We start from the raw sequence: 57,671 nt of genomic DNA, 5'->3' as shown, positions 1-57,671 counted from the left end.
CCCCGGCTGCGGGCCGTCGTCGACTCCATCGAGAACGAGCCCGGCTTCGCGCTGGTCCGGGGCGTGCCGGTCGACGACAAGAGCGAGGACGAGGTGCGCCGGCTCTACTGGGGCCTCGGCATGTACATCGGCGTCCCGATGATCCAGAACAACAACGACGCGAGCATGGTCGACATCCGCGACGAGCGGCGGGCCGGCAAGCTGCGCGTGCACACGTCCAACCAGCACATCGGCTTCCACATCGACTCGACCGACGTCGTCACGCTGCTCTGCCGGCGCGCCGCGTCGCAGGGCGGCACCAGCCTGGTGGTCAGCGCGGAGGCCGTACGCCAGCAGATGTCCTGGGAATGCCCCGACCTGCTGAGCGCGCTCTACGAGCCGCTGCCCTTCGCCGACGTCGCGTCCCCGGACGACGAGCACCCGGACGTCTTCCTCAGCCCGGTCTTCGGGCGGCACGAGGGGCGCACCACGACCCGCTTCTACATCCGCCGGGTCCTGCGCAGCCAGGACAACCCGGACGCGCCGCGGCTCACCGAGCGGCAGATCCAGGCCATCGAGAAGGTCGAGGAGATCGCCGCCCGGCCCGAGTTGGTCACCACCATGCAGTTCGAGCCCGGCGACCTGCAGATGATCAACAACCACCTGGTGCTGCACGGCCGCACGGCCTTCGCCAGCGAGGAGCCCGAGGTGGGCCGGCACCTGCTGCGGATGTGGTTCTCCGTGCCGTCGAGCCGCGCGCTGCCGCCGGGCTACGAGGCGGCGTGGGGCACCCGCGAGGGCGGGACCCTGCGCGGCGCCGGGACGCGCTGGCAACTGCGGGGCGAGTTCGGCGAGTTCCAGCGGCGGCAGGCCGGCGAGCTCGGCGTGGCGATCCCCGCCTGAGCCGCGGCGTCCATCGTGGACGTACGCAAATGGTAGGTTGGGCGGCATTGCCACCATCTGGTCGGCATTGCCGCCCCTTTGTCTCACGCCCCGGCAGGGAGAAGTCATGGCACTGCTCGGAAAGTTGCTCAAGAACCGGCGCGCGGGTGAGGCGGGTCTCGCCTGGCACGCCCCGCACCTGGCGGGCCCGGAGACCCTGACCGTGACCAGCCCCGACTTCGGGCACGAGGAGACCCTGCCGGTCGTGCACGCCGGGCGCAAGCTCGGCGGCGAGGACGCGTCGCCCGCGCTGGCCTGGACCGCGGCCCCCGAGGGCACGGCCCAGCTGCTGCTGGTGGTCGAGGACCCCGACGCGCCCACCCCCAAGCCGTTCAACCACGGCGTGTTCCTCCTCGAGCCCGGGCTGACCAGCCTCGATCGCGGCGCACTCGACGGCGAGCGCCCGGCGACCGGCGTGCGGCCGCTGCAGTCCGGCAAGGGCCGTGGCTATCTCGGGCCGGCCCCGATCAAGAGCCACGGCCCCCACCGGTACGCGTTCCAGCTGTTCGCCCTCGGCGAGCCGCTCGCCGCGGACGTCGAAGCGGCCAAGCCCGCCGCCGTCGTCGCGGCGGCCGGCCCGGTGCTCGCCCGGGGACGCATCGACGGCTTCTACGACAACCCGTGACAAACCACGATCGGAACTACCAGGTCTGGGGATGCCCGGGACGGTGGTGCGGGCCCTAGCGTCTGGGTCGCAGTGGGGCCGGCGGCGTCCGTCCATCATGTACGATCGGCCGCCGCCCACGGACCGCGTGGCGAGAAGGAGCCCCACCGATGACCGAACAAGTCAGTGCCGACGCGCCCAGCCACGAGGCGCCACCACCCGCCGTCGGCGCCGGCGCCGCCACGCCCCCGATCGCCTGGCGGCCGGTGCTCATCACCGCCGCCGCGGTCGCCGTGCTCATGACCGCGGTCAGCGGGCGCATCGGGGCTTACAGCAACGAGCTCTACTTCATCGGCGCCGGCGGCCACCCCGCCTGGGGCTACGTGGACCAGCCGCCGCTCGCCCCGGTGCTGGCCCACGGCCTCTGGTCGATCGCGCACTCGCTGGTGCTGCTGCGGCTGCCGGCCACGCTGTGCATGGTGGCCATGATCGTGCTGAGCGCCCTCACCGCCCGGGAGCTGGGCGGGGAGCGGCGGGCCCAGACGACCGCCGCCCTGACCACGGCCACCTCGATCCTGCTGCTGTCGCTGAGCGCCACGCTGGCGACCACGGCCATCGACTCGGCCCTGTGGGCGACGGTGCTGTGGCTGGTCGCCCGCTGGAACCGCCTGCGCCAGGACCGGCTGCTGCTGATCGCCGCCCTGGTCACCGCGGTGGCCCTGGAGAACAAGTACCTCGTCGTGTCGCTCTGGGCCGTCATGATCATCGCGGTGCTGATCGCCGGCCCGCGGGAGATGCTGCGCCGCCCGCTGCTGTGGATCGGCGGCGCCGTGGCCGTCCTGAGCGCCGTCCCCGGTCTGCTCTGGCAGGCTAGTCACGACTGGCCGCAGATCGAGATGTCCCGGGTGATCGCCGAGGAGGCCGCCCAGGACGCCGGCGGGCGGCTCGGCTTCCTGCCGCTCGTGCTCTTCTACGCCGGCATCCCGGTCGGCGTGGCCCTGGCGATCCGCGGCGTCATCCGGCTGTGGCGCAACCCGTCGCACCGGTTCCTGGGCATCACCGCCGCCGGCGTCGTGCTGGCGTTCCTGATCGCGGGCGGGCGGCACACGTACACCGGGGGTCTGCTGCCCCTGCTCTTCGCCGCGGGCTCGATCGGCCTCACCGGGCGCGTGTGGCGGGTCGTCGCCGGTGCTCCGGGGCTGATCCTCGCGGCCCTGATCGCCGTGCCGCTGTCGCTGTCGGTGCTCCCGGTCTCGACCGGCGCCCAGGTCAACATCCTGACCCGGGGCAGCACCGGCTGGCCGCAGCTCGTCGACACGGTCGCCCAGGCCTACAAGTCGGCCGGCCCCGGCCCGGTGGCGCTGGTCACGGACACCTATCGGCAGGCGGGCGCCCTGGACGCGTACGGGGAGGACAAGGGGCTGCCGAAGGCCTACAGCCCGGACCGCGGCTACTCCGCCTTCGGCCCGCCCGCCGCCGGCGTGACCACGGTGGTGTGGGTCGGCGACGAGCCGCCCGCCGAGTTCCGCGCCGCGTTCACCGAGGCCAAGGAGGTGGCCCGCTACACCGGCAACCCGGACGGCTACCTCGGCATCAACGCCGACGTCCCGGTGTGGCTGTGCACCGGCTTCCAGGGCGACTGGGCGCAGCTGTGGTCGCGGATCGAGCACTACGACTCGCGTGACCGGGTCGCCGCCTGATCTCTTGTGTACGGGGCGCGGCCTGATGTGGCCGCGCCCCGTCGTGATTTCCCGGCGCCACGGCCCCCGCCCGCGGGCCGTCACCGGCGCCGTGCTCGAAGCCGCAGCTGCCGTCGTCGCGGCCGGCAGCGGCGTCAGGGGACGCGGGCGACCCCGGCGTACATGGAGACCTCGGCGGCCGGTGGGTGGCCGGGCTCGCCGTGCCAGTCGGCGAGCGGGACGACGCCCGGGTCGAGCAGGTCGAGGCCGTCGAAGAAGCGCTCGACCTCGGCCCGGGAGCGCAGGCGGCCCGCGCCGTGGCGGCCCGAGGTGATCTCGTCGACCGCGGCCGGGGGCAGCCAGTCGGCCGTGGCGTGGGAGATGACGACGTGGCTGCCCGGCGGGAGGGCCGCCGTCAGCCGGCGGACGATCGCGTACGGGTCGTCCTCGTCGGGCAGGAAGTGCAGGATGGCCAGCAGCAGAAGGGCGACGGGCTGCCCCGGGGTCAGCAGGTCCGCCGCCTCGGCCAGGATGCGGTCCGGATCGCGCAGGTCCGCGTCGACATAGGCGGTGGGGCCGCCGGTGAGCAGGGCCCGGGCGTGGACCAGGACCAGCGGGTCGTTGTCCACGTAGACCACCCTGGTGTCCGGGGCGATCGCCCGGGCGACCTCGTGCGTGTTGCCCGCGGTGGGCAGCCCGGTGCCGATGTCGAGGAACTGCCGCACGCCGACATCGCGGGCCAGGTGGACGACGGCGCGGCGCAGAAAAGCGCGGTTCTCCACCACGGCCGTACGGATGCCGGGGAACCGGGCGGCGATCGCGTCGCCGGACTCGCGGTCGGCGGCGAAGTTGTCCTTGCCCCCGAGCCAGTAGTCGTAGCGGCGGGCCGGGTGCGCGACCGAGGTGTCGATGGCCGGATCCATGCCGCGACCCTAGCCCGAAGTCGCCGCCGGGGCGATCCCGGCGAGGGCGAGATCGAGCAGGCGGCGCGAGCGCTCGGAGTCGCCGCCGACCGCCAGGGAGATGCCGCTCACGAGCACGATCAGGTCCTCGGCGGACACCGAGGGGCGTACGCGTCCGACCGCTTTGGCCTGGGAGACCAGCAACTCGCCGGCGGCGGCCGTCTTCGCGCCGCACGTGTCGTCCTCGGCCAGGTGCTCGCCGTGGGCCAGCAGCGCGGCGGCGAGACCGCGCGAGGTGGTCACATAGGTGTTGACCTCGTGCAGCCACACCACCAGCGAGTCGCCGGGCGGGCCGGTCTCGGCGAGCTCGCGGGCGCGGTCGAGCAGCCCGGCGATCCGGTCGCGGAAGACGGCCTCGAGCAGCGCGAGCCGCCCCGGGAAGTGCCGGTGCAGCGTGGCGGAGCCGACCCCGGCGCGGCGGGCGACCTCCTCCAGCGACACCTCGGCGCCGTCACGGGACACGAGGTCGTCGGCGACGGACACGATCCGGTCGTAGTTGCGCTGGGCGTCGGCTCGCATGGGATCCCTTGCTTAAGTGGGGCTCTCCCCCATATCGTAGCGCCGACGAAGCGGGGTGCCACCCCGCTTAAGGAGGAGTCATGACCACCCTCGTGATCGGCGCCACCGGCAACCAGGGCGGCGCCACCGCCCGGGCCCTGCTCGCGGCGGACCGGCCGGTGCGCGCCCTGGTCCGCGACCCCGGCGCCCCGAAGGCCAGGGAGCTGGCCGCCCACGGCGCCGAGCTGGTGACCGGCGATCTGGACGACCGCGCCTCGGTGGAGTCCGCCGTCGCGGGCGTGACCAGCGTGTTCTCGGTCGCGGTGCTCAGCCTGGCCGACGCCGGGACCAGCGCCGAACGCGACCGCGGCCTGCGCCTGGTCGACGTGGCGCGGGCCGCCGGGCTCGAGCAGTTCGTGCACACCTCGGTGTCGGGCGCCGGCGCCTTCCACCGGTCGGTGCCGGGCTACGGGACCGGACGCTGGAACGACCACTACTGGGACAGCAAGGCGGCGATCGACGAGGCCGTCCGGGACGCCGGCTTCGCGCACTGGACGGTGCTGCGACCGGCGACCTTCATGGAGAACCTGCTCGGCTGGTCCCCCATGTTCGGCGACTGGGCCGCCGACGGCGTCTTCGTCACCAGCTACGCCGCGGACACGGCGCTGTCGTGGATCGCCGTCGACGACATCGGCGCGGTGGCGGCGGCCGCGATCATCGAGCCCGGACGGCTCGACGGGCAGGAACTCGAACTGGCCGCGGAGCTGCTGACGATGACGCAGCTGGCCGCCACGCTCACCGATGTGCTCGGCCGGCCGGTCACCGCCCCGGTCCTGAGCACCGAGGAGGCGCTGGCGCGCGGGATGGCTCCGTACATGGTGCAGGCGATGGACCACCTCGACGCCGCCGGCCAGCCGGCCCGGCCGGAGCACGCCGCCGCCCTGGGGTTCGCCCTGACCGGCCTGCGGACCTGGGCCACGCGCACGCTCCGCCCGGGTCCTCACCAGCCCAGGTCGGCGCGCACCAGCGAGTAGACGCATAGGTCGACCCGGCCGGCGTGGGTGTGCCCGGCGCTGCGCGCGACCCCCTCGAAGGTGAAGCCGGCCTTCTCGGCCACCCGCTGGGCGGCGATGTTGCCGGTCGCCGCCGTCAGCTCGACCCGGTGGATCAGCTCGTGGCCGAGCGCCCACGCGGCCAGCACCTCCGTGGCCTCGGTGGCATAGCCGAGGCCACGGCAGTCCGGCGCCATCCAGCAGCCGATCTCGGTCGTGCCCCGCGGCCACGACGTCTTCTTCAGGTGCACGCAGCCGGCCAGCAGGTCGGTCGGCGGATCGGCCAGGGCCAGCTGGAGGCCGTCCCCGGCCGCGCGCCGCGCCTCGGCCTCCTCGTTGCACCACCACCCGGCCAGCGCCTCGGTGAACGGCCGCGGCATCGGCAGCCACCGCTGCGTCTCGGCGTCCGAGCACGCGAACCGCACCCGGGCGGCGTCGGCCGGCGCGAACGGCCGCAACCGCAGCCGCGGCGTCGTCAGGACCGTGCGGGGGAAGACGACCACGGTCGCGCCGATCTCAGTTCTGCAGGTCCTTGAGGTCGAGCACCTCGTTCGCGGGCGGGGTCTCCATCCCGGCGAACTTCTCCCCGAAGTCGCTGAAGTCGATGGCGCCCTCGCTCGCCTTGTCGCTCTCGATGCGCAGCGGGTACGGCTCCCCGGTGGTCGCCACGTACATGGTGCCGCCGTCGGAGCCGCTGGTCACCAGCCCGATCGCCGGCGTGCCCGCCACGTCCTTGGCATCGCCCTTGCTGACCTTGCCGTCCGGCTCGAGCAGCTCCTCGACGTTGGCCGGGGCGAACAGGCTCCCCAGGTCCTTCTCGTCCTTGGGCACGATCACCCACCGGTCGCCGATGAGCTTGGCCAGCGCCTTGCCCTGCTTGGCGTCGCCCGCCGTCATCGTCCAGAACGCCTCGTCCGGCCGGATGTACTGCTTGCCGCCGACCGCCAGCAGCTCCACCGTCGCCTTGTCGAACGACATCTCGCCGGCCAGATTCTTGCCGTCGACCTTGAAGTCCATCTTCATCGGCTGCTTGTCCTGCACGACCGTGCCCTTGAGCCGGTACGAGCCGGCCTCCCGCAGCGCCGCCTTGGCCTTCGTCAGAATCGCGTCCGGCTCGAGCTCGGCCACCCCGTTGCTCGCGGGTGCCGCCGAGGTCGTGGCCGAGGGCGCCGGCGCGGCCGCGCTGCCGCCCGAGTCGCCCCCGTCCCCGGTGCTGTTGCCGCAGCCCGCGAGCACCGCGCCGGCCAGCGCCAGCCCGGCCACGCCGCCCTTGATCGATCGCATCCCCATGAGAGTGTCCCTTTCCGCCCGCCCGTGGATCCCCGGCCGGCCACAGCGGCCCGGGGAGCGCTCACCATAGCGGGCGGCCGCATCCCCGTACCTCCCCCTATCGAGCCACTGTCGTGTAGTCGACGAGGTCAGGGAGTCTTGATGGCGGCGAGCTGAACGAGAAGCAGAATGAGGCGGTAGGCCTCGGGCATGTCGGCGGCGGTGAAGGCGACCGTGCGGCCGCCGGACGATCAGGACTCGCCCGCGCGCAGCTTGACGAGGAACAGCGGCGTGGCGAGCAGGATCATGCCGGCGGCGGCGATGGCGGTGCGCAGGCCGGCCACGTCCGCGAGCCGGCCCCACAGCAGGGTCAGGGCGGCGATGGCGGCGCTGCTGGAGACCGACCACGCGGTCAGCGTGCGGGCGATCCGGTCCGGGGCGATGCGCTCGAGGCGCTCGGTGGCGAAGACCGGGTTGAAGACGCCCATGCAGGTGACCAGGGCGAACTGGACGGCGAGGACCAGGACCAGCCCGCCGGCGCCCGGACCGGGGAAGGCCAGCCCGAGCGACCAGCACGCGCGGAGGACCCCGGCCGTCCGCAGCACCCGCCCGCGGCCGAACCGGGCGACCAGCCGCGGCGCCAGCCGGGAGCCGAGCAGGCCGCCGAGGCAGGGCGCGCCGAAGGCCAGGCCGTACTGCCACGGCGCGAAGCCGAGCCGGCCGAGCAGCAGGACGGCGAGCAGCGGGGAGGTCGCCATGATCAGGCCGTTGACCGCGACCGTGTTGGCGAAGAGCAGCCGCAGGTCACGGTGCCGCAGGATGTATCGCCAACCCTCCCCCAGGGATCCGGCGGGGTGCCGCTGAACCACCTCCTCCGCAGATCGGACAGCCCGCAGGCCCAGCGCCGACAGCAGATAGCTCACCGCGTCGGCCGCCACGGTCACCACCGGCCCGAGCAGCCCGATCGCGGCCGTGCCCAGCGGCGGTCCGGCCAGCGTCGCCGCCCAGGTGGTGGCCTCGAGCCGTCCGCTCGCGGCGAGCAGGGCGTCCCGGGGCACCAGGCTCCGCAGGAAGGCCCCGCTCGCCGCCTTGAACGCGATGTCGGCGGCGGCGGTGACGATCGACACGGCCACGAGGTGGGGCAGGGTCAACCACCCCAAGGTGTACGCGGCGGGCACGCTGGCCAGGGCGGCGCACCGGACCAGGTCCGCCGTCACCATGACCGGCCGCTTTTGGCGGGCCTCGATCGACGGGCCGAGCAGCACCGCGACGAGCACCCCGGCGGCCGGCCCGGTGGCGGCCAGCAACGCCACCTCGCTCGGCCCGGCCCGCAGGACCAGCACGGCGATCAGGGCGAACGCGCCGAAGCCGAGCCACGTGCCGAAGGTACTCACCGCGTACGCGGCCCACAGCCACCGGAACCGTCTGTCCACGCCGAGCATGCAAGCAGCCGGAGGCCCGGGAGATCAAACAACCGGCGCACAACCCGCGGTTGTACAACTGTCCCATGGATCTCGACGCCGTACGCACCTTCGTCGCCGCCGTGGACGCCGGCCGCTTCCAGGACGCCGCGGACGAGCTGGCGATCACCCAGCAGGCCGTGTCCAAGCGGGTCGCCGCGCTCGAGCGGGCGCTGGGCGTGCGGCTGTTCACCCGTACGCCGCGGGGCGCCGAGCTGACCATCGACGGCCAGGCGTTCCTGCCGCACGCCCGCGAGCTGCTGGCCGTCGGCGAGCGCGCCTCCGCCTCCGTGCATCCGGGCCGCCGCCCGTTGCGGGTCGACGTGATCGCCTCACGGCTGGCGACCTCGGGGATGCTGCGCGCCTTCCACCGTACGCACCCCGAGGTCGGCCTGACGGTGGTGACGCTCCTCGATGTCGGGGCGGCCGTGGCGGCCCTGCGCGGCGGCACGATCGACGCGTCGTTCCGGGCCGTGGACATGCCGGGCCATCCGCTGCCCGCCGAGATCGACTCCGTCCGCGTGCTCGACGAGCCGTTGCAGCTGCTCACCGGCCCGGCGCACGCGCTCGCGGCCGCACGATCGGTCACCCTGAGCGCGCTCGCCGGGCACCGCATCTGGATGCCGGGCCTCACTCCCGGCACCGAGTGGGCCGCCTTCTATGCCGCCCTGCAGGCCGAGCATGGACTCACGATCGAGGCGACGGGACCCAACTTCGGCTCGGACGCGCTGCTCGACACCGTGGCCGACACCCCGGCCCTGGCGACCTTCCTGGGCGAGCACACCCGCCTGGTGTGGCCCGCGGGGCACGACCTGCGCCGCATCCCGATCGTGGATCCCACGCCGGTCTATCCGCATTCACTGATCTGGCACCGGGACAACAAACACCCGGCCCTGGATACGCTGCGCCGCCACCTCACCGCGGGCCCGTGATCATGGCAGCGGAATGCCCACCTGCATGTCGGCGAAGGCGGCGGCCGCCGGCCCGGAGGTGAAGAGCCGTTCGAGCCGGGCCAGGGCCAGCTTGCGGCGGAAGGGGCCCGCCGCCGTGTCGTCGCCCGCGTCGTGGACCATCTCGCTGAACCACTTGGAGAAGTCCTGGTAGTTCCACGTGCGGCGCAGGCAGGTCGACGAGTACGCCGCGAGCGGGCTCTCGTCCCCGTCGCACAGCGCCGCCCGCAGCGCCTTGGCCAGCACGTACGCGTCGGCCAGGGCGAGGTTCATGCCCTTGGCGCCCATCGGCGTGATGATGTGCGCGGCGTCGCCGGCCAGGTGCAGGCGCCCGTAGGTCATGGGCTCGGCGACGTAGCTGCGCATCTCGACCAGCTCGCGCTCGGTGATGGCGCCGGCCGGCAGCGACCGGTCGCCCAGGCGCAGGCGCAGCTGCTGCCAGATGTGCTCGTCGGACCACTGCCGCGGGTGGTCGGTGCCGAGGTGATATTGCAGGTAGAAGCGGCTGTTGTGCGGGCCGCGGGCGTACTGGGCGGCGTAGCCGTGGCGGCTGATGGCGAAGAGCGGGTACTTGGGGGCGGGCGACGCGGCCATCAGGGTCAGCCAGCCGATGCCGTGGTCGTGGGTGTACTCGGTGAGGAACCCGTCGGGCACGCTGCGCCGGGACACGCCGTGGAAGCCGTCGCAGCCGGCCACATAGGCGCAGGTGATCTCGTGGGTGACACCGTCCGCGTCGCGATAGGTGACGCGCGGCCGGTCGCTCGCGAGGTCGTGCGGGGTGACGTCGGCGGCGGCGAAGCGCAGGTCACCGCCCTCCTGCTCGGACACGGCGAGCAGGCGCCGCACGAGCAGCTGCTGGGGCACCATCCGGCCCGGGCGCCCGCCCGCCACGGCCGGGGTGTCGAAGAGGCGGCTCACGCCGTCGAGGCGGTACTCGGCCTTGCTCTCGACGGGCGCGTCGGCGAGGACCTGGTCGGCGAGGCCGTACTCGGTGAAGATCTGCGCGCCGGGATGGTCGAGGATCCCGGCCCGCCGGCGCTGCTCCAGATGGGCGCGCTCGCGGATCTCCAGGACCACGGATCGGACCCCCTCGCGGCGCAGGAGCGCGGCCAGGGTCAGCCCGGCGGGTCCCGCGCCGATGATCACCACCTGTGTTGCTTCGCGTACGGGCTCGGCCACGCGCCCACCGTACTGTATGGACGGTGGGCGCGCAGTGCCGTCAGCTCGCGCGTTTCGTGAGGCCGTGCGGGTCGAGGACGTACTTGCGGGCGGCGCCCTGGTCGAAGTCGCGGTATCCCTGCGGGGCCTGGTCGAGCGGGATCGCGGTGGCGTTGACGTTCTTCGCGATGCTCACCCGGTCGTGCAGGATCGCCATCATGAGGTTGCGGTTGTACTTCATGACCGGGCACTGACCGGTGACGAAGGAGTGCGACTTGGCCCAGCCGAGTCCCAGCCGCAGCGACAGGGATCCCACCTTGGCCGCCTCGTCCACGCCGCCCGGGTCGCCGGTCACATAGAGGCCGGGGACGCCGATGGCCCCGCCCGCGCGCGTGAGGTCCATCAGCGAGTTGAGCACGGTCGCCGGCATCTCGGTCCTCGCGTCGGCGCCGTGCCCGCGCGCCTCGAAGCCGACCGCGTCGACGGCCGAGTCGACCAGCGGCTGGCCGATCGCGGGGGCGGACCGGCCGAGGATCTGCTGCACCTGCTCGCTCGGGCTGCCCTTGGACACGTCCACGGTCTCGCATCCGAAGCTGCGCGCCTGGGCCAGCCGCTCCTCGTTGAGGTCGCCGACGATGACCACCGCCGCGCCGAGCAGCCACGCCGAGGTGGCCGCCGCGAGCCCGACCGGCCCGGCGCCGGCGATGTACACGGTGGATCCCGTCGTCACGCCCGCGGACACACAACCGTGGTACCCGGTCGGGAAGATGTCGGTCAGCATCGCCAGGTCGAGGATCTTCTCGAGCGCCTGGTCGCGGTCGGGGAAGCGGAGCAGGTTCCAGTCGGCGTACGGCACCATGACGTAGTCGGCCTGTCCGCCGACCCAGCCGCCCATGTCCACGTACCCGTAGGCGGAGCCCGGTCGGTCGGGGTTGACGTTGAGGCAGACGCCGGTCTTGCCCTCCTTGCAGTTGCGGCACCGGCCGCACGCGATGTTGAACGGCACCGAGCAGATGTCGCCCACCTTGACGTACTCGACGTCGGAGCCGACGTCGATGACCTCGCCGGTGATCTCGTGCCCGAGGACCAGGCCCTCCGGCGCGGTGGTGCGCCCGCGGACCATGTGCTGGTCGCTGCCGCAGATGTTGGTGGCGACCGTGCGCAGGATCGCGCCGTGCGGGGTGCGCCGCCCGATGTTGGCCTTGTTGACGCCGGGGCCGTCCTTCATCTCGTACGCCGGATAGTCGATCTCGCGCACCTCGACGCGGCCCGGGCCCTCGTACACGACTGCTCTGTTGGCTGGCATCGTTGCCTCCCTCAATCGTTACGCCCATGTTTCTCGGCGTGAACGACGAAGAGAACCGTCGATGTTGGCAAGAGCCGCGAACAGTCGCAAATGCGCTCCGGTCAGGGCACTCAAGCCGCCGGGCCGCGGCGGCGGCTCAGCCAGAAGTAGCCGGCTCCGGCAACGAGCAGCAGAGCGACAATCCCGATCCCCACAAGTACGCCTACCGGGGCCCCGTCGTCGTCCGACTCCTCGGCCAGCGGCACCGTGGCCGGCGCGGTCGGCCCGGCCGATGCCACCGCCGACACCGCCGGAGCCGCGGACGAGGGCGTCAGCGGGAGCGACGAGGGAACCGGCGCGGCCGTGGCGGCGGGATCGGCCACGGTGAACGAGTAGGACCCCTGCACGGTGTGCCCGTCCACCGACACCACCCGGTACGCGACCGTGTACGTCCCGTTGGCCAGCGGCTCGGCCGGGGTCAGCGTGCCCTCGCGCCCGTCGACCTCGGGGCCGTCCGTGCCGACCTTCCGCTTCGCCTCGTCGCTCAGCACGATCGTGGTGAAGTCGGGGTTGAGGCGCTCGCTGAACTTGAGCGTGATCTCGGCCGGCGCCTTCTTGACCGTGGCGTCCTCCCCGGGAGTCGAGGAGGTGAGCTGGGCGTGGGCCCAGGCGGGGGCGCCGGGCAGCACGAGGGCGGCGCAGGCGGCCAGGATCAGCGGCAGGAGACTGAGGCGGCGTCGATTTCTCACGTGGGCTGGTCGCTCGCCGCCCCGGAAAAGTTCCCGCGCCCCGCGAGAATTTCCCGGGGGCGCGGGGCACCGGGTCAGCCCAGCTCGGACAGCTCGACGACCTGCGTGGTCGCCGGCGGCGTCGCGCCCTGCACCGTCGCCCCGAAGCCGCTGAAGGTCAGCGACCCCTCCTTCGGGTCCTTGGCCTGCAGGCTCAGCGGGTACGGCTCGCCGCTGGTCGCCACATAGAGCACGCCCCCGTCGGCGCTGTCGACCACGCCGACCGCCGGGGAGCCGTGGATCTCGCCCTCCTCGCCCTTGGTCAGGGTGCCGGTGGCGGTGAGCAGCTGGTCGGCGTCGGCCAGGGCGAACAGGCTCGCGTAGGTCGGGTTGCTCGCGGGCACCGCGGCCCACTTGTCGCCGAGCTCGGCCACCATGGCGGCGGGCCGCTTGGCGCCGGTCGCCGTCAGGAACGCGGCGTCGGGCCGCACGTACTCCTGGCCGTGGGCGCGCAGCAGCTGCACCCGGCCGGAGCCGACGAGGATGTTGCCGACCAGGTCGTCGCCGCCCACGGACAGGTCGAGGGTGAACTCCTGGCCGCCGCCGCGCAGGGTGCCGCTCAGCGTGTAGGACCCGGCCTTGTCGACCGCCGCCTTGCTGCGGCTCAGGATCTCGGCGGGCTCGAGCGCGGCGACGCCGTTGCCCTCCTCCGACGGCGCGGCGGCCGCGCCGGGCGCCGTGCTGGTGCCGCTGTCGGTGCTGCCGCAGCCCGAGAGCAACCCGCCGGCCACCACGAGGGCAGCCACGCCCGCCTTGATCGACCTGTTCCGCATCTCCGCCCCTTCCCCGTCGCCCCGGCCCGCTCGTGACGGTCGGTAGCGGTCAGAAGAATAGCGGGGGCGTTACGGGATCATTTCGGACACCAAGGCACGACCCCTCCCACCAGCTCAAAACTGTTACCAAGACCACTCCGTGGACCCGCGCTCCGAGAGAGGACCATGACACACAGTGTTCACGGGGCGGTCGACCGGCGTTCCCACAGGGCCGCGGCGACCCGGTCGAGGCCCCGGGTGAGGTGCCGGCGATAGGTGCTGAAGGGCAGACCGAGCCGTTCGGCGGCGGCCTCCTGGGTGGGCACCTTGTGGAAGTACGTCGTGGCGAGCGCCCGGTGCAGTTTGTTCTCCCGTGGATCCTCGCGCAGCGCGTCGACGGTCTCCTCGAGCAGGTCCCGCAGCCGCTGCTCGGTCGCCTCGGGCTCGCCGCGCGCCCCGGCGGTCACCAGGCGCGTGGCGAGCAGCGGGTTGCCGAGAAACGCGGGCCGGTTGTGCCACGCGCGCAGGGCGTCGCGGACGGCGGCGTCGAACTCGGCCCGGCCCAGGACGGGCTCGCCCTGCTCGGTGCCCGGGCGCCCCGCCGGTCCGTAGAGGGCGATGTCGCTGAGCTGGGAGATCCACGCGTCGTACGGCATCTCGCGCCAGTCGTGCCCGTACAGCTGGAAGGTCGTGCCGCCCAGCCGGACCGGCTCCCCGGCCCGCGCGAAACCGCCCACCTCGAGCAGCGGGCCCAGCGGGCTGTCCGCCGCGACGACCACGAAGGACCAGGCCACCCGCTCGGTCAGCAGCCAGTCCTCGGCGATCGTGAAGCGCAGCAGCCCGTCGACGCCGGGCGGGCGGCCGTGCACCGGGAAGAGGAAGCACGAGACGCAGATCCGCTCGCCCGGGCGCGGGCCGCGACCGGCGACGGTACGCCAGGCGGTGGCGACGGCCGGGTCGGCGGCGAGATCCGCCGGGTCGGGCCGTTCGAGCAGCAGGGCCGCGCCGCTGGCCGCCACGGCGCCGCCGCCGGAGTGCCGGAACACCCGGAACGCCTCCGGCTGCCGGTCGAGCCAGTGCCGGACCACGTCCACCGCGCCGGGGCCGCCGGACTCGCGGGCGAGCCGCACGACCACCTCCGCGTCGGCCGGGGCCAGCGGCGCGGCGTAGAAGTCGCCGGTGTGCTCGTCCTCGAGCTCGGGCGCCACCGTGTGGTCGGGGCTGATCAGCTGGTAGAGCGCCCGCACCGCGGTGACCGCCTCACTGCCGGTGGACCGGCGCGCGTGCTCGGCCAGGTGAGTCACGATCGCCCGGTGCATCGCCGCGTAACCGAACGGGTCCCGCCACCGGAAGTGCTGGTCCACCACTCCGCGCACGACCCGGTGGGCGGTCAGCCCGCGGGCGTGCGACTCGGTGAACGGCTGGGCGCCGAGCCAGTCGAACAGCTCGGCGGCGCGCTCCCCGGCGACCGCGCGCAGCAGGTCCTCGGTGGTGCTGGGCGCGTGGGCGAGGACGCCGAGGGCGAGCCGGTGGGCGTCGGACTCCACGGCGCCGGCCAGCTCCTGCACCAGCGCGGTCAGCACGTCGGGCCCGGGCTCCCAGTGCCCGGCGGCGCCCGCGCGGCTCGCGACCACGGCGGCCAGGCTCAGCGCCAGCGGGTGCCCGCCCGCGAAGCGGATGACCGGCCCGTGCAGCGGCTCCGGCACGCCCCGGCGGGTCAGCAGGTCCACGGCCTCGGCCCGGGTGAAGTCGTGCAGCTCGATCACGCGCAGCAGCTCCGACCAGGCCAGGTCGGCGGTCCACCGCGGGTCCGGCGGCCGGCGCCCGGCGATGACCACCAGCACCCCCGCCGGCAGCCGGGGCAGGAACGTGTCGCGCAGCCACAGCTCGAGCCCCTGGCACCGCTCGAAGGCGTCGATCAGCAGCACCCCGGCCGGCTCGGCCAGCGCCTGGTGGGCGGCGGCCTCGAACGCGGCCGGCGCCGGCTCGATCGCGGCACCGTCGACCCCGATGACCGTACGCCCGAGCGCCTCGGCCTCGTCCGCGAAGCGCCGCAGCAGCGTGGTCTTGCCCACTCCCCCCGGCCCGACCAGCACGAACACCGTCGCCGAGCCGGGCTCCCCCGCCAGCGCCGACCGCAGCACGGCCAGCTCGGCGCCCCGGCCCACGAAGGCCCTGCTCCTCGATTCACGCAGCTTCCCGGCCAGCAGCCCGCCCCCGGGCGCCGCTTGTCCACTCTCGTCCGGAGCCGCCCGATCAGGCACGGCGTGGTCCGGTCCCCCCAAATGTCGCACGGCGGGAATGCTAGGACGCTCTGTCACACCGAGTTCGATCTTGTCGGTTTATTGATCGATTCGCTGTCCAGAGTGTTACTTCCCGGGGTGTATCAGCGCGACCAGGGCCACTTCTTGCCACCGATCAGATACACCGCGTACGCCACGGCCGCGATCGCCGCGAGCACACCCGGCCAGCCGTAACGCATGATCAGCGGGGGCGCCGTGGAGACCAGCGCGAGGGCCAGGGCCATGCGGTGCGGGCTGAGCTTGCGGGGCCCTTTGCGCCTCTTCGGCTGCGCGGGATCCAACCCTGCTACCTCCCGCGCCGCTTCGAGGGTACGGGACCGTCCCCTCGTCCGGATCGAGCTTAATCCCCGGCCCGTCCGATTCGTTCAAGACCCCGCCCGGGCGCGGGCCCTACGGTCGGAGGCATGACAGCTGACTTCGACGCCGCCGCGCGCTTCCTGGTCGCCGAGGCCCGCCTGCTCGAGCGCCGCCTGTTCGCGACCCTCTTCCAGGGGGAGTCACCGGACGGCGTGCTCTCCGCGCTGCGCGCCCACCAGAACGAGGACGGCGGCTTCGGCCACGGCCTGGAGCCGGACACCCGCTGTCCGGCGAGCCTGCCCATCTACACCGAGATCGCCTTCCAGACCCTCGCCGCCGCCGGTGTATCCGATTCCGGCCTGCTCGGACCCGCCTGTGACCACCTGGCCCGCATCGCCTCCCCCGGCGGCGCGGTGCCACTCGCCTTCCCGGTCATCGAGGACTACCCGCGCGCCGGGCACTGGTCCGAGTGGACCTACCAGCCGGGCGTCAACCCCACCGCGGGCCTGGCCGGCCTGCTGCACCAGCTCGGCTTCGACCACCCCTGGCGTACGGCCGCCACCGACTGGTGCTGGCAGGCCGAGGTCCCCGACGAGGTGCACGCCCTGTCGGAGATGTTCGTCTTCCTCGCGTACGGGCCGGACCGGGCACGGGCCGAGAAGACCGTGCCCGCCCTCCTGGAGCGGCTGCTCGCCAACCCGATGTTCCAGAGCAAGCCGAACCCCGGCGAGTACGGCCTCACACCCCTGCACATCGCCCCGACAGCCGACTCACCGTGGCGCGACCTCTTCCCGGCCGGGGACATCGAGGCCCACCTGGACCAGCTCGCCGCCGCCCAGGAGAAGGACGGCGGCTGGCCGATCACGTGGGAGCCCCCGGGCCCGGCCGCCCGCCTGGAGTGGCGCGGCATGGTCACCCTCCAGGCGCTGCGGACGCTCCGCTCGTACGGGCGGATCTAGGGGCTGTCCCGACGTGGGAGCCGGGCTGCGGCGGGACAGCCCCTAGACCGATGCCCCACCCTGCGGGATCCCGAAGTGGGGGGTGCCGTCGTCGGCCCAGGTGAGGCGCTGGACGCGGGTGTGGCGGTTCGGGTCGTAGAGCGGGTCGCCGGTGATGTCGCGGTAGTCGCGGGCGTGGTAGACGAGGACGTCCGTGACGCCGTCCTCGGCCACGGTGAACTGGTTGTGGCCCGGGCCGTACTGGCCGGTGGTGGTGTTGGTGACGAAGACCGGGTTGGGGTTCTTGGTCCACGAGGCGTTGCGCAGCAGGTCGGCGTCCGCGGGGGCCGACAGCAGGCCGACGCAGTAGCGGGCGTCGGTGGCGCTGGCCGAGAAGGACACGAAGACCTTGCCGTTGCGGATGATCACCGCGGGGCCCTCGTTGACCCGGTAGCCCTGGATCTCCCAGCTGCGCGTGGGCGTGGCGATGCGGACGGGCTTGGAGGACAGCGTCCACGGGTTGGACAACGACGCGATGTAGAGGCTGGAGTTGACCGCGATCTCCGGCTCGCTCTGCGCCCAGATCAGATAGCGGCGGTTGCGGTGCGCGAAGGTGGTGGCGTCCAGCGCGAAGCTGTCCCACTCCGTCACGATCTTGCGCGGGGCGCCCCAGCCGGCGGGATCCCGGGGGTCGGCGCGGGACGACTCGATGACGTACATGCGGATCCGGAAGACGTCGTCCTTGTCGCCGGCGGCGAAGTAGACGTACCACTTGTTGTCGATGCGGTGCAGCTCGGGCGCCCAGATGTGGCCGCCCATCGTGCCGGTCGCGGGCCGGCGCCACACCACGGTCTCGGCCGCGGATCCCAGGCCGCTGATCGTGGATGCGCCGCGGATGGCGATCCGGTCGTACTCCGGCACCGACCCGGTGAAGTAGTAGGTCCCGCCGACGCGCGGGGTGATGAACGGGTCGGCCCGCTGGCTGATCAGCGGCGGCGTCGTGGCGGCGGCCGCCCGGCCGGGGGCGGCGAGGGTCCCCACCGCGACAGCGCCCAGGCTGCCGCGCATCAGGCTACGGCGGCTGATCCTCATCCGGACCTCACTTTCAAGCGGAGGAAGGTGACGGAGTTCGCGGGGAACGTCTTCGTGAAGGTGGGTCCCAGCCCGGTGACCCTGGATGTGACCGGCTGGATCGGCTCGGCGGTGCGGGTGTTCTGCTCGCCCGGGTCGCCGGTGATGACGGTCTGCGTGCCGGTGGACGCGACCTTCGCGCGGCCGAGGTCGACCCTCGTCACGGCCGGCGTGTCCTGCGCGTTGACCACCTTGACGATGAGCTCGCGCCTGGCGTCGTCCCGGGTGACGACCTGGGCGAACGGCTCGGTGACCTTGTCGTCGTCGAAGCTGCCCCACAGCTGCCCGTCCAGATAGAGGTCCACGTGCGTCCCGCGGACCGACACCCGCAGGTCGTACGTACGCCCGGTCTCGACGCTGTTGGGTTTGGTGAGCAACTGCTCCTTGGCGCTGGTGATGCCCTTCTCGACCGCGCCCTGGGTGTTGTTCCAGCCGCCGAGGTTCCACCAGTAGAACTGGCCGGTCTCCTGGATCCCGAAGGCGACCAGGAAGCCCTCGTCGCCGGCGGTCTTGGTCGCCTTGACGCTGTAGTCGTACTCGGTGTCCGTGACCGTGGCCGCCTTGACCATCGTGTCCTCGGCCGCGGTGTCGGTCTGCGTGTACGCGCCGTTCGTCACCGACCAGGCCCCGCGCTGCGTGACCGGGGTCCACCCGTCGGCGTTGCCGTCGTTGAAGTCGTCGGCGTGGACGACCGTCCCGTCGGGCCGGGTCACCCGCACGTCGTCATAGGTGGCCGCGGTGCGCCACGTCGAGAGTCCGACCGCCCCCGTGATCGGCTTCGGCTGCACGACGTTGCCGGTGGCGGTGCTCGGCACGACCCGGTCGCCGACGTTGGTCATGAACAGCTTCTGCATCTGATAGCTCGTCGAGCCCCACGACTCGTCGTTGTCGAACCAGATGAGGTCCGGGCGCCACTGGACGTTGTCGATGTTGGCGAGCAGCGGCGCGTAGGACGCCATCCGCACCACGTCGGCGTTGCGTTCGAGACCGGTCATGTAGGCCGCCTCGGACAACGAGTTGAACAGCTTGGCGTCCTGCGAGGCGTATTCGCCGAGGAAGACCTTCGGACCACTGCGGTCGTACGCGTCATAGCGCTTGTTGTTCTGCAGGAACCAGGCCGGGCTGTTGTAGTAGTGCTCGTCGACCATCTTCACGCCGGCGGCCCGGTTCTTGGCCCACAGGTTCTCGAACGTGGATCCCTGGTCGTCCGGCCCGGAGTTGCTGACGACCGTGAAGCCGGGGTATCTCGCCTCGATCGCGGCGCGGAACTTCACGAAGTTCGCCCAGTACTCCTCGGGCAGGTTCTCCTCGTTGCCGACCGCCACGTGCGTCAGGCCGAACGGCTTGGGGTGACCCGACTGCGCCCGCAGCCTGCCCCACGTGGAGGTGACCGGCCCGTTGGCGTACTCGATGAGGTCGAGGGTGTCCTGGATGTGGCGTTGCAGCAGCGCCTCGTCCACGGTGGCCCGGTTCTGCCCGCAGCCGGTGACGAGCGCGGGGACCACGGGCAGCGGCATCGCGCCGATGTCCTCGGCGAACTGGAAGTATTCGTGGTAGCCGAGGCCGTACGACTGGTTGTAGCCCCAGAAGTTGGCGTTGGTCGCGCGGGTCTCGACCGGGCCGACGGTGTCCTTCCACTGGTAGGAGCGGGCGCGCGGGAAGCCGCTCGCCTCGTCGTAGCCGTACATGCTGCCGGTGTTGACCAGGCAGCCGCCCGGGAAGCGCACGAAGCCGGGGTGGAGCGCGGCGATCTTCTCGGCCAGGTCGCGGCGCAGGCCGTTGGCGCGGTGCTTGTAGGTGTCGCGGGGGAAGAGCGAGACCTCGTCCAGCCGTACGGTGCCCGCGCCGTCCGCCACGACTGTCAGCCGCCCGGCGTCGGTGGTCTGCCCGGCCGTGATCGTGGCTGTGTATTTGCGCCACTTGTCGCCGCGGATCCTCAGCGTGCTCGATCGTGTCCCGGTGAGCCCGACGGTCAGCGTGGTGCCTTTCCTCGCGGACGTGCGCGCCCACACCGAGAAGTCGTATCGTGCCCCCCGTTGTAGTGGCACACCCGTGTTGTATCCGGAGTTGGTGACGCCGTAGCCGCCGCCGGCCAGATCGAGCTTCAGGTACGTGCGGTTGCGCTCGTTGAGCCGCGCGGCGTCGTTGACGGTGGTGGCCGTGCCGCCGGTGCCGGTGGGCGTCCACGCGGTCAGGCCGGTGAACGAACCGTTGTCGGCGGGCAGGAACTCGAACGAGCGGTTGCGGACCAGCTCGGCGTAGAGCCCGCCGTCGGCCGCGTAGTTGATGTCCTCGAAGAAGACCCCGTACATGCGATCGTTGATCTCGGGTCCGGGGGCGGTGGTGTCGACGGTGATCGTGTAGCCGGGGTCGGCGGCCTGGGCGGGCGCCGCGCCCGTCAGCGTGACGGCCAGCAGGGCGGCCGTGGACAGCCCCAGCAGCGGCCGGGCGTAGGACATGGTCACTCCGATGTGAGCGCTAACACTTCCACGAACGCAGTGATTATGTTCGATGCGTTACCGATAGTCAACGAATGTGTTACGCCATGCAGTTATATGATCCGTATCCATGAAGGTGCATGACGCGATCACGGGGCGGCTGCGGGAGTTCGTCGAGAGGCAGCCGATGTTCTTCGTCGCCACTGCCCCGAGTGGCCCGGAAGGGCACGTCAACGTCTCCCCCAAGGGCATGGCCGGCACGTTCGCCGTGCTCGGCGAGCACGAGGTGGCGTACCTGGACTTCCGCGGCAGCGGCGCCGAGACCGCCGCCCACCTGGCCGACAACGGCCGGATCACCATCATGTTCTGTGCGTTCGAGGGCCCGCCGAACATCGTCCGCCTGCACGGCACCGGCCGGGTCGTACCACTGACCGACCCCGCCTTCCCGGCCCTGCTGGCCCACTTCCCGGACGCCCCCGACACCCACGGCGCCCGCGCGGTGGTCCTGATCGACGTGCACCGGGTCAGCGACTCGTGCGGCTACTCGGTGCCCCAGATGGCCTTCCAGGGCGACCGGGACACGCTGCTGCGCTGGAGTGAGCGGCGCAGCCCGTCGAACCTCGCCGACTACCGCCGCAAGAAGAACACCACCAGCATCGACGGACTCCCCGCCTTCCACGACTGACCCGCGACGTCACGCGCTGACCCTCCCCTGTCCTGACCCGATGCGCCCCGGAACGTGTCATCCGTATCGGCGATGTAAGAGCCGCTCTCTCCGTGCCAGGATATTGAGTCCTTGACGAAACGATCACCTAGGTGGACTCGTGCCGATTCCCGGTGCGGCGAAATGTTCGGACGCCGTCATTGTTCTTCCCGGAATCATGGGCAGCGAATTGGTGGAGTCGGCGACCGGACGCCCGATCTGGGGGCTGGCCGACGCCCGCTGGTACGGCCGGGCCTGGACATCCGGGTCCTCCCTGAAAGCCCTGCAAGTCACCGAGGATGAGCGCGAAGGACGCCTCGGGCGGGTCACAGCGTCGCGGTTGCTCAGATTTCCGGCTGCCGCACCAGTGTTACGCGGTGTCGAGCCTTACACCGCGCTTGTCGACAGTATTCGCCGAACGGCACTCGATCCGATGGCGGTGCTGCCCTTCCCGTACGACTGGCGGCTTTCGGTGACGCACAATGCCGCATTGCTGGCGCAATCCGCCGATGATCATCTTCGGCGCTGGCGCGCATCGCCGCGAGGCAGCCGATCGGCGAAACTGGTCCTGGTCGCTCATTCGATGGGCGGGCTGCTGGCCCGCTGTTTCTCCGCGCACCTGGGCGGCGCGAGTGAGGTACGTACCACTGTCACGCTCGGCACGCCGTTCCGCGGCAGCGCAAAAGCCGTCCGGATTCTCAACAGCGGACGGGGAGCACCGGTACCGCTCCCCCATCGCCGGCTGCGCGACCTGGCCGGCACCATGCCCGGACTGCACGACCTGTTGCCGTCGTACCGCAGTGTGAGTGACGGCACCGGCGCCCGTGTCCTGACTCCTGGCGACGTGGCCGCACTCGGTGGCGACAAGGATCTGGCACGGAACGCCATGGAGCTGCACCGATCTCTGTCGTCCGCGTCCGGAGGGCCGGTGCGTTCCGTGGTCGGGGTGTGGCAGCCGACGGTGCAGACCTTCGCACTGCGGAGTGGCGTAGTGAAGGAACAACACTGGTCGTACCCGGCCGTTCCGCCACCGGATGCACCCGGGATGGTGGATCGAGGCGGCGACGAGACAGTCCCACGAGACGCGGCCTCGATCGCCGGAGAACCGTTCTACGTGGCACAGACCCATGGAGCGCTGGCCCGGACTCAAGAGGTCATCGACCATGTCCGGGGCGTCCTGACCGAGCAGCCGCCGGGCGCCTGGCTCGGTCATCCGGTCCCGTTGTCGCTCGTCGTTCCCGATCTGCTGACGGCCGGCGAGCCGCTGCCCGTCCACGTCGCCGGCGTGTCTGACCCGGCCGCTCTCACTTGCCGGATCACCGATGCCGGCAGCGGACACACCGTCGCGCATCCGTTCCTCACGCCGCACGGCGAAGGACTGCGATCGAGCATCATCCCACCCGGCCCCGGGATGTACCGGGTCGCAGTCAAAGGGCAAGCGTTCTCGCCGGTGACCCAGCTCGTCATGGTGCTGCCCAGATCCGGGTCGTCCTCGTCGTGACGGCCGGCCCCGTCGGCTCGCCGGAGTTCGCCGTCGTCCCCGTGGTGGTGGACACCTACGCCCATCATCCCGCGCTGCACGAGGCCTGGGACGTAGCGCGGCTGGTCAGCGGTCTGCTGACGGAGCACCTCGAGGGGGCCACGGTCGAGTGGCCGGCGGCGGAGGAGCGTACCGAGACCAGCATCCGGCAGCAGCTCGGCGCCTGGGCACAGCGTCGCGACGGGCGCAGCGCCCTGGTGTTCTGGCTGGGCCACGGCACCTCGGACGGCCTCGATGCCTGGCTCGCCGCCTACGAGACGCCCCCGATCATCGCCGGGAGCGGACTGAATCCGCAGTCCGTCGCCGATCTCCTGACCGTGCAGTGGCGCCATCGCTTCACGACGGACGGAGCATGGACGCTGCTGGTCGTCGAGGCGTGTGGCGCCGCGACATTCGTACGCAGGGCGAGTGCGGCGCTGCTGGCAGCTCCCAACGGTCCGAAACGACTCGCTGTGGTGGGCGTCGGAGGCGACGACAGCGCCGGGAACCTTGGACAGTTCGGCGAGATCCTGCGTGCGACGCTGGATTCCTACACTGACAACGACGGACCCGAGATCCGCGTGGACGAGTTCGTGTCCAACATGCGCGCGCGGCTCGACCCGGGCGAGGTCATCGATCTCGGGCTGCAGCGTGCCACACCCCTGCGTCGGCGCCGTCTCCTCTCGACCACCGTCACGGCACCTCTCGACATCTACGCCGACCTGCAGAAGTTCCTTGTTGGTCTGCCCGCCGACGAACGCCGCCACTTCGTGCCGAAGGCCCAGGGAGCGGAGGAGGGCGAGCTGGCCTGGTACTTCGTCGGCCGGCACGCCGAGCGTCATCAGACGTCGTCGTGGCTGCACGAAAGGACGACGGGGATGCTGGTGGTCACCGGCCCGGCGGGATCCGGCAAGTCCGCGCTTCTCGGTAATGTGCTGGTCTACACCAACAAGACGCTCCGCGACCTTCTCATCGCCGCCGGCCAGCTCGAATCGGTGCCGGACTGGGAACTGCCGCCCGAAGACCCGTTCGACCTGGTCGTACATCTCACCGGCATGACGGCGGCCACACTGGCCGTCAGGATCGCGGAGGCGGCCGGCCTCACCCCGAGTCCCGGCACCGACAGTGCATCGGCAAGCGCGTGGCTGGTGTCCGCGCTGCGCGAGCGTGATCGGTCCTTCACCATTCTGGCCGACGCCCTGGACGAAGCGCAGGAGCCCTACGAGATCGCGCGCCGGTTACTGAGCCCGATCGCCGCGCTGCCCGCTTGCCGCGTGGTCATCGGGACAAGAAGATCTCTGCGGGACGACCCTGATCGGCCCGGCGGAGAGGCCGAACTGCTCGAGATGATCGGCCGTGACCTGGCTCCGGACGTGATCGTCGTGGACCGGGACGCCGCTGCCTTAGGCACCTATGTCCACCGGAGGCTGAGGGCCGCTCGCAAGGCTGCCCTCATCGACGTGGACGACCACGCCGTCGCCGAGATCGCCCGGCTCGTCCGCGATCAAGGCCGGCAATTTCTGTTCGCACGCCTGGCGGTTCACGAACTGCTGGCTCGCCCCGAGCTGGCTGACCGTGAGCGGCGGCCGGAACTTGCCGGCCTGCTCCGGCTGGACCACCGGCGTCTCTTCGCCGCGGCGGTCGAGCGACTCACGCTGGCTCAGCCGAGTGCCGCTCCCCTGCTCGCGGCACTCGCCCTCACGCGAGGCCGGGGACTGCCCCGCGCCGACCGCGTCTGGGCCGCCCTCGCACGGGCGCTCGCACCGCCCGGCGTCGCCGTCGGTGAAACGGACATCGATTCCCTCGTCACCCGGGCCGCGCCGTACATCATGCTCGACGCCGAAGGGGGCCAGAGCGTCTACCGTCTCGCACACCGCACTTTCCGCGATCACTTCCTGGCTTCCACGGACCTGACGGCCGCCCACCGCGCGCTCGCGTCGGCTCTGATCGCGCCGGCCGGACCGGTGGACCGCGCCGTCCCCAATCCCTACGTGGTCCGGTACCTGGCGGCACACGTCGCCGCGGGTGAGATGTGGCCCGCGCTCGCCGCTGCCGTCTCTCTGCTCGACCACCTGGACCCGGACTCCGTGGCCGCAGAGGTACTCCGCGCCGCCGATCCCGCGGCCCTGCCCCCGGCCGTACTGGCCACTTCCCGGTCACGGCATGTCCTGGCCGCGGCGACACCCGGGGACAGACGCTTCATCCGCTCGGTCACCGCGGGTCGGTACGGAGGCCTGCCGCCGCGACTCGAGGACGGCTACTGGAACCTTCTGTGGACACGCCTCGAACCGGATGCGCTCCATGTTCCACTGAGCTGCGCGCAAGGCCCCCTACCGGCACTCACCTTCGTGCAGGCCGGCGACCGCAAGCTGGTGGCCACCGGAGGCGTCGACGGCTCGGTGCGAATGTGGAGTGTGGAAAGTGGGACCCCTCAGGGACACCGCATCGAGGCGCACGGAGGGTCCGTCCGAGCACTCCTGCAAGTCGGTGGCCTCCTGGTCTCGGCGGGCGACGACGGGCTGATCAAGCTGTGGGAGCTCCCCTTCGGGCGGGCTGCCGGGGAACTCGCCGGTCACGTGGACGCGGTTACCGCACTGGCCCTTCTGCCACGGGTCCGGGGTGCACTCCTGGTGAGCGGGGGCAACGACGGCACCGTTCGGTTCTGGGATCTGGAGCAGGGGCGGCAGGCCGGACCGCCGCTCACCGGCCATCACACCGAGATCGCCGACATCGCTGTCGTGCGTTCTCGCGACGGAACGGTGTCGATGTGCACTCGTGGACGTGACGGCCGGCTGCTCAGCTGGGAGCTGCACACGGGCGACTACCGCGACAATGACGATGTGACGGAGATTCTGGCGGTCGCAGTGGTCGGCGACATGCCGGCCTTCGTCACCGCGTCCACCAGCTTGCGCGAGCGCTGTCTGGTCGTCGACTGGCCGGACTCCCACCGGCGGACCAGGCATTCATGGACCGGATCCCCGGACCTCATGACGGCGGCTGCCGCCGCCGGACGGTCCGGGGTGATTGCCGTGGCGGCCGGCCACAACGGCCGCGTGTCTCTCGTACGAGCGGCCACCGGTACACCGCTCGGCCGGCCTCTCACCGGGCACACCGGGCCGATCCTGCGGCTGGCCTGGTCGGATCTGCCGGGTCACGGCGGGGTCCTGGCCTCGAGCGGCCAGGACGGGACATTGCGGCTCTGGAAGGATCCGAGCGTCAGGCATTCGGTCCACCAGCAGGAGGTCGCCCGGCACCCGCAGCGAACCGGTGTGCGACTCACTGCTCCGCTTCCTCGGGACGACGGCACATTTGCCGCCCTGGTGAGCGAAGGCACGGGCGAGGGGCGACTCGTCGACGTGACCACTGGCGAGACTCTGCCCGGGATGGAGGCCGCCGTCGCGTACGGGCAGATCCTGGGCGTCGTCTCCTTGAGGGACCGCGTCTGCCTCGCTGTCCAGGACGTCGGCGCCGGCGTGATCGACATGGTGGATCCCAAGACCGGGCGGCGTGTGTCGAAGTTGCCCGGCGCCTACTACCGGCGTTGCGGCGCGGTGACCAGCGTGACGCTGGACGACGGCCGGATGCTGGTCGTCGTCGGAGACGGGGGCGGCGACGTCCTGTTGTGGGAGGAGCCACGGGGCATGTACGCACCGGTGAAGCGACTGACCGGCCACGTCTCCCCGATCACCGTCGTGGTGACGGGCCGCGCCGCTTCGGGACAGCGTCTTCTGATCACGGCCGCCGACGACGACACGATTCGCTTCTGGGACCCGGCCCGGCCCGGCGTCGCGGCTGCGCCGGAGGGCACAGCGGAGCATGTCACCGGACTGGCGGTGGTGTCGGACCCGTCCGGCGGCGCCGACAAGTTGATCTCCGTCGCGGGGTACGGCATGCACGTCCGAGACCTCGGCGATCTTTCCAGGCCGCCCCGGCTCGTCCGGTTCGGCAACATCCACACCTACACCGGTATCGCGGTCGTCCGCGCCTCCGACGGCACCGATCGCGTCGCGCTGTGCACCGAGAACCGACATCTGCTGGTCTGGGATCCCTACACGGAACAGCCGCCCCGATCCGTTCTGCTCGACGCCGAGCTTCATGGCTTGATCGGCGCGGGGAATCGGCTCGTGGTCCACACCGATGCCGGCCCGATCGCGCTGTGCCTCGGACCCGGCGCCTGACTTCACGGCGGATGGCACACGATGCACGTACGGCTTGGTTCTGTGAGGTGCTTGCGAGGAGGCCGGCGCCTCACCGCTCGGTGTCTTGAGAGCTTGCCCGGTCGTTCCAGGCTTCGGGGGTCGTGACGACTTCGCGGCCGGTGTCGGCGGCTTCCTCGATGGCCGGGGCGATGGCCTGATCGCGGAGGCCCTCGGCCAGGGGGTAGGGCGGCGGCCCCGAGCCGCGGACCCAGTCGGCCATCGCGGACAGCAGGGTCGCGGTGGCGATCTCGTCGTCGTTGAGGGGGCGGCCGGGGTACGGGTTCCGGTACAGCACGCGGTCCCCGAGGCTGATCACCCCGGCTGCCCGGACCAGGGGCACCCGGACGATCGTGCGCGGCGCGGCCAGGTGGATCAGCTCGTCGTCGCGCAGCTCACCCCGGCTGCCCCGCACCAGCAGGCGCCGGAAGCGGAGCTGGTTGCGCGTCTGGTTGCTCGTGAAGTCGTAGACGCCGGAGCGGCCGCCCCCGAAGTCCACGGTGGCGATCGTCGTCGTGGCCGGCGCGACGGCCGGGGAATCGACCCAGCCGGAGCGGTCGAGCGGGTCGAGCAGCGGCGCCACGAAACGCACCGCCCGTACGGAGGCCGGAGCGTGACCGGCCCCCAGCAGCCCGCGGATCAACGAGACCGCGTGGTACTGCTGCGTCGACGAGACCTGCACCTGGGTCGGCGTACCGATGATGCCTGATCGCACCGCGGCCAGCCGGGCGGCGTGGGTCGGCATGAGCAGGTACTGCTCCGCCACCTGCACCAGCCCGGACGAACCGGCGGCGGCCCACAACGCACGGAGGCCGGCCAGGTCCGGGGCCGGCGGGGTCTCGGCCAGCACGGGCAGCCCGAGCGCGACCGCCTCGGCGACGAAGGACGGCGTCACCGCCCGGGGCAGGGCCGTGACCACGAAGGCAGGTCGCGGGAAGTCCGCCAGACGGCGGGAGAGCGGGCCCGGCGCCCGCCCGACGACGCCCACGCAGTGCAGGTCCGGCACGGACGACGAGACCCGGAGCAGTGTCTTCCCGCGGAAGCCGGAGCCGGCCAGGACGAACGTGGTCACAGCAGAGGACGGTACGCGGGCCCGGCGCCCCAGGGCCGGGCCCGCGCAAACGGCGTCAGTCCGTCACGGTGCCGGTGACCGGCGCCAGGCCGCTCTCTTCGTCGAAGTGCAGCTCGACGACCTCCGGGCCCTCGGTCACGCCGTCGGCCACGGTCGGCACGGTGATGTCCGTGCTGGTCTCGCCCGGTTCGAGCCAGGCGTACGGCTGCACCCAGGTCTCGGACAGCGGCCGGGCCGGCTCCGGTTCCTCGCCGGTCTGGTCGCGGAACCACTGCGGGTCGACGTCGGTGCTGGACAGCTCGGTGCCGCTCGCCGGGGCCTGCGGGGTGGCCCACGTCGCGACGTAGGACTCGGCCGGCGCCGACAGGGTGACGCGCCAGGTCAGCGTGCCGCCCTCGGTGACGCGGTCGGCCACGGGTGCGAGCGTGAGCGCCGGCTTCGGGTCGTCGTTGCGGATCTCGACGTTGCCGATCCAGTCGCCGACGACCAGGCCGCGCTCGGCCTTGGCGGCCAGGATGTAGCCCTCGCCCTCGCCCCACAGGGTGTCGCCGGTCACCTCGACCGGCACCCGCAGCGTGCGCGTGCCGGGCCGGACGGTCGCCACCCAGGACTTCGGCTCCCAGGTCACGGTGTCCAGCAGCACGAACCGCAGCTGCCCGCCGCCGGAGCCGGTGACCCGCACCGGGATCTGGTAGGTCCGGGTGCCGGAGTTGCCCTCGTCCACCGCCAGGCCGCCGACGTCGATGCGCGGCAGGCCGGTCTCGCGCGGGTCGGGCGTGCCGCCACGCCGGCCCCACGCGTCGATCAGCCACGCCTGGCCGCTCGCCGTGCGCGAGGTCAGCTCCAGCTTCGCGAGCGAACCCCGGAGACCCTTCAGCGGTACGCGCACCTCCTGCGCCCAGTGGGCGGCGATGTTCTCGGACGCGGGCAGCCCGTTGACCGTCACGTCACCGAGGACGGTGCGCCGGCCGGACTTGTCGACGACGGTGACGCCGAGACGGGTACCGGTCGAGTTCGGCGGGACGATCAGCCGCAGCGCCAGATCCTGGGACCCGGCGAGCGACGTGGGCTGCCGGGGGGCCAGGGTCATCGTCTGGCCCTGCTTCGACCAGGCGAGCGCGGCGGCGTACCGTCCGGGCTCGGGCACCGCGCCGTAGAGCGTGGTGAAGTGGATCGAGCGGTAGAGGTACGACTCCGGGTCCAGGCAGGACTTCGCCGGATCATTGGTCACCTGCTCGCAGATCCGCGCACCCCCGGTCGCGCGCACCGAGGCATCAGGCACCACCGCGGGCGTACGCACACCGCCGAGCGCGTGGCTCAGCACGCGCGCGGGCCCGGCCGAGGGCGCCCGCACGCCACTGCCGTCGAGCAGCGGCCGCACCCGGTCGTCCCCGGCGACGAAGAGCCGCGCGGCAGCGGCGATGTACGTCGCGCCCACGGTCTGCTCCTGCGCCGCGCTCAGCCGCGTCGGGGCGCCGGGAGCACACACCGGGTCGTCCTCGGCGAACCAGTCGTCGTTCGCGGGCGCCACGGCCTGCCCCGGCGTCCACTCGGTGTTGAAGTAGTTGTGGTTGGCGCCGACGACGTACAGGCTGCTGTGCAGGGCCTTGCCCCGGCTCACGCCGCGCGTCTCGTCGATGAAGAGCTGCCCCTGCAGGTCGGAGACATCGCCGTCACAGCCGGGCAGGATCGTCGCCGACGGCACGTCCGGCACGGTGTTGTGACCGAAGATGGTCGGCCCGATGAGCAGCATGCCGCGGATCGTCCAGCGCACCTTGCCGTGATAGCCGTCCTGGGCCGCGGGCGGCGGCGTGAGCGTGTCCATGGCGGCGCGGCTGACGCCCTCGCCACCCCGCGAGTGCCCCATCAGGAAGACTTTCCCCAGGTCCGCGCGGGGCGCCGTGCGTACGATCGCCGGGGCCGAGTTGCGCTGCGAGCCGGACCAGTCCGCCCACTTCGCCAGGTGCAGCCGGACCAGCGACGAGCGCGCCTGGGCCCCGCCGTCCTCGGCCGCGAAGTCCTGCCCGTTGATGCCGTTGGCCGAGATGGACACGGTCACGTAGCCCTGGGACGCCAGCAGCTCCTGCGCCTGCAGGTAGCCGCGGTGACTCGGGATCGGCAGCATCCCCGCCGGGCAGGGCCACGCGGCGTCCGGCTCCTCCTCGGTCGGCTCGCCGTAGCAGACGGAGTGCCGCCCGTGCAGGAACAACGCCAGCGGCCGCTTGCCCGGCGCCCCCTTCGGCGCCACGACGACGGCCCGCATCTCGACCTTCGCGGGGAAGTCGGGCAGCTTGACGCCCGGCAGGTCGTACTCGCCGGTGACGGTCCGGTACTTGCCCTTCACCCCGGGATCCACGGTGTGGGCGGGCTGCGGGGCCAGGCTCGGCACCGTGGTCCTGCGGCGCGTCTGCGGGGCGGGCACGTCGATCCGCCGGCCGCCCGCGCGCACCTCGAGCTTGCTCGCGTCGGGGGCCGTACCTGTGTCGAGGGAGAAGGTCCGCTGGTCGGCACCGGGCCGCGGCCGCCCGAGCAGCCGGCCCTCGGACCAGAACTCGACCGCGGCGTCGCCCATCGGCACCCGCTCGTCCGCCCGCCACACGAGCCGCCCGTCGCCGGCGGACCAGCCGCCGCCCGAGGGTACGGCCGGGGCGGACGGCGGTGCGGCCCAGCCCGATCCGGCGGCGCCGATCACCAGGGCCGCGGCGAGCGCGGCCGGCATGAGAAGTCTGCGCATGCGCCCGTGTCTATCCCACCCATGCAACGACGTCGATGCTCGTCGAGATATGCCCGCCGGCCGGCTGACCGCGATCGGGTGGTCCCGGGTGTGTTCTGCGCCGCACCTCGCGCGCCGTGCGGGCCGCTGACCAGCCACGATGGTCCTGCCGGAATGCTGCCCGGGTGTCCGGTATGCACTAGGCTCCCGGCCGTGATCCACACTGTTGCGCCCGGGCTGCGCCGGCGCATGGCCGAGCGTTGCGAGACCGTCGTCGAGAGCGCCTGGTTCGCGCTCGCGGGCCTCGGCGTCATCCTGCTCAACGCGGTGCTGCTCGGCCTGGAGACGTACGACCCCGTGGTGGCCGCGGCCGGTCCGGCGCTGCGCACCGCCGAGCACCTGTGTCTCGCGGGCTTCGCGGCCGAGCTGGCCGTCCGGTTCGCGGCGCGGCTCGACCGGCCGGGACGCTTCTTCCGCGACGGGTGGAACCTGTTCGACCTGGCCATCGTCGTGGCGCCGCTGCTGCCGGGCGTACGGGAGAATGTGTCGGTTCTCCGGTTGCTGCGCCTGGCCCGGCTCGTCCGCACGTTCCGGCTCTTCCCGAGCCTGCGGGTGATCCTGGTCGGCATCCGCCGGGCGCTCCCGGGCCTCGGCAGCTTCCTGCTCATCACCGTCCTGGTCGTCTACGGGTACGCGATGCTGGGCTGGATGATGTTCGGCGACGCCTACCCCGAGAAGTACGGCACCGTCGGCCAGGCCATGCTGACGCTGTTCCTGCTGCTGTCCCTCGACGGCATCACCGACACCCTCGAAGCGGGCCGGCAGGTGCACGGCGGGGCGGTGCTGTACTACATCTCGTACATGGTGGCAGCGTGTTACCTACTCACGAACATGCTGGTCGGGCTCGTGCTGACCGCCCTGCAGGAGGCGCACGAGGCCGAGCGCTCCGTGCGGCAGAAGCCGGCGGCAACCCCCGTCCACCTGCACCTGGCCGACCTGCGCGCCTCGCTCGACGCCCTCGAACGACGCCTGACCCAGACCGACCCGCCGCCCGCCCCGCGCGCCGCCGCCCTTGAACCGTCTGCTCCGCGCGGACTCACAGAAGAAGGCACGCCCGCACGCCCATCATGAGGTCGAGCCCGTCCGGCACGAACAAGCTGCCCGCGTGCCCCTCGGCCCGGAAGTCCTCCCACCCGAACCGGCGGGCCCACGGCAGCGAACCGCGCGGCCTCCTCCCGCACCCGCCGCGCCGGACCGGCGAACAACTTCGCCCGATGCGCCGACAACTCCCGCCACAGCTCCCGCACGGCGGCGTCCTCGAACCACGGCTCGCGAGGCACCCCCGCAGCCCATAGCCGGGACCGCAGGTATGGCGCCGCGACGAGGACAGCCGCTGTACGGTGTGTCGACGTCGCCACCCGCCAGGTGACCGAGCACGAGCCGCTGTCCGGAACAGCCGTCACCGCCCTGACCACCACCGCCGGCGGCGCCCTGCTCGCAGCCGGCGGCGACGGTTCTCTCCGTCTGCTGTCGACCGCGCGAACCGTCCCGCTGATCGAGCCGCAGTCCCCTGGCCCTCGAACCGGAAGCGCTCGCGGCTCGCACGTCCCCGGACCCGTCACCCACGCCCCGAACGCTCCGGCGGCACGCCTCAGGACAGTCGCACCGGCAGGTCGACGAGCCCGCGGATCAGCGCCCCCGGGCGCCACGCCAGCGCGTCGGCGGGCACGGCCAGCGCCAGGCGCGGGAAGCGGGACAGCAGCTGGCCGAACGCCACCTGCGCCTCCAGCCGGGCCAGCGGCGCCCCGAGGCAGTAGTGGACGCCGTGGCCGAAGGCGAGGTGCGGGTTCTGCGCGCGGTCCAGCCTCAGCTCCTCCGCCTCCGGGAAGCGCTCCTCGTCGTGCCCGGCCGAGAGCAGCCCGACCATCACGGGGTCGCCCGCGGCGATCGTCTGGCCGCCGATTTCGAGATCCTCGGTGGCCACCCGGAACGTCGCCGTCGCGACCGGGCCCTCGAAGCGCAGGAACTCCTCGATCGCGGTCGGCAGCAGCTCCGGCTCGGCGCGCAGCCGCTCCCAGCGCGGACGCTCCTTGAGCAGCAGGTATACACCGTTGCCCAGCAGGTTGACCGTGGTCTCGTGGCCGGCGATGAGCAGCAGGAACACCATCGACGACAGCTCGTCCTCGCTGAGCCGGTCGCCCTCGTCGCGCACCTGGATCAGCCCGGACAGCAGGTCGTCGCCGGGGTCGGCGCGACGCCGGGCGAGCAGCCCCCGGATGTAGGCGCCGAGTGCCTTGAGCGCCTCCGGCATGCGCGGCCGGTCGCCGGTGACCAGCACGTCCGACCAGGCCCGGAACGCGTCGCGGTCGGCCACCGGCACGCCGAGCAGCTCGCAGATCACCTGGATCGGCAGCGGGAACGCGAAGGCGTCGATGAGATCGACCTCGTCCCGCCCGGCCACCGCGTCGAGCAGCTCCGTGGTGATCTGCTCGATGCGCGGCCGCAGCGCCTCGATCCGGCGGGCGGTGAACGCCGCGGACACCAGGCGCCGCAGCCGCGTGTGGTGGGGCGGGTCGAAGGCCAGCATGTGCTGCCCGAAGACGTTGCGCTCCCCCGGACGGGCGGCCGACCGGACCGTGCCGGTCTCGGCCCGCTGCTTGGACAGCCGCGGGTCGGACAGCGCCCGGCGCGCGTCTTCGTATCGCGTGATCAGCCACACCTCGGCGCCCCCGCCCGGCAGCCGGGTGCGCCGGACCGGGCCCGCCGCCCGCCACTGCGCATAGCGGGGATGAGGGTCGGCCCGGAAGCCCGGATCGGCGAAGTCCTCGGCGACGTCCTGAGTCACGGCACCCTCCCCGGCATCGATGTCCATCGAGGACATTACGCCGTGCGGCGCCCGAAGAGACGCGAACCCGCGGCGAAGGACACGACCGCCAGCCCGCCCGCGACCGCGAAGCCGAGCCCCGCCGGGGCGCCGGCGTTGCCCGCGAAGAGGGCGCGGGCGGCGTCGACGACGTAGAGCAGCGGGTTGAGGTGGGCGAGCACGTCGAGCCAGAGCGGCGCGTCGTCCAGCGGCAGCAGGATGCCCGAGAGCAGCATCAGCGGGACGGCCGCCGTGGTGACGACCGGCGCGAAGAGATATTCGTTGGGCAGGGCGAGCGCCAGCACGTAGGACAGGGAGGCCAGGGCCACGCCGGTGATCAGCACGAGCAGGACGGCGGCGAGCACACCGAGGGGGTCGGCGCGCAGGCCCAGCAGACAGCCCGCCAGGACCAGCGGGACGGCCTGCCCGACCAGCACGACGGCGTCCTTGAGGACCCGGCCGAGCAGGATCGCGAGCCGGCTGACCGGGGTGACGCGCAGCCGCTCGACGAACCCGGCCCGGATGTCGGGGATGAGACCGAAGCCGGCGAAACCCGTGCCGAAGAGACCCAGCTGCAGCAGCAGCCCGGGCACGAGGAAGAGCCAGCGATCGGCCCCGCCCAGCAGCGGCCCGAAGAGCAGCAGATAGAGGAACGGCTGGACCAGCCCCACGGCCAGGGCGATCTTGGTGCGCAGCGCGAGCGTGAGCTCGTCGCGGAAGACGATCAGGACGTCGGTCACCGGGCTCACCGCGCCCGCGCCGGAACCGTGCGGGCCAGGAAGACGTCGTCGAGCGAGGGGCGCCCGACGCTCAGCCCCCGCACCTCGACGCCGGCCCGGTGCAGCGCGAGCACGGTGGGGGCGAGCAGCTCCTCGGCGTTGGCACAGCCGATGCGCACCTCGCCCGCGGCCGCGTGCACCCGCTGCACGCCGGGCAAAGCAGCCACCACGTCGCGGGCCCGCTCCGGATCGGGCCCGGGGTCGAGGGTGATGACGTCGGCGCCGAGCTCGCGCTTGAGGGCGGCGGGACTGTCCTCGGCGACGATGCGGCCGTGGTCGAGGATCAGGACCCGGTCGCACAGCGAGTCGGCCTCGTCGAGGTGATGGGTGCTGATCATCACGGTCGCGCCGGTGCGCTCGCGCAGCTGCCGCAGGTGCGCCCAGAGCTCGAGGCGGCTGGGCGGGTCGAGCGCGGCGGTCGGCTCGTCGAGGAACACCACCGACGGCCGGTGGACGAGGCCGATCGCGAGGTCGAGACGCCGGCGCTGGCCGCCCGAGAGCGTCGCGGACGGCCGGTCGGCGAGCCCGGCGAGGTCGAACGCGTCGATCATCTCCCGGGCGCGGGTCTCGGGCGCGGGCAGCCGATGCAGCCGCGCCTGCAGGACCAGCTCGTCGCGGGCGGTGGCGATCGGCCGGGTGCCGCCCGCCTGGGCCACGAGACCGATGACCTTGCGGACGCCACGCGCGTCCCGCAGCAGGTCGTGCCCCGCAACCGTGGCCGTGCCCCCGGTGGGTCTCTCCAGCGTGGACAGCATGCGCATCGTCGTGGTCTTGCCCGCCCCGTTGGGCCCGAGCAGCCCGACGACCTCCCCGGCCGCGACCCGGAACGACACCCCCCGCACCGCGTGCACCTCCGTCCCGAATGTCTTCGCCAGCCCCACAGCCTCGATCACGGCGCCTCCTTAGTCGTATACGAGTGCCCGTATACGAACACTATCATGGGGGCATGCCGCTGCGCGCCACCGACAATCCGCTCGTGCTGCCCCTGCTGGGCCTGCTGCTGGAGCAGCCCCGCCATCAGTACGCGGCGCTGGCCGCCCTGCGCGAGCGCTACCATCATCTGCGCGTGCGGACCTCGTCGGTCTACACGCTGGTGGGCTCGCTGCGGGAGGCCGGCTGGATCGCCCCGGAAGGCGCCGAGCCGGTCGTGTTCCGGCTCACCGAGGAGGGCGCCAAGGCCTTCCGGCAGAAGGTGGCGGCCGACCTCGCGGACACCGATCCGGCGAGCGCGGCGAGATTCGTGACTGCCCTGGCGTACGTGGGAATTCTCGATCGTGCGACCGCGAGCGCGACCCTCACGCGGCGGGTCGAGGAGCTGCGGGACCGTGCCGCCGTGCTGGAGAAGGCGGTGGGCGCCGTCGGCCTGCCGCCCGTCTTCATGATCGAGACCGAGTTCGTCGCCTCGCAGACCCGGCACGACATCGCGTGGCTCGAGAGCTTCATCACGCGCGTCGAGGACCCCGCCTACCCGTGGCCGGCCTCACCCTGAAAAGGGAGCGCCGAGGGCAGCACCCGCGCGATCCGCACGGCCGACGAGCCGCTGCCGGCCGCGGGACAGGCCGGAGCGTGCCGTCGCACGTGCCGGCCGCCACCGTCCGACAAGGGTTCGGCCGCGCGATCCGGCAGTCGTTGTCCATCGCACAGACGGTGACGAAGTGGCTCGTGCGCGGGTCCCAGACGATCCGCGACGTCCACGCGTGACTGCAGCCGGCCTCGAACGCGTCCCGAAGCCCGCCGACCAGGGCGCCGTTCGTGCCGACGACCTGCATCCGGTCGCCCTCGTGGCTTGCCGGCGACCTCGGCGGGCAGCTTCACGTCGGTCACCGTCAACCGGGTAAGCCCCCCGGCCGCCCCTCCCGCAACTCCCGCACGAGCGACGCCACCACCGCCTTCAGGCTGCCCTCACTCGCCGCCGCCACCCGCAACTGCCGCTGATAACTCGCGCCCTGACTCATGATGTCCCGCACACTGGCCAGCTCCGCGACGCAGTCCAGCGCCTCCGCCACCGGCGCCAGCCGCGGCAGCAGCTCCTCGAGATCCTTGGTGACCAGCTCCTCGTCGCCCGCGGCATCCCGGATGACGATCGCGTCCATGCCGTAGCGGGCCGTGCGCCACTTGTTCTCGCGGACGAACCACGGCTGCAGCGGCGGCACCTCACGGCCGGCGTCGAGCTCGCGGGAGAAGTGCTCGGCCAGGCACTGGGTCAGGGCGGCGAGCGCGCCGATCTCCTGCGTGGTGGGGACACCGTCGAAGGTACGCACCTCGATCGTGCCCCACTTCGGCGACGGGCGGATGTCCCAGCGCAGCTCGGTCAGCTCCTCGATCACGCCGACGTGCCGCAGATCGGCGACCAGGGACTCGTACTGATGCCAGTCGGTGACCGGCGGCGGCAGGCCGGCCGTCGGCAGCTGCTGGAACATCAGCGCGCGGTTGGAGGCGTACCCCGTGTTCTCCCCGGCCCAGAACGGGCTGGACGCGCTCAGCGCCTGGAAGTGCGGGAGGTACGTGAGCAGCCCGTCGATGATCGGGAACACCTTGCGCCGGTCCTCGACGGCGACGTGGACGTGCACGCCCCAGATCATCATCTGCCGGCCCCACCAGCGCGTCCGGTCGATGAGCGTGTCGTAGCGCGGCTTGTCCGGCGTCACCTGCTGCTGGAACCACTGACTGAACGGGTGCGTGCCGGACGACATGAGGTCGATGCCCATCGGCTCGGCGACGGCGCTCACCCGCTCGACCAGGCCGGTCAGGTCGCCGACGGCGTCGCGGACCCGGCCGTGCGGCGCGCTGACCAGCTCGACGGTGTTGGTGAGCAGCTCGTTCGTCACGTGCGGGAACGCGTCGGTGCGGCCCAGCCGGGCCAGCAGCTCCGGGGCACCGGGGGCCAGCTCACCGCTGCGCCGGTCGACGCAGGCGATCTCCCACTCGATCCCGAGCCGGGAGCGTTCCGAGACGGCGAATTCGATACCCATGAGATCACTCTACGAACTCCCGCTCCCGCGCGGGCGGTGACTTAGCCTCGGGGGATGCGGGCGATGACGTGGAACGTGTGGTGGCGCTTCGGCGACGCGTGGCGCGAGCGCGAGGCGGGCCTGGTCACAACCCTGCGGGAGGTACGTCCGGACCTGCTCGCCCTGCAGGAGACGTGGTCGGGCGAGGGCACCACGCAGGCAGACGTCCTCGCGGAACGGCTGGGCGGGCTCGCGGCGGTGTGGGCGCCCACCTCGCTGCCCCCGGCGCCCCCGGGCGGGATCGACGTCGGGATCGCGCTGCTGAGCCGCTGGCCGATCGTCGCCACAGTGGTCCACGAGCTGCCGCACCCGCAATGGCCCGGCCCGCCGCCGACCGCGCTCGAAGCCACGGTGGACGGTCCGGGCGGGCGGCTGCGGGTGATCGTGACCTGTCTGGAGTGGGAGCCGTCGTTCGCCCGCGACCACCTGCTGCAGAGCTACGCGGTCGCCGAGCTGGCCGCCGCCGGGGACGGGCCGGTGCTCGTGCTGGGCGATCTCAACGCCGCCGTGGACCAGCCGGAGCTGACGCCGCTGCTGGCGGTCCTCGACGACGCGTGGGCCCTGGGCGGCGGGGACCCGGGTGCCGTGACGCTGAGCTCGGCCGTGCCCGAGGCACCCCGGGAGGCGGGCCACCTCATCGACCGCCGGATCGACCACATCCTGGTCCGCGGCGGGCTGACGGCGCACCGGGCGTTCCTCGCCGGCGACCACCCGATCGACGGACGCCATCCCTCCGACCACTACGCCGTGGTGGCAGATGTCGGCTGGGAGTGACCTTTCAGCGCCGGCGGGCGGCGAGGCGGGCGATCGTGCCGGCGGCGACGAGCAGGGTCGCCAGGACGATCAGCCCGGCGATGTTCTGCCCGGTCTTCGCGAGCCCGGGCGAGCTCGGCCCGCCGCTTGAAGAACTGGCGACGGTCAAGTAGGCGGTCGCCACGTTGTCGATCACGTTGCCCTCGGCGCCGGCCGTGCTGATGGTCACGGTGACCGGGTGGGTGCCGGCCGGCGCCGACTGCGCGACGGCCAGGGTGAGCCACAGCTCGCTCGACGCGCCGACCGGCGCCTCCGGCCCGGCGCACCGCACCTCGCCCCGGGAACCCGTACACGTGATGTCGATAGTCCCCGACGAGGAGACGCGGATCGAGGCCCGGCGCAAGGTGACGCCCGCCGGCAGGCCGATCGCGAAGCGGACGTCCGCGGCGTTGGTCGTGCCGTTGTTGCTGTAGGGCAACCGCAGCAGTACCGTCCCGCCCGGCGCCGTGGTCGGCGGTGGATCCACGTGCTCGATGGCCAGATCCACCTCGGGCCGCGCCACCGTCAGCGCGGGCAGCGCGACGTCCAGTGCCCCGCCGCAGGTCCCGTCGAAGGTGGCCGGCAGGAAGGCCAGCGCCTCGTCGACGCATCCGCCGCGCAGCGTGGATCCCACGGCGGCGCCGCTGGCCACGGTGAACGGGATGCCGACCGTCGTGGACTCCCCCACCGCCAGGGACAGCGCGCACACCACCGTGGAGCCTTGCGTGCTGCATCTGTCCGGCAGCGACGCGCCCGGAGACGTGCCCGAAGGTGCCACCACGGACAGGGTGTAGGGATCCAGATCCGCCGGGCCTGGATTCGCTACGCTGAGGGGGAACACGGTGGTCTGCCCGGGCGCGGGGCCCCGGACGCTCGGCGGGCCGGCGGTGACGGTCACCGCCTGCTCCGCCACCGTCGTCGTGATCAGCGTGGCCGCGAAGACGAGATCGTCGAGGGTGATGCCGGTGGCCCGCCACGCCGTGCCCGCCGCCACGGTCGCCGCCACGGTCACGTCGAGGTCGAGAACGGACGTGGCACCGGCGGCCAGGGCCACGCCGGTGCACGTGACGGCGGTGTCGCCGACCGTGCAGGAGGCGTTGCCGAGCGACGCGCCGGTCACCGTGACCCCGGCGGGCAGCGAGGCCAGCGGCACGGTGAGCGTCACGCCGTCCACGTCGGACTCCGCCGCAACGGATACCTGAGCCGTGCCGGTGGATCCGGCCGTCACGACGACGGGATCCGCGGTCAGGGTGACGGTGTCCCCGAGGCCGGGCAGGGCGAACTCGCCGCCGATCGTGGCGCTGCCGCCGCACTCCCGGGTGCTTCCCGCCGTCACGCAGGCGCCGGCGACGGTCTGGCCTTCGGTGGCGGTGGGCGCCACGAGCAGCGGGAAGGCCCACTGCTGCGCTGTCGCGTCGGCGGGCACGTCCACCGTGCACGTGAGCAGGGTGTCGCTGGTGCGGGTGCAGTCGGCGATGGCCCGGCCGGACAGGGTGCCGAAGGTGGTCAGGTCCGGCGCGGCGACGGTCAGGCGCGTGTCGGCGGCGTCCGAGGGCCCGGCGTTGGTGGCCGTCACGGTCATCGTGGTCAGATCGCCGGGGGCGAGGGTGCCGGTCGGTGCGGTGACGGCATAGGTGACGGCGCTCTGCGGGCTGCCGGTGACGGCGAGCGGAAGAGTGGCCGTGGCGGTCTCGCCCTCATGAGAAAGGGAGATCCCGGCGGCGATCCACGTGACCCCGGCGGGCAGCCCGGGCGCGGCGGCGAGGACGAGCCCGAGGACGGTGTCGACGCCGGCCTCGAGGGCGAGTCCCGTACACGTGATGGCGGTGTCGCCCGACGCGCAGGTGGATCCCGCCGGTCCCGAGGCGCCGGTGACGGTCAGGCCGGTGGGCAGAGCGGCGAGCGGGACCGTGACGGTGGCTCCGGGCAGGGCGCGGCGGGCGCGGACGTGCAGGACCGAGGTCGCGTACGAGCCCGGGGTGACCGTCCCCCGCACGGCGGTGACGTCGACGTCGGCGCCGAGCGGCCCGCCCAGCTCGATGGCGGGGATCGCCCGGTCGCCACGCCCGGCGCAGGAGCCGTCCCGGTCGACGTCGACGCATCCGCCGGTCAGCGGCGTGGCCGGGTCGGCGGTGGCGGCCACCTGGAACCGGATCGGATACTCGCCGCGCCCCCCGGCCGGGAGCATGAGCGTGCAGTCCGCGCGCGCCGGCGTGGCCAGGGTGCACGGGCCGGGCGACGAGAGCAGCGTGGTGCCGGCCGGGGCGAGCACCGAGGCGGACAGCCCCCGGGCGTCGGTGGCGCTGCGGTTGACCACGGTGACGGTGATCAGTCCCGTGCCGCCGGGGCGCACCGTGCCGGGATCCGGCACGGCCACGGAGAGGGCCAGGGCGGGGGTCAGCGGGATCCCGGGCAGCGTCACGTCGCCGGGCCCGCAGACGCCGTCGCCGTCGCGGTCGACGCAGCCGCCGCCCAGGTCGGTGTCCGGGTCGGCCCCGAGCGGGATCACCACGGGCAGCGCCCAGACCAGCGGCGGCGCCCCCGCGGCCAGGTCGAAGCGGCAGGTGAGCCGGTCGGCGGCGGCGGGCGCGCAGGCGGCGGGCAGCGGGGATCCGAAGGTCGTGCCGGTGGGTGCGATCAGCCCGGTGGTGACGCCGGTGGCGTCCGACGGGCCGGCGTTGGCGACGGTCACCGTCATGGTGGCGGTCGTGCCGGGCACAGCGGGATCCGGCGGCGGCGTGATCGTGTACGTGATCCCGGTGCGCGGCGCCGCGGCGACGGCCAGCACCGCGGTCACCTGGCTGGTCGAGCCACCGAGGTCGGTGAGCGTGATCGCCGGCGCCCACGTCGTGCCCTCGGCCGCCCCGGCGGGCACCCCGACGGTGAGGCCGAGCAGGCGCTGGTCGCCGGCCACCGCCGCGAGACCGGCGCACACGATCTCGTCGCCGGTGCGGGCGCAGCCGGCCCCCGGCTCGACCGTGAATCCGGCGGGCAGGTCCGTGAGCGGGATCCGGGCGGTGAGCGCGGTCAGCGGGCGGTCGGCCGTGAGCGTCACGGCGGCGGGGCCCGACGAGCCCGGTGTCACCGTGGCCGGCTCGGTGCCGAGCCGCGCCTGGCCGCTGAACGGGATTCCCAGCCGGAACGCCGGGATCCGCTGGTCGGGCGGCACGGTGCAGGCGCCGTCGAGGTCGCTGTCGAGGCAGCCGCCGCGGATCAGCGTCCCGGGGGCCGTGGTGGGCGGCACGGCGAGCCCCACGGTGTAGGTGGTCGTGCCGACGGCGATGTCGCGCTCGCACGCGGCGAGCGTGGGCGAGATCAGGGTGCACGCGTCGGCCGTGGGCCCGGTGAGGGCCGTGAACGAGGTGCCCGTGGGCGCCACGAAGTAGCTGCGCGCGTCCTGGTACACCGACGGGCCCTCGTTGGTCACGTCGACCTGGAGCTGGCCGGTGCCGCCGGGCAGGACCGAGCCCGACGCCGGGACCTTGAACGTGACGGTGGTCGGGTGGGTGGCGGCGCCGACGGTGGCGAGGACCGTGCGGGCCACGTACACCTCGGTGCCCTGTCCCAGCGTGAGCACCGGCGCCCAGACCGCGCCGGTGGAGGTGTCCGCGGCCGCGCTGAGCTCGAAGGTCCACGGTACGGCCACCCCGGCGGGCAGGTCGGTCAGCGTGCAGGTGATCACCGTGCCGGCCACCGGGCAGGTGACGCCGTCGAAGCGGACCCGGTCGACGGTCAGCCCGGCGGGCAGCGACGCGGTGTTGACCTGCAGGAAGACGTCGTCGCGGGCCTCGCGGGCGGTGATCGTGCCGGCCACCGTGCCGGAGCCGCCGGGCGGGATGTCGACGGGCGCGCCCGTGGCCGTGAGCAGCTCGGTCAGCGGGAAGCGCAGGGTCAGGTCGGGCAGCGCGGCGTCGGCGTCGCCCCCGCAGGCCGCGTCGCCGTCGAGGTCGATGCAGCCCCCGGTGAGGGCCTCCGCCGCCGCCGCGGATCCCGGAACGGCCACCGGCAGCGCCACCGTCACCGCGTCCCCCGCCCCGAGCGTCACCGTGCACGTCAGCGTGGTGTCGGACCCGCGCGCGCAGAGCTGAGCGGTCGCCGGGGTGAGCGGGCCGAACGTGGTGCCGAAGGGCGCGCGTACGGTCACCGGGGCCGCCGCCGCGCCGGACGGCCCGGTGTTGCGCAGCTCCGCGGAGAAGACGCCGACCGTTCCCGGCAGGACGGTGTCCGCGAGCGGCGGCGTGACCGTGGCCGCCAGGGTGAACCGCGGCCCGCCGGCCCGGACCAGGACGCCGGTGCCGGTCGCGGTGGCGCCGGCCGGGTTGGTGACGGTGATGTCCCGGGCCGTCCAGGTGGTGTCCGCAGCGGTCACGGACACCGGCAGGTCGACCGTCCCCGCGCCGAGCCCGGTGCACGTGATCGCCGCCGGGGTGCGCGTGCAGCCGGCCGGGGTCCCGACGGTGATGCCGGCCGGCACGCCGGTCAGCGGGATCGTGAGAGTGAGCCCGCTCTGCGGCCGGTCGGCGGTGACGACGACCGACGCGGTGCCGCTGGTGCCGGGTGTGACCGTGGCGGGCGTGGTGGTGACGGTGACCTGGCGGTCGAAGGGCGTGGCCACGGTCAGCCCGGGCAAGGCCTCGTCGGGCGGCGTGGTGCAGCGGCCGTCGCCGTCGGTGTCCAGGCAGCCGCCGGTCAGCGTGGAGCCGGGCGTGGCCGCGGCGTCCACGCGCAGGGGCAGGTCGAGCCGCAGCGTCCCGTCGTCGGCCAGGTCGATCCGGCAGGTGACCGCCGGGGTGCAGCCGGGCGGCAGCGGGCCGTCGAAGGTGGCGCCGGCCGGGGCGACCACGCTGATCTGCGCGCCGGTCGCGTCGGAGGGGCCCCGGTTGGTGACGGTGAGGGTCAGCGTGCCCGTGGCGCCGGGCTCGACGGGATCCGGCATGGTCACGACGGTGTCCAGATCGGCCCGGGCGGCCGTGGTGCGGGCCAGCTCCCCGGCCACGGTGACCTGCCCCGGCGCGCCCTGCACGGTGATGCCGGTCGCCGGCCACGCCAGCCCCGGTGCCGCCGACGAGGCCGCGGCCACGCGCAAAGTGACGGGCTCGTTCTCGCCCGCGGTGACGTCCAGGCCGGTGCAGCGCACGTCGGCGGCGGTGACCGTGCAGCTCGCGTTGGCGGTGGCCCCGGTGACGGCGAGGCCCGGGGGCAGCGCGGCCAGGGGGACGACCACGGTCAGGCCGGTGAGGTCGTCGCGGGTGGCGGTGACGGCGACCGTGGCGACGCCGGTCGTGCCCGGCGTGACGGCCGCGGCCGTGGTCGTGACCTCGGCGCGCCGGGCGAACGGCACGGACAGCTGGATCGCGCCGATCTCCGCGTCGCCGGGCCCGCAGCCGGGGGTCCCGTCCAGGTCCACGCACCCGCCGGTGAGCGCCTCGAACGGATCCACGGCCGCGTCCACGGTCAGCGGGATCGTGAGCGCCGGCGTGGGGTCGCCGGCGGCGAGGGTGGCCGTGCAGTCCAGGACGGTGGCGGAGGCGGGGGCGGGGGCGCAGAGGTTGGCGGCGGTGCCGGTGAGCGGGCCGAAGGCGGTGCCGGCGGGGGCCCGTACGGCGAAGGCCGCGCCCGTGGCGTCCGACGGCCCGGTGTTCGTGGTCACGACGGTGAGCTCGGTGGTCTCCCCCGCGCCGACCGTGCCCGCGGCGGGTCCGGTGACCGCGGCGGTGAGCACGGATCGCGGGGCGGCGGCGGTGGCGAGCAGCCCGCCCGCGGTGGCGGTGCCGCCGGTCGCGGGGTCGGTGACGGTCAGCCCGCTCACCGTCCAGGCGGCCGGGGGCCGCACGCCGGGATCCAGGGTCACCGGCACGGCGATCGTGAGGGGCTCGCCGGGATCCAGGTCGATGCCCGTGCAGGCCGCCGGGGCGCAGCCGGGGGACGTGAACCCGGCGGGCAGGTCGCCGAGCGGCAGCGTGACGGTGAGGCCGGTCTCCGGTTGCGTCGACGTGAGAGTCAGCCGGGCGGTGCCGGTGGTGCCCGGGACGACCGTGGCGGGTTCGGTGGTGACGGCCAGGCGGCCGCTGAGCGGTGTCGCCAGGTAGAACGGCGGCAGCTCGGTGTCGGGCGGGACCGCGCAGAAGCCGTCGTCGTCGAGGTCGACGCAGCCGCCGCTGAGCTCGGATCCGGTGACCCCGGCGGCGACGCGGAACGGCAGGGCGACGGTGTCCGACGCGCCGACGGCCAGGGTGACCGGGCAGGCGGCCCGCTCGCCGGTCACCGGGCAGGGCCCGGACTCCCAGGTCACCCCGGCGGGCAGGAGCACGCCGAAGCCGGTTCCGGCGGCGTCCGAGGGGCCGCGGTTGGTGACGGTGACCGTGAGGGTGCCGCGGTCGCCCGGTTCGAGGCGACCGGCGGGCGGGGTCACGGTGGCATCCAGCGTGGCGACGGCCGGACCCGTGCGGGCGAGGACCGGATCCACGCCGGCCGAGCCGTCGGCGCCGGCGACGGTCACTCCGGTGGCGGTCCAGGTCGTGCCGGGGGCCGTGGCGGCGATGGCGGCCACGGTCAGCCGGATCGTGCCGGTCTCGCCCGCGCCCACCGAGAATCCCTCGCAGCGCACCTCGGATCCGGCGGTCACGGCGCAGTCGGGTGACGTGACGGTCAGCCCGGGCGGCAACGCGCCGAGCGGCACGACGACGGTGAGGTCGTCCAGGTCGCCGTGCGTCGCCCGGACGGCCACGGTGGCCGTACCGGTGGATCCCGGGGTGACCGTCGCGGTGGTGGAGGTGACCGCGAGTTGCTGGGCGAAGGGCACCTCGAGGTAGATCGGCCCGATCGGCACGTCGCAGCCGCCCGCCGGGTCGAAGTCGAGGCAGCCGCCGGTCAGCGGGTCGAAGGGCGGCGTGGTGGCCGCGACGGTCAGCGGCACGGTCAGCTCGGGCGTCGAGGCCCCGGCGGCCAGGGCGGCGGTGCAGCTCAGGCGGGTGGCGCTCACGGGGGTGCAGGCGGCCGGGAGCGGGCCGCCGAAGCTGGTGCCGGCCGGCGCGTCGACCGTGAAGGCGGCCGCGGGCGCGTCGGACGGGCCGGCGTTGGTGGCCACGATCCGCAGGGCCGTGGTCTCGCCGGGCTCGACGGTGTTGTCCTCCGGGCCGGTCACCGTGGCGCCGAGCCCGGTGCGGGGAGCTCCGGCGCTCGCCAGCAGGGCGTCGAGGGTGATCTGCTCGCTGCCGTCGCTCACGGTGATGCCGGTGGCGGTCCAGCTCGCCGGGGGTACGACGTCCGCGCCGACCCGCACGCGCAACGTCACGTCGCCCGTACAGGTGAGGGTGGTGGGGGTTTCGGCGCAGCCGCTGCCCGTGACGGTGAAGCCGGCGGGCAGCTGCTGCTTCGGGACGGTGACCGTCAGCTCCGGCTCGGTCTGGGTCGAGGTGAGGCGGAGGGCGGCGGTCCCCTCGGTGCCGGGCGTGATCGTGGCGGGCGTGGCCGTGACGGTCAGGCGGCTCGCGAGGGGCGTCCGGAGCTCGATGGCGGGCAAGGCGCGGTCGCCGGGATCCCCGCACGTGGTGTTGGCATCCAGGCTGACGCAGCCGCCGGTGAGCGGGACCGCCGGGTCGGCCTGCGCAGGCACGGCGACCGCGAAGCTCAGCGTCCGCGTGGCGTCCGCGGCCAGGTCGAGCGCGCAGCGCGCGGTGGTGGGTGACAGCGACTCGCAGGGCGGCGGCAGGGCGCCGAGGGTGGTGCCGGCCGGGGCCACGACGACGACGGGCTGCCCGCGCGCGTCGGAGGGACCCTGGTTGCGCACGTCGACGGTCACGGTGGCGGTCTGGCCCGGCCGGACCGTACGCGCCGCCGGCCCGCTCGCCGTCGCGGTGAACGTGACCTGCGGGTCGGGCGTGACCAGTGTGCCGCTCGCTGTGCCCGTGGAGTCGCCGCTCGTGGCCGTGACCTCGGGCGCCCACGGTGTCGTGACGTCCGGGGCGAGGGTGACCGGCACGGTGACGGTCACGGCGCCCATGGCCGGGACGGTGACGCCGGTGCAGCGGATCCCGTCCGTGGTCGTGCAGGATCCACCGCCGCTCGTGGTGACCGTTCCGACGGTGTAGCCCGCCGGAGGCGCGGCCACGGTGATCGTCGTCCCGGTCGCGGGGATGATCCCGAGGTTGGCGACACGGATCCCGGCCGGGGCGGCCGGCCCGCCCGGCACGGCGGTGACCGGGGCGAGGCTGACGCCGCGGTCCAGGTTGACGTCGGGGTCGCTGACCGTCAGCAGGCGCCCCTGACCACTGATCGGGGTGCCGTTGAGCGTGGCGCTCAGCCCGGCGAGATCCCAGGTGGTGCCCGGCGGCGTGGTGGTCGTGGCGGCGATCCGGATGCTCACGGCCGTGGATCCGGCGCCGGGGACGGTCACGTTCGCGCAGGTGATGTCGGTGGCGGTCACCGTGCACGGCGTGCCGGCCGCGGAGGCGGAGGTGACGGACACGCCGGCGGGCCGGTTCCCGATCGGGATCCGGACGTCGGCGGTCGCGTCGGAGGGACCCTGGTTGGCGACGGTCACGGTGGTAGTCGCGGTCTTGCCCGCGGCCAGGTTCACCGGGGCCGGGGTGAGCGATCCGCCCGTACTGACCGGGGGCAGGGCCGTGGCCAGGGTGCCGGCGCCGCTGGTGGTGAGCTTGGTCCCGGTGACCTCGGCGATCGGGGTGCTGGTGGCGGTGATCGAGCCCGGGTCCGGCGCCCACGCGGCCGCGCCCGCCGCGCCGGGGGCCAGGCTCACCGGCAGGGACACCGTGGCGGAGCCGCCGCCCGGCACGGTGACACCGGTGCAGGTCACGTACGTGCTGCTCTTGGTGCAGGTCCCGCCGCCCGTCACGGTCGGGGGGCCGGCCGTCCAGCCGGCCGGAGGCGCGGGGACGCGAATGACCGTGTTCGGGGCGGCGATGTCCCCGGGATTGGCGACCGTGACCGTGGGCGTGCCGGAGGTGCCGGGGACGACGCCGGTGGGCGCGGTGGTGACGGCGCCGAGCTTGACGATGCCCGAGCAGGTGGCCTCGGCCAGGACGACCGAGCCGCTCGCCACGATGCTGAGCCCGCTGAGCAGGTCGAGGTCGAGCCCGCGGACCACGTAGTCGAGGCGGCCGGTCGCGGGGTCGTACGTGGCGGTGCGCTTGTCGAGGGTCGCGGTGAGCACGCCGGGCACGCCCAGCGAGAGGCCGATGCTGGGGTTGATCGTCTGCCCGAGCAGCGTGATGTTGGCGACGTCGACGTCGGTGGTGATGGCCGTGTCGGTCATCTCGCACGTGGCGGCGATCGCGTCGAGGCCGAGCGTGGTGCCGAGCAGGGTGAGCCCGGCGGTGTGGGCCTCGGCCCGGCCGCCCCCGTCGACCGGCCGGGCCGAGGTCGTCGTGGCGCCCACGGTGAGGATGCCCGCCACGTCGAGTGACAGCGTGCTCTGCGCGCTGGGCGGGGCGCCGGTGGTCCACGTGGACTGCTGCTCGGGCAGGTTGAGGCTGATCGGCAGCAGCCCGCCGAGCAGCCCGATGTAGATGCGCGCCCCGGACGCCGTCGTGGTGATCGTGCTGGCGGCCGCGAGCGCGGGCCGCGGCGGCGCGGCGAGGAGCACCAGCGCAACGGTCAGGAGGGCGACAGCGAACTGCCGGGCCCCGGGGGAGGCACGCACAGGCCGACACTAAGCACGGCCGAGCGAGGATATTTCGCTTTTGTGAAGGTTGGCCCTATCGGTCCCGGGGATGCAGGCGGCCGTGGAACGGGCAGGCGGGCAGGCCGGCCCGGGTCGCCTCCTCGCGGATCCGGCGCAGGGCGCGCCGCAGCAGCAGGTCGCCCCCGTCGGGCGGGCCGTCGAGCCGCATGGCCTCGGCCCGGGCGGCGCGGTCGCCGTCCGGCCCGGAATCGTCCGGAAGCCTCATCCTGCACGTCCCATCGCCGGTCTCCCCCGTCATACGGATCGTCCGGCCCGCACGGTTCAACGGGTCCCGACGACGCGGCCGCCGCGGATGTGACAGCCTCCGGCATCGATCTTCGTGAGCATCGGCACGCACCCGGGCGGGACTGGGCGTACCGGCGGAAACGTTGTTCCTGGTGAGAGATCAGGAGCGTGGACAATGTCGGAGAACAGGCATCGTGTGGTCATCGTCGGGGCGGGCTTCGGCGGTCTGTACGCCGCCCGGGCCCTGCGCAAGGCGCCGGTCGACGTCACCGTGATCAACGGGACGAACCACCACGTGTTCGAGCCGCTGATCTACCAGGTCGCCGCCGGGGTGCTCAGCCCGGGCGAGGTCGCCACCCCCGTCCGGTACGCCCTCCGCCGGCAACGCAACGCCGAGGTGCGCCTGGGCTGGGTCACCGGGGTCGACACCACGGCCCGGACGGTGACGGCGGCGGTCCCGGGCGGCGGGAGCTACCAGGTGCGATACGACACGCTGATTGTGGCCGCCGGGGCCACCGGCTCGTACTTCGGCCACGACGGCTACGCCGCGCACGCCCCCGGCCTGAAGAGCATCGGCGACGCCCTCGACATCCGGGCGCGCGTCTTCGGGGCCTTCGAGCGGGCCGAGCTCGACCCCGGGGCCGGGGCACCGGCCTTCGTCGTCGTGGGCGCCGGCCCGACCGGCGTCGAGCTGGCCGGTCAGATCGCCGAGATCAGCCGCCGGGCGCTGCGCGGCCAGTTCCGCCACTTCGACCCGGCCGACGCCCGGGTGATCCTGCTCGACGCCGCCGACCGGGTGCTGCCGACCTTCGCCCCGGCGACGTCGGCCAAGGCCGCCCGGCGGCTGCGCAAGCTCGGCGTGGACGTCCGCCTGGACACCCGGGTCGTCGACCTGGACGCGACCGGCGTCAAGGTGGATACGACCGCCGGCGCCGAGCACATCGACGCGACGACCAAGATCTGGGCCGCGGGCGTCGCCGGCACCAGCCTGGCCCGCCGGCTGGCCGAGGACACCGGCGCCCCGACCGATCGGGCCGGGCGCATCCTGGTGGATCCCGACCTGACCGTCCCGGGACACCCGGAGATCTTCGTCCTCGGCGAGGCCATGAGCCGCGACGGGCTGCCGGGCGTCGCCCAGGTGGCCATGCAGGGCGGCACGTACGCGGGCCGCACCATCACCCGCCGCCTGACCGGCCGGCCGAACGGCAAACCCTTCCACTACTTCGACAAGGGCAACATGGCCGCGGTGTCGCGCTACTTCGCCGTGGCCGACATCGGCCCGCTGCACCTCGGTGGCTTCGTCGGCTGGCTGGCCTGGCTCGGCGTCCACCTGTTCTACCTGCGGGGCCGGCGCAACAAGGCCACCGTCGCTTTCCGTCAGCTCGTCAGCTTCGTCGGCCGCGACCGCTCGGAGAGCGCGGTGTAGGGGTGGTGCTGGCGCTACTTCGGATCCGGCAGGTGGCCGTATCGATCCGGCGCACCGGGTCGCCGAGGCTGAAAAGGTCCGCATCGGTCGACCCGAGGAGCCGTCGTGAACCTGTCCGCCACACTCGCCGCCGTTGTCCTGCTGGGCGGAGCGCCCACCGCCGCGTCGGCGGGACCGCCTGATCCCGTACGACAAGAGCTGCACCAGCTCGTCACCGCCGACGGCTTCCCGGCCGCGCTCGCCGCGGTCGAGAGCCGGAGCGGGCGCACGCGGAACCTGGCCGCCGGGGTAGCGGACACCGCCACCGGCCGCCCGGCCCCGGTCGACGGGCAGGTGCGCATCGGCAGCAACACCAAGCCGTTCGTCGCCGTGGTGGTGCTGCAGCTGGTCGCCGAGGGCAAGGTCGCCCTGGACGAGCCGGTCGAGACCTATCTGCCCGGACTCGTGCGCGGCGACGGGATCGACGGGCGGCGGATCACCGTACGGCAGCTGCTGCAGCACCAGAGCGGCCTGCCCAACTACACGGAGTTCCTGCCGCTCGACGACCCGGCGCTGCTGCACACCTATTTCGAGCCGCGCGAGCTGCTCGATCTGGCGCTGGCGCATCCGGCCGACTTCGCGCCGGGCACCCAGTGGGCGTACAGCAACACCAACTACGTCGTCGCGGGCCTGCTGGTGCAGAAGGTGACCGGACGGCCGCTCGCCGAGCAGATCACCACGCGGATCGTCGGCAAGCTGGGGCTGCGGCACACGTACTTCCCGCCGGTCGGTGAGCAGCGCATCCGGGAGCGGCACCCGCACGGCTACCAGGGGACGGCCGACGTCTCGGACCTCGACCCGTCGTGGGGCTGGGCGGCCGGCCAGATGGTCGCCACGCCGTCGGATCTCAACGCGTTCTTCGGCGCGTTGCTCGACGGCAAGCTGCTGCCGCCCGCGCAGCTGGCCGAGATGAAGCGTACGGTCCCGGCCGCGATGTGGCCCGGCGCCCGCTACGGCCTGGGCCTGGTCAGCACGCCGCTGAGCTGCGGCGGCCTGGCGTGGGGCCACGGCGGCGACATCCCGGGGTACGAGACCCGCAACGCCGCGACCGAGGACGGCCGGGCGGCCACCGTGGCCGTGACCATGGTGCCGGAGTCCGAGGAGGCCGAGGCCCACGTCCGCCGGGCCGTGGACACAGCCTTGTGCGGTTAGGGCACGATCACCGTCGTCCCGGCCGGGAACGGTCCGGCCAGGGCGGCGGGCGCCTCGTCCAGGCCGATCCGGCGGGTGACGAGCTCGGCGGGCCGCAACAGGCCGCGTTCGACCAGGCCCAGCATCCGCTCGTACGCGTGAGCGGGCATCCCGTGGCTGCCCACGATCTCCAGCTCGAAGGCGATCACGAGCTCCATCGGCACGGCCGGGCGCCCCTGGGCGGCGGGGAGCAGCCCGACCTGCACGTGGCGGCCCCGGCGGCGCAGTGACTCGATCGACCCGGTCATCGTGGCGGCGCTGCCCAGCGCGTCCAGCGAGACGTGGGCGCCCCCGCCGGTCACCTCCCGGACGACGGACGGCACGTCGACGGTCGTGGCGTCCACGGTCACCTCGGCGCCGAACCGTTTCGCCAGCTCCAGCGCCTCCGGGGCGACGTCCACGGCGACCACCCGGGCCCCGGCGGCAGCGCCGATCATCACCGCCGACAAGCCGACGCCGCCGCAACCGTGGACGGCCAGCCAGTCGCCGGGCCGCACGCGCCCCTGGTCGGCCACGGCCCGGAACGCCGTCGCGAACCGGCAGCCCAGACCGGCCGCCGCGACGAAATCGAGGGCGGCCGGGAGGCGTACCAGATTGGTGTCGGCGTGCCGGACGACCACCCGGTCGGCGAAGGATCCCCAGTGCGTGAAGCCTGGCTGCTCCTGCCGGTGGCAGACCTGCTGGTCGCCGGCGAGGCAGGCCGGGCAGGTGCCGCAGGCGCACACGAACGGCGTGGTGACGCGGTCCCCGGCCTGCCAGCGCGTCACGCCGGCACCGACCGCCGTGACAACCCCGGCGAGCTCGTGCCCCGGGACATGCGGCAGGCGGATGTCGGGGTCGTGGCCCTGCCAGCCGTGCCAGTCGCTGCGGCACAGGCCGGTCGCGCGGACCTCGACGACCACCCCACCGGCGGGCGGCTCGGGCTCGGGCACCTCGGCCAGGCGGACCGGCCCGCCGAAACTGTCGAAGATCACTGCTCGCATATCGCTTCCCCCCTGCGCCTGTCATTCATTACTGTCGATCCCCATGAAGCGGGCGCTGCTAGCTGTCCTGATTCTCCTGGCCGGCTGCGGATCCAGCGGCGGCGACGACGCGACCCTGGACACAATCGTCTACCTCACCGGCGTGGGCGTGCAGGGCCGGGAGGCCTACGTCCAGGTCGCCATCGACCAGGGCTGGTTCCGCGAGGCCGGCTTCGACGTCGAGATCCGGCCCGGCAACGGTACGGGTCAGAACCTCCAGCTGCTCCAGGGCGGGCGGGCCGACTTCGCCGCCGTGGACGTGGCGGCCGCGCTCATCGAGTACGGCAAGGGCACCTTCACCGACTTCCGCATCGTCAGCGCCGTGCACCAGAAGACGCTCGCCTGCCTCATGGCGCTCGACGGCAGCGGCATCACGAAGCCCGCCGACCTCAAGGGCAAGCGCGTCGCCTACATCCCCGGCGGTGTGGTCCGCGTGCTCTACGAACCGTATGCCGAACTCGCCGGCGCGGATCCGAACGGCGTCCGATGGGTCACCATGCCCGCCCAGCAGATGGCGCAGGGCCTCGCCGCGGGCAGCATCGACGCCGCCACCCAGTTCGTCGTGGGCCGGCCCGGGGTCGAGGCCGCGGCGAAGGGCCGCTCCGCGGTGGTCCTGCCCTACGCCGACATCCTGCCCGACCTGTACGGCAACGGCCTCGCCGTCACCCGGAAAGCCACCGAGGATCCCGAGCGCATCCGCCGCTTCACCGCCGTGATGCTGCGTGGCCTCGAGTACGCCGTCGACCACCCCGCCGAGGCCGGCGCCACGCTCGCCAAGCACCAGAGCACCCAGCCCGCCGCCGTCGCCGCGAAGGAACTCGAGCTCATGCGCCCGTACGTCCGCCCGCTCGGCTCCTTCGACCAGGCGAAAGTGGACCGGGGCGTCGCCGTCATGCAGTCGGCCGGAGCCGTGCCCGCCGGATTCGACGCCGGGCAGGTCATCGCGTACGACCTCGCCCCCAAGGGATGATCCGCCTGGCCGGCGGCGCGGCCCTGATCCTGGCCTGGTGGCTCACCGTCGTGGCGCTGCGCATCGAGTCCTACCTGGTGCCGGCGCCCCCGGCCGTCGTCGGCGCCTTCCGCCGCCACCCCGGCGACCTGCTGTCCGCCGCCGGGGTCACGCTGTGGGAAACGGTGCAGGGCTTCGCCCTCGCCGCGGCGGCCGGCATCCTGCTGGGCACCGCGCTCGCCGCCTCCGACTGGGTGGCCCGCGCGATGTATCCAGCCCTAGTGGCTCTGAATGCCGTACCCAAGCTGGCCTTCGCCCCGTTGCTGCTGGTCTGGCTGGGCTTCGGCGCGGGCCCCAAGGTCGTCCTGGCCGCCCTCATGGCCTTCTTCCCGATCGTGCTGGCCACCGCCACCGGCCTCGGCACCACCCCCGCCGACCTGGTCGAGCTGGCCCGCTCCCTCACCGCCTCGCGGCTGCAGACCTTCTGGCGCGTACGCGGCCCGGCCGCCCTCCCCCACATCTTCGTCGGCCTGAAGACGGCCATGCCCCTGGCCGTGATCGGCGCCCTGGTCGGCGAACTCTTCGGCGCCACGGCCGGCCTGGGCTTCCTCATCCAGAACGCGGGCGCCGACACGGCCCTCGCCTTCGCCGCCATCACCTTGCTGGCGGCCCTGAGCATCGCCCTCTTCTCCCTCCTGGTCGCCATCGAACACCGCCTCGCCCCCTGGGTCCGCCACACCACCGCGTGACGTCCCCGGTGTCGGATATCAGCGTCCAACACATTGATCTGCAACGCTATGGCTGGATGAGGTCATGCAGCCGATGTGGGCAGCCCTCGCCGCGGTTGGTTCGGTGACTCTCACGATCCTGGTCGTCGCAGTGTTCGTCAGGATCAGACATCGCAAGGATCCACAGGCCGGCACGACGCTGCCCGGGGTCGTCATCGCGCTCCTGACTCTCGGCTCGTCGACCTTCATCAGCCTGCTGGCGCTGAAGCCGGACGAGCGGACACCCCCGCCCGCGCCCGCCGTCGTCGGCCAGGGGAAGTTCGACATCCGCGCCGGCGGCAACGCGTGCATCGACACGTCCAGCACTTCCTTCGCCATGGTCGGATGCAACAACAAGCCCGCACAGGCGTTCACCATGATCGCCGCCGGTGGACCCGCTCAGGCCAAGGTGCGACTCGAGGGCACGAACAGCTGCATGGCGGCTCTGACGGCGGACACCGTCGGTTCGATCTCGTGCGACGACGCCCACGCCTGGCACTTCGACAACCTCAGCTCCGCGCAGCCGGGCTTCACGCCCTGGAAGCTCCGATATGACGGCCCGCCCGCCGGACGCTGCCTCGCTGTGCGGCGCGATGAGACCGGTCCGATCATGGCGGAATGCTCGGATGACCCGGACACGGTGTTTCACACCCAACAGTGGTGGATCCGCTTCTCATGAGGCGACGACTCACGAGATGCCGTCCGAGTCGAGTTCCCACCCAGGCCGACCGGCATCCTCCGACAGCCGATCGGCACCCCCGACGGCCGATCGGCGCCCCCGACGGCCGGTCAGCACCCCCGACGACTGGTCGACACCCCGGACGGCCGGTCGGCGCTCCCGACGGCCGGTCGACACCCCGGACGGCCGATCGGCGCTCCCGACGGCCGGTCAGCATCCCGGACGGCCGGCATCTCACGACGGCAACCGCACGAAAGCATCGACGAACGCCGTACCGCCGAAGGACCCCCGCAGGGTAGTCTGAGGGCTCGCCAGGTCTGCAGAAGGCCGGTCAGCGATGGACGATCAGCAGCAGCGAGCCCTGCGAGACATCGAACACGACCTCACCCGCGCCGATCCCGCGTTCGCCGCCCGGATGCGCGGCCCGCGCCCCTTCCCCACGCTGTCCATCCTCTGCGCCCTCACCTACATCGTGGTCCCCGTCGAAGCAGTCCTCTTCGGCACCCGCGCCGCCGTCGTCACCCTGGCCCTGGTCTCCAACATCATCGTCATCATCCTGGTCCACCGCCACCGCCACCGCCCGTAACACCGCAGCCACCGCCGCCCACCGCACGACGCCCCACCACGCCACCCGCGACACGACGCCCCACCACGTCTCACCGCGCAAGCGCCACCGCCCACCGCACCGCACCTCAAAAGCGCGGCCACCCACCGCACCGCGCCTCAGCGGGGAATGGCCCCGTCCACGGGCAGAATCGGGGCGTCGACCTCGACAGTCTCCGGATACTTGAGGCCCGTACCCGTGTTGAGCACCACCACCCGCTCCCCCGCGCCGATCCACCCGGCCGACCGCAAGTCGCGCGCCGCCGCCAGGCAGGCCGCTCCCTCCGGGCAGATGAAGGTCCCCTCGTCCGCGGCCACCCGCCGCTGCTCGGCCAGCAGATCCGCGTCACTGACCGCGACCGCCGTGCCGGCCGTCTCCCGCACCGCCCGCAACACCAGGAAGTCGCCGAGCGCCTTCGGCACCGTGATCCCGAAGGCCACCGTCCGCGCGTCCGGGAACGGCTCGCTCACGTCGGCCCCCTCCTGGAACGCCTTCACGATCGGCGCACACCCCTCCGCCTGCACGGCGACCAGCCGCGGCAACCGGTTGCCGATCCAGCCGAGCTCCCGCAGCTCCAGCAGCGCCTTCCAGATCCCGATCAGCCCGACGCCACCGCCGGCCGGATAGAGGATGACGTCCGGCACCTCCCACCCGAGCTGCTCGGCGATCTCGTAGCCCATCGTCTTCTTGCCCTCGAGCCGATAGGGCTCCTTGAGCGTCGACACCTCCTGCCAGCCCGGCCGCTCCCGCACGGCCGCCGCGACCAGCCGCCCAGCGTCCCCGATCAGCCCGTCCACCAGAAAGAGCTCGCCGCCCGCGACAGCCACCTCCTTGCGGGTGATCTCCGGCGCCCCGACCGGCATCGCGATCAAACTCGGCAGCCCCGCCCGCGCCGCATAGAGCGCCCAGGCCGCCCCCGCGTTCCCGTTCGTCGGCATGGCCACCCCCTGCACGCCCAGTTCTTTGGCACGCGACACCCCCACCGCGGCCCCGCGCGCCTTGAACGTGCCGGTCGGCACCAGCCCCTCGTCCTTCAGAAGCAGCTGAGGTACGCCGATCCGAGCCCCGTAACGCGGCAATGGCACCAATGGCGTCATGACCTCTCCGAGCGAGACGACACTCTCCGGCGACCCCACGGGCAGCATCTCGTGGTAGCGCCACATCGACGCCGGACGCCCCGCCAGCGCCTCCTTGCTGAACGTCTTCGCCGCCAGCTCCACGTCGTACCGAGCAAGCAACGGCACCCCCGCAGCACTCACCCCCTGCACCACACCGGCGTCGTAGGGCTCACCGGTCCGCGAGCACTCCAGATGACTGAGAGCCGAGTACGTCATGATCACCACCCTACGTCTCCAACAAGCCGCACAGAACCGCCGCAGTCGGGCAAAGGCGCCCTCGCCCTGCCGATCCGCGGGGCCACCTCCAGGGGCACCCCGACTGCATCTGCGCTTTCATCGGCACGTGCCGACTCGCGCATCACGTTAGCCCCCCATCATCGGCTTTGGCAAAACGTCATGTTTGCTTTCATCAACCATTCTTCGGCGACAGCGTGACGGCCGTTACTTTTTCTTTTTTGGCACACCGGATCGTCAATTTGATGCGACATCGCGGGCCACCCGGGAGCACAATCTTCGGCATGGGACAGCTGGCACTATTCAGCCGGGCGCAGCTGGCCGGGATGCGCGATCGCACCCGGTCGCCACGCCGGTGCCCGCTGCACGAGCAGTTCCGGCGCGAGCACCAGGAGCGGCGCGACTGGGGCAAGTTCCGGCTGCACACCCGCCGGCAGGCCGAGCAGCGCGCTCGCCGCGAGGGTTACTGGGCGCCCGGCGCGAGCGGCCCCGGCGGAGTGCTCCCCGCCCCACCGACGCGCCCCCGGCCCCGGCCGCTCCCCGCACCGTGGCCCACCACGCCGCCCACCTCACCCGCGTCGTCACCCGTCCCAGCCGCGCCGCAGCCCGCCACGCCGCGCATCCCAGCCACACCGCAGCCCGCCGCAATCGCACGACCATGCCCCTCTCCTACACGCCGTGCGTCGACGGATTTTCCACCACGCCACCAGCGCCACACCAGTGATCACTTCAACCTCACTACCGGCGCCACGCCCTCGGTCGATTCGCTCTCACCCGCCGGTCGCCCCTTCTTGCCGTCGGCCGCCACCGCACGAGAGCCGTCGGCCGCTACCGCACGAGGGCCGTCGACCGTTACCGCGCGAAGGCCGTCGGCCGCCGCACGAAGGCCGTCGGAAAGCTGGCCGCCGCGGACGCTTCTCCTCCCGTTCGCGGGCAGACCGGAACGCGGTGCCGCGCCTCGGTCAGCCCGGATCGTCACCGCGGACCGTCGAGCGGGCCGGATCGCGCTGCGCACCATCGGTGCGGATAGGCCAGGACATGCTGGCGCGCAATCGGCCCACTGCGTCGACGACAATCGACGACCGGACATTCCGCAGGGCTGGCCGGGAAGACGACGCCAGTTCTTTCAGTTGCGCGGCTCCGGACTTGCACTTCCGGCGACTTCACACGGGAGGCGGCCACCTCAAGCATTGACAGCCTTACACTACAAATTGTCAACCGGTAAGGACGGCGGGGTAAACCGTCGGATGTCATGCGAGCGTGTTGATAGGCCACAGGGTCTGCGACGAAATGGTTGCGTTCAGGGCTGCGCATGGCACTGCTCATTGCCGCCTGCGGCGTTGGCATTGTCGCGCGGTTGCCACACCATTACGCACACCGGCCGGGCCGTGGACGGCGAGAGCCAGGGCAACTCGACGGCTCGGTGGCCAGGTCGAGGTCCGTCCCACGATCACGGGGTGACGGGTGTGGCGCACCGGGGACGGCGAAAGTGCGGTGGGTTGACAACCTTCGCCAGCCGCTCTCGCCCCGCCGTGACCGCCTCCGCCACTGGCGAGGTGACAAACCCCGCCGCCCGCTCGC

The 57,671-nt window shown here is 73.1% G+C and carries 41 protein-coding genes (1 of these 41 running past the window's edge); 18 read left to right on the top strand and 23 right to left on the bottom strand.

Annotation, left to right across the window (positions count from 1 at the left end; all coding sequences use genetic code 11):
- The 3 genes from RAN62_RS40275 to RAN62_RS40265 form a co-directional block, all read left to right on the top strand.
- On the top strand, positions 1-882 hold the 3' portion of the coding sequence (locus RAN62_RS40275) for a TauD/TfdA family dioxygenase (protein ID WP_305790167.1). It extends 138 nt beyond the left edge of the window; only the last 882 of its 1,020 coding nucleotides appear in the window; the start codon falls outside the window, past its left edge; the stop codon is at positions 880-882.
- Positions 883-988: 106 nt separating this feature from the next.
- Positions 989-1,546 (top strand): YbhB/YbcL family Raf kinase inhibitor-like protein, encoded by a 558-nt coding sequence (locus RAN62_RS40270; RefSeq protein WP_305790166.1) that lies wholly within the window; start codon positions 989-991, stop codon positions 1,544-1,546.
- Positions 1,547-1,695: 149 nt separating this feature from the next.
- Positions 1,696-3,225, top strand: a complete 1,530-nt coding sequence (locus RAN62_RS40265; protein WP_305790165.1) for a glycosyltransferase family 39 protein — start codon at positions 1,696-1,698, stop codon at positions 3,223-3,225.
- A gap of 134 nt (positions 3,226-3,359) precedes the next feature.
- On the opposite strand, the gene RAN62_RS40260 is transcribed toward RAN62_RS40265, so the two are convergent.
- Positions 3,360-4,127 (bottom strand): SAM-dependent methyltransferase, encoded by a 768-nt coding sequence (locus RAN62_RS40260; RefSeq protein ID WP_305790164.1) that lies wholly within the window; start codon positions 4,125-4,127, stop codon positions 3,360-3,362.
- 9 nt (positions 4,128-4,136) lie between these two features.
- Positions 4,137-4,685: a TetR/AcrR family transcriptional regulator gene (locus RAN62_RS40255; RefSeq protein WP_305790163.1), complete on the bottom strand. Its 549-nt coding sequence runs from the start codon at positions 4,683-4,685 to the stop codon at positions 4,137-4,139.
- Between the two features lie 80 nt (positions 4,686-4,765).
- On the opposite strand from RAN62_RS40255, the gene RAN62_RS40250 reads away from it, so the two are divergent.
- Positions 4,766-5,698 carry an NmrA/HSCARG family protein gene (locus RAN62_RS40250; protein ID WP_305790162.1) on the top strand — a complete coding sequence of 311 codons (933 nt, stop codon included), beginning with the start codon at positions 4,766-4,768 and terminating at the stop codon, positions 5,696-5,698.
- On the opposite strand, the gene RAN62_RS40245 is transcribed toward RAN62_RS40250, so the two are convergent.
- From RAN62_RS40245 to RAN62_RS40235, 3 genes are all read right to left on the bottom strand, one after another.
- The gene (locus RAN62_RS40245; protein WP_305790161.1) at positions 5,665-6,219 is read right to left on the bottom strand and encodes a GNAT family N-acetyltransferase; all 555 of its coding nucleotides are present in this window, start codon (positions 6,217-6,219) and stop codon (positions 5,665-5,667) included. The genes RAN62_RS40250 and RAN62_RS40245 overlap by 34 nt on opposite strands.
- A gap of 13 nt (positions 6,220-6,232) precedes the next feature.
- Positions 6,233-7,006: a hypothetical protein gene (locus RAN62_RS40240; RefSeq protein ID WP_305790160.1), complete on the bottom strand. Its 774-nt coding sequence runs from the start codon at positions 7,004-7,006 to the stop codon at positions 6,233-6,235.
- 230 nt (positions 7,007-7,236) lie between these two features.
- Positions 7,237-8,427, bottom strand: coding sequence for an MFS transporter (locus RAN62_RS40235; protein WP_438874608.1), 1,191 nt, complete (start codon positions 8,425-8,427; stop codon positions 7,237-7,239).
- A 65-nt stretch (positions 8,428-8,492) separates the two neighbouring features.
- Between RAN62_RS40235 and RAN62_RS40230 the strand changes: the two genes are divergently transcribed.
- Positions 8,493-9,377, top strand: coding sequence for a LysR family transcriptional regulator (locus tag RAN62_RS40230; protein WP_305790158.1), 885 nt, complete (start codon positions 8,493-8,495; stop codon positions 9,375-9,377).
- On the opposite strand, the gene RAN62_RS40225 is transcribed toward RAN62_RS40230, so the two are convergent.
- From RAN62_RS40225 to RAN62_RS40200, 6 genes are all read right to left on the bottom strand, one after another.
- Positions 9,378-10,574: a 4-hydroxybenzoate 3-monooxygenase gene (locus RAN62_RS40225; RefSeq protein WP_305790157.1), complete on the bottom strand. Its 1,197-nt coding sequence runs from the start codon at positions 10,572-10,574 to the stop codon at positions 9,378-9,380. It abuts the gene before it with no gap.
- 40 nt (positions 10,575-10,614) lie between these two features.
- Positions 10,615-11,859: a formaldehyde dehydrogenase, glutathione-independent gene (fdhA, locus tag RAN62_RS40220; protein ID WP_305790156.1), complete on the bottom strand. Its 1,245-nt coding sequence runs from the start codon at positions 11,857-11,859 to the stop codon at positions 10,615-10,617.
- A gap of 110 nt (positions 11,860-11,969) precedes the next feature.
- Positions 11,970-12,587, bottom strand: a complete 618-nt coding sequence (copC, locus tag RAN62_RS40215) for a copper homeostasis periplasmic binding protein CopC (RefSeq protein WP_305790155.1) — start codon at positions 12,585-12,587, stop codon at positions 11,970-11,972.
- Positions 12,588-12,661: 74 nt separating this feature from the next.
- Positions 12,662-13,399 carry a hypothetical protein gene (locus tag RAN62_RS40210; RefSeq protein ID WP_305790154.1) on the bottom strand — a complete coding sequence of 246 codons (738 nt, stop codon included), beginning with the start codon at positions 13,397-13,399 and terminating at the stop codon, positions 12,662-12,664.
- Between the two features lie 179 nt (positions 13,400-13,578).
- Positions 13,579-15,672 (bottom strand): ATP-binding protein, encoded by a 2,094-nt coding sequence (locus RAN62_RS40205; RefSeq protein WP_305790153.1) that lies wholly within the window; start codon positions 15,670-15,672, stop codon positions 13,579-13,581.
- Positions 15,673-15,764: 92 nt separating this feature from the next.
- Positions 15,765-15,962, bottom strand: coding sequence for a hypothetical protein (locus tag RAN62_RS40200; RefSeq protein ID WP_305790152.1), 198 nt, complete (start codon positions 15,960-15,962; stop codon positions 15,765-15,767).
- Positions 15,963-16,085: 123 nt separating this feature from the next.
- Between RAN62_RS40200 and RAN62_RS40195 the strand changes: the two genes are divergently transcribed.
- Positions 16,086-16,937, top strand: a complete 852-nt coding sequence (locus RAN62_RS40195) for a hypothetical protein (RefSeq protein WP_305790151.1) — start codon at positions 16,086-16,088, stop codon at positions 16,935-16,937.
- 42 nt (positions 16,938-16,979) lie between these two features.
- On the opposite strand, the gene RAN62_RS40190 is transcribed toward RAN62_RS40195, so the two are convergent.
- Positions 16,980-18,008, bottom strand: a complete 1,029-nt coding sequence (locus RAN62_RS40190; protein ID WP_305790150.1) for a glycoside hydrolase family 43 protein — start codon at positions 18,006-18,008, stop codon at positions 16,980-16,982.
- Positions 18,005-20,506: an alpha-L-arabinofuranosidase family protein gene (locus tag RAN62_RS40185; RefSeq protein WP_305790149.1), complete on the bottom strand. Its 2,502-nt coding sequence runs from the start codon at positions 20,504-20,506 to the stop codon at positions 18,005-18,007. The genes RAN62_RS40190 and RAN62_RS40185 overlap by 4 nt, the downstream gene beginning before the upstream one ends.
- A 109-nt stretch (positions 20,507-20,615) precedes the next feature.
- Between RAN62_RS40185 and RAN62_RS40180 the strand changes: the two genes are divergently transcribed.
- From RAN62_RS40180 to RAN62_RS40170, 3 genes are all read left to right on the top strand, one after another.
- Complete coding sequence (locus RAN62_RS40180; RefSeq protein ID WP_305790148.1) at positions 20,616-21,170, top strand: pyridoxamine 5'-phosphate oxidase family protein; 555 nt, start codon at positions 20,616-20,618, stop codon at positions 21,168-21,170.
- A 139-nt stretch (positions 21,171-21,309) separates the two neighbouring features.
- Positions 21,310-22,689, top strand: coding sequence for an alpha/beta hydrolase (locus tag RAN62_RS40175; protein WP_305790147.1), 1,380 nt, complete (start codon positions 21,310-21,312; stop codon positions 22,687-22,689).
- Positions 22,686-26,885, top strand: coding sequence for a hypothetical protein (locus RAN62_RS40170; protein WP_305790146.1), 4,200 nt, complete (start codon positions 22,686-22,688; stop codon positions 26,883-26,885). Before RAN62_RS40175 ends, RAN62_RS40170 begins: the two co-directional genes overlap by 4 nt.
- A gap of 70 nt (positions 26,886-26,955) precedes the next feature.
- Here the strand turns inward: RAN62_RS40170 and RAN62_RS40165 are convergent, their stop codons facing one another.
- Positions 26,956-27,975, bottom strand: a complete 1,020-nt coding sequence (locus tag RAN62_RS40165) for a Gfo/Idh/MocA family oxidoreductase (RefSeq protein WP_305790145.1) — start codon at positions 27,973-27,975, stop codon at positions 26,956-26,958.
- Between the two features lie 55 nt (positions 27,976-28,030).
- Complete coding sequence (locus RAN62_RS40160; RefSeq protein WP_305790144.1) at positions 28,031-30,709, bottom strand: alpha/beta hydrolase family protein; 2,679 nt, start codon at positions 30,707-30,709, stop codon at positions 28,031-28,033.
- 192 nt (positions 30,710-30,901) lie between these two features.
- Between RAN62_RS40160 and RAN62_RS40155 the strand changes: the two genes are divergently transcribed.
- On the top strand, positions 30,902-31,819 hold the full coding sequence (locus RAN62_RS40155; protein WP_305790143.1) for an ion transporter: 918 nt from the start codon (positions 30,902-30,904) through the stop codon (positions 31,817-31,819).
- Between the two features lie 520 nt (positions 31,820-32,339).
- Here the strand turns inward: RAN62_RS40155 and RAN62_RS40150 are convergent.
- From RAN62_RS40150 to RAN62_RS40140, 3 genes are read right to left on the bottom strand one after another with little or no spacing between them, the layout of a single operon-like run.
- Positions 32,340-33,533: a cytochrome P450 family protein gene (locus RAN62_RS40150; protein WP_305790142.1), complete on the bottom strand. Its 1,194-nt coding sequence runs from the start codon at positions 33,531-33,533 to the stop codon at positions 32,340-32,342.
- A gap of 35 nt (positions 33,534-33,568) precedes the next feature.
- Complete coding sequence (locus tag RAN62_RS40145) at positions 33,569-34,291, bottom strand: ABC transporter permease (RefSeq protein ID WP_305790141.1); 723 nt, start codon at positions 34,289-34,291, stop codon at positions 33,569-33,571.
- A 5-nt stretch (positions 34,292-34,296) separates the two neighbouring features.
- Positions 34,297-35,223, bottom strand: a complete 927-nt coding sequence (locus RAN62_RS40140) for an ABC transporter ATP-binding protein (protein WP_305790140.1) — start codon at positions 35,221-35,223, stop codon at positions 34,297-34,299.
- 53 nt (positions 35,224-35,276) lie between these two features.
- Here RAN62_RS40140 and RAN62_RS40135 point away from each other — a divergent pair, with 53 nt between their 5' ends.
- Positions 35,277-35,819 carry a PadR family transcriptional regulator gene (locus RAN62_RS40135; RefSeq protein ID WP_305790139.1) on the top strand — a complete coding sequence of 181 codons (543 nt, stop codon included), beginning with the start codon at positions 35,277-35,279 and terminating at the stop codon, positions 35,817-35,819.
- 337 nt (positions 35,820-36,156) lie between these two features.
- Here the strand turns inward: RAN62_RS40135 and RAN62_RS40130 are convergent, their stop codons facing one another.
- A complete protein-coding gene (locus RAN62_RS40130) occupies positions 36,157-37,302 on the bottom strand; it encodes a glutamate--cysteine ligase (RefSeq protein WP_305790138.1) in 1,146 nt (381 codons plus the stop codon).
- 54 nt (positions 37,303-37,356) lie between these two features.
- Between RAN62_RS40130 and RAN62_RS40125 the strand changes: the two genes are divergently transcribed.
- A complete protein-coding gene (locus tag RAN62_RS40125) occupies positions 37,357-38,115 on the top strand; it encodes an endonuclease/exonuclease/phosphatase family protein (protein WP_305790137.1) in 759 nt (252 codons plus the stop codon).
- Between the two features lie 4 nt (positions 38,116-38,119).
- Here the strand turns inward: RAN62_RS40125 and RAN62_RS40120 are convergent, their stop codons facing one another.
- A complete protein-coding gene (locus tag RAN62_RS40120) occupies positions 38,120-47,794 on the bottom strand; it encodes a hypothetical protein (protein ID WP_305790136.1) in 9,675 nt (3,224 codons plus the stop codon).
- A gap of 55 nt (positions 47,795-47,849) precedes the next feature.
- Positions 47,850-48,041 (bottom strand): hypothetical protein, encoded by a 192-nt coding sequence (locus RAN62_RS40115; protein WP_305790135.1) that lies wholly within the window; start codon positions 48,039-48,041, stop codon positions 47,850-47,852.
- 195 nt (positions 48,042-48,236) lie between these two features.
- On the opposite strand from RAN62_RS40115, the gene RAN62_RS40110 reads away from it, so the two are divergent.
- Positions 48,237-49,487 (top strand): NAD(P)/FAD-dependent oxidoreductase, encoded by a 1,251-nt coding sequence (locus tag RAN62_RS40110; RefSeq protein WP_305790134.1) that lies wholly within the window; start codon positions 48,237-48,239, stop codon positions 49,485-49,487.
- Positions 49,488-49,592: 105 nt separating this feature from the next.
- On the top strand, positions 49,593-50,678 hold the full coding sequence (locus RAN62_RS40105; protein ID WP_438874607.1) for a serine hydrolase domain-containing protein: 1,086 nt from the start codon (positions 49,593-49,595) through the stop codon (positions 50,676-50,678).
- Here the strand turns inward: RAN62_RS40105 and RAN62_RS40100 are convergent.
- The gene (locus RAN62_RS40100; protein WP_305790133.1) at positions 50,675-51,700 is read right to left on the bottom strand and encodes a zinc-dependent alcohol dehydrogenase family protein; all 1,026 of its coding nucleotides are present in this window, start codon (positions 51,698-51,700) and stop codon (positions 50,675-50,677) included. The two genes, RAN62_RS40105 and RAN62_RS40100, sit on opposite strands and share 4 nt — an antisense overlap.
- Before the next feature lie 43 nt (positions 51,701-51,743).
- Here RAN62_RS40100 and RAN62_RS40095 point away from each other — a divergent pair, with 43 nt between their 5' ends.
- The 4 genes from RAN62_RS40095 (at position 51,744) to RAN62_RS40080 (ending at position 54,720) form a co-directional block, all read left to right on the top strand.
- On the top strand, positions 51,744-52,709 hold the full coding sequence (locus RAN62_RS40095) for an ABC transporter substrate-binding protein (protein WP_305790132.1): 966 nt from the start codon (positions 51,744-51,746) through the stop codon (positions 52,707-52,709).
- Entirely contained in the window at positions 52,706-53,437 is a 732-nt protein-coding gene (locus RAN62_RS40090; protein WP_305790131.1) for an ABC transporter permease, read from the top strand. Before RAN62_RS40095 ends, RAN62_RS40090 begins: the two co-directional genes overlap by 4 nt.
- A 103-nt stretch (positions 53,438-53,540) precedes the next feature.
- Positions 53,541-54,134 carry a hypothetical protein gene (locus tag RAN62_RS40085; RefSeq protein ID WP_305790130.1) on the top strand — a complete coding sequence of 198 codons (594 nt, stop codon included), beginning with the start codon at positions 53,541-53,543 and terminating at the stop codon, positions 54,132-54,134.
- Between the two features lie 337 nt (positions 54,135-54,471).
- Positions 54,472-54,720 carry a DUF3040 domain-containing protein gene (locus RAN62_RS40080; protein ID WP_305790129.1) on the top strand — a complete coding sequence of 83 codons (249 nt, stop codon included), beginning with the start codon at positions 54,472-54,474 and terminating at the stop codon, positions 54,718-54,720.
- Positions 54,721-54,857: 137 nt separating this feature from the next.
- On the opposite strand, the gene RAN62_RS40075 is transcribed toward RAN62_RS40080, so the two are convergent.
- Entirely contained in the window at positions 54,858-56,072 is a 1,215-nt protein-coding gene (locus tag RAN62_RS40075) for a threonine synthase (RefSeq protein ID WP_305790128.1), read from the bottom strand.
- Positions 56,073-57,671 lie beyond the last annotated feature (1,599 nt).

The sequence above is a fragment of the Symbioplanes lichenis genome, from assembly GCF_030709675.1.
GTDB classification, from domain to species: Bacteria; Actinomycetota; Actinomycetes; order Mycobacteriales; family Micromonosporaceae; genus Actinoplanes; species Actinoplanes lichenis.
Note: the sequence above shows the minus strand (reverse complement) of the source record. Positions and strands in the feature narration are given on the sequence as shown.

What these genes read in the sequence shown, in the direction of transcription:
- RAN62_RS40270 (WP_305790166.1), top strand. Translation starts at nt 989, where the DNA reads ATGGCACTGCTCGGAAAGTTGCTCAAGAACCGGCGCGCGGGTGAGGCG.
- RAN62_RS40265 (WP_305790165.1), top strand. Translation starts at nt 1,696, where the DNA reads ATGACCGAACAAGTCAGTGCCGACGCGCCCAGCCACGAGGCGCCACCA.
- RAN62_RS40260 (WP_305790164.1), bottom strand. Translation starts at nt 4,127, where the DNA reads ATGGATCCGGCCATCGACACCTCGGTCGCGCACCCGGCCCGCCGCTAC.
- RAN62_RS40255 (WP_305790163.1), bottom strand. Translation starts at nt 4,685, where the DNA reads ATGCGAGCCGACGCCCAGCGCAACTACGACCGGATCGTGTCCGTCGCC.
- RAN62_RS40250 (WP_305790162.1), top strand. Translation starts at nt 4,766, where the DNA reads ATGACCACCCTCGTGATCGGCGCCACCGGCAACCAGGGCGGCGCCACC.
- RAN62_RS40240 (WP_305790160.1), bottom strand. Translation starts at nt 7,006, where the DNA reads ATGGGGATGCGATCGATCAAGGGCGGCGTGGCCGGGCTGGCGCTGGCC.
- RAN62_RS40235 (WP_438874608.1), bottom strand. Translation starts at nt 8,427, where the DNA reads ATGCTCGGCGTGGACAGACGGTTCCGGTGGCTGTGGGCCGCGTACGCG.
- RAN62_RS40230 (WP_305790158.1), top strand. Translation starts at nt 8,493, where the DNA reads ATGGATCTCGACGCCGTACGCACCTTCGTCGCCGCCGTGGACGCCGGC.
- fdhA (WP_305790156.1), bottom strand. Translation starts at nt 11,859, where the DNA reads ATGCCAGCCAACAGAGCAGTCGTGTACGAGGGCCCGGGCCGCGTCGAG.
- RAN62_RS40210 (WP_305790154.1), bottom strand. Translation starts at nt 13,399, where the DNA reads ATGCGGAACAGGTCGATCAAGGCGGGCGTGGCTGCCCTCGTGGTGGCC.
- RAN62_RS40195 (WP_305790151.1), top strand. Translation starts at nt 16,086, where the DNA reads ATGACAGCTGACTTCGACGCCGCCGCGCGCTTCCTGGTCGCCGAGGCC.
- RAN62_RS40190 (WP_305790150.1), bottom strand. Translation starts at nt 18,008, where the DNA reads ATGAGGATCAGCCGCCGTAGCCTGATGCGCGGCAGCCTGGGCGCTGTC.
- RAN62_RS40185 (WP_305790149.1), bottom strand. Translation starts at nt 20,506, where the DNA reads ATGTCCTACGCCCGGCCGCTGCTGGGGCTGTCCACGGCCGCCCTGCTG.
- RAN62_RS40180 (WP_305790148.1), top strand. Translation starts at nt 20,616, where the DNA reads ATGAAGGTGCATGACGCGATCACGGGGCGGCTGCGGGAGTTCGTCGAG.
- RAN62_RS40160 (WP_305790144.1), bottom strand. Translation starts at nt 30,709, where the DNA reads ATGCGCAGACTTCTCATGCCGGCCGCGCTCGCCGCGGCCCTGGTGATC.
- RAN62_RS40135 (WP_305790139.1), top strand. Translation starts at nt 35,277, where the DNA reads ATGCCGCTGCGCGCCACCGACAATCCGCTCGTGCTGCCCCTGCTGGGC.
- RAN62_RS40130 (WP_305790138.1), bottom strand. Translation starts at nt 37,302, where the DNA reads ATGGGTATCGAATTCGCCGTCTCGGAACGCTCCCGGCTCGGGATCGAG.
- RAN62_RS40125 (WP_305790137.1), top strand. Translation starts at nt 37,357, where the DNA reads ATGCGGGCGATGACGTGGAACGTGTGGTGGCGCTTCGGCGACGCGTGG.
- RAN62_RS40115 (WP_305790135.1), bottom strand. Translation starts at nt 48,041, where the DNA reads ATGAGGCTTCCGGACGATTCCGGGCCGGACGGCGACCGCGCCGCCCGG.
- RAN62_RS40110 (WP_305790134.1), top strand. Translation starts at nt 48,237, where the DNA reads ATGTCGGAGAACAGGCATCGTGTGGTCATCGTCGGGGCGGGCTTCGGC.
- RAN62_RS40100 (WP_305790133.1), bottom strand. Translation starts at nt 51,700, where the DNA reads ATGCGAGCAGTGATCTTCGACAGTTTCGGCGGGCCGGTCCGCCTGGCC.
- RAN62_RS40095 (WP_305790132.1), top strand. Translation starts at nt 51,744, where the DNA reads ATGAAGCGGGCGCTGCTAGCTGTCCTGATTCTCCTGGCCGGCTGCGGA.
- RAN62_RS40090 (WP_305790131.1), top strand. Translation starts at nt 52,706, where the DNA reads ATGATCCGCCTGGCCGGCGGCGCGGCCCTGATCCTGGCCTGGTGGCTC.
- RAN62_RS40080 (WP_305790129.1), top strand. Translation starts at nt 54,472, where the DNA reads ATGGACGATCAGCAGCAGCGAGCCCTGCGAGACATCGAACACGACCTC.
- RAN62_RS40075 (WP_305790128.1), bottom strand. Translation starts at nt 56,072, where the DNA reads ATGACGTACTCGGCTCTCAGTCATCTGGAGTGCTCGCGGACCGGTGAG.